The 57,671-nt window shown below is 49.9% G+C and carries 49 protein-coding genes, 1 tRNA gene and 1 pseudogene (2 of these 51 running past the window's edge); 7 read left to right on the plus strand and 44 right to left on the minus strand.

Annotation, left to right across the window (positions count from 1 at the left end; all coding sequences use genetic code 11):
- The 8 genes from Q4E93_RS06380 to Q4E93_RS06415 all read right to left on the minus strand — a co-directional run.
- Positions 1–758: the 5' portion of a SusC/RagA family TonB-linked outer membrane protein gene (locus tag Q4E93_RS06380; protein ID WP_303583537.1), read on the minus strand. The gene continues 2,644 nt to the left of window position 1, outside the view; the window shows 758 of its 3,402 coding nt (coding positions 1–758); the start codon lies at positions 756–758; its stop codon lies beyond the left edge, outside the window.
- A 59-nt stretch (positions 759–817) separates the two neighbouring features.
- On the minus strand, positions 818–2,041 hold the full coding sequence (locus tag Q4E93_RS06385) for an ROK family transcriptional regulator (protein ID WP_303583538.1): 1,224 nt from the start codon (positions 2,039–2,041) through the stop codon (positions 818–820).
- 186 nt (positions 2,042–2,227) lie between these two features.
- A complete protein-coding gene (locus Q4E93_RS06390; RefSeq protein WP_303583540.1) occupies positions 2,228–3,586 on the minus strand; it encodes a GH1 family beta-glucosidase in 1,359 nt (452 codons plus the stop codon).
- A 40-nt stretch (positions 3,587–3,626) separates the two neighbouring features.
- Positions 3,627–4,547: a tRNA (adenosine(37)-N6)-dimethylallyltransferase MiaA gene (gene miaA, locus Q4E93_RS06395; RefSeq protein WP_303583542.1), complete on the minus strand. Its 921-nt coding sequence runs from the start codon at positions 4,545–4,547 to the stop codon at positions 3,627–3,629.
- A complete protein-coding gene (locus tag Q4E93_RS06400; protein ID WP_303583543.1) occupies positions 4,540–5,121 on the minus strand; it encodes an IS1096 element passenger TnpR family protein in 582 nt (193 codons plus the stop codon). Before Q4E93_RS06400 ends, miaA begins: the two co-directional genes overlap by 8 nt.
- A 101-nt stretch (positions 5,122–5,222) precedes the next feature.
- Positions 5,223–6,641 (minus strand): CCA tRNA nucleotidyltransferase, encoded by a 1,419-nt coding sequence (locus Q4E93_RS06405; protein ID WP_303583545.1) that lies wholly within the window; start codon positions 6,639–6,641, stop codon positions 5,223–5,225.
- Positions 6,642–6,717: 76 nt separating this feature from the next.
- Entirely contained in the window at positions 6,718–7,713 is a 996-nt protein-coding gene (locus tag Q4E93_RS06410; RefSeq protein WP_303583547.1) for a glycosyltransferase family 9 protein, read from the minus strand.
- Positions 7,714–7,732: 19 nt separating this feature from the next.
- Positions 7,733–8,311 (minus strand): L-threonylcarbamoyladenylate synthase, encoded by a 579-nt coding sequence (locus Q4E93_RS06415; RefSeq protein ID WP_303583549.1) that lies wholly within the window; start codon positions 8,309–8,311, stop codon positions 7,733–7,735.
- A 37-nt stretch (positions 8,312–8,348) separates the two neighbouring features.
- On the opposite strand from Q4E93_RS06415, the gene Q4E93_RS06420 reads away from it, so the two are divergent.
- Complete coding sequence (locus Q4E93_RS06420) at positions 8,349–9,161, plus strand: 2,3,4,5-tetrahydropyridine-2,6-dicarboxylate N-succinyltransferase (RefSeq protein ID WP_303583551.1); 813 nt, start codon at positions 8,349–8,351, stop codon at positions 9,159–9,161.
- Positions 9,148–10,164: a DMT family transporter gene (locus Q4E93_RS06425; protein WP_303583552.1), complete on the plus strand. Its 1,017-nt coding sequence runs from the start codon at positions 9,148–9,150 to the stop codon at positions 10,162–10,164. The genes Q4E93_RS06420 and Q4E93_RS06425 overlap by 14 nt, the downstream gene beginning before the upstream one ends.
- Here the strand turns inward: Q4E93_RS06425 and Q4E93_RS06430 are convergent.
- A complete protein-coding gene (locus Q4E93_RS06430) occupies positions 10,094–10,996 on the minus strand; it encodes an NmrA family NAD(P)-binding protein (protein ID WP_303583554.1) in 903 nt (300 codons plus the stop codon). The two genes, Q4E93_RS06425 and Q4E93_RS06430, sit on opposite strands and share 71 nt — an antisense overlap.
- A 174-nt stretch (positions 10,997–11,170) precedes the next feature.
- On the opposite strand from Q4E93_RS06430, the gene Q4E93_RS06435 reads away from it, so the two are divergent.
- A tRNA-Leu gene (locus Q4E93_RS06435) sits at positions 11,171–11,254 on the plus strand.
- 498 nt (positions 11,255–11,752) lie between these two features.
- Here the strand turns inward: Q4E93_RS06435 and Q4E93_RS06440 are convergent.
- From Q4E93_RS06440 to Q4E93_RS06545, 22 genes and pseudogenes are all read right to left on the minus strand, one after another.
- Positions 11,753–12,043: a hypothetical protein gene (locus tag Q4E93_RS06440; protein WP_303583555.1), complete on the minus strand. Its 291-nt coding sequence runs from the start codon at positions 12,041–12,043 to the stop codon at positions 11,753–11,755.
- Between the two features lie 112 nt (positions 12,044–12,155).
- Positions 12,156–12,719 (minus strand): annotated as a pseudogene (locus tag Q4E93_RS06445) (IS256 family transposase); the annotation flags it as partial.
- A 197-nt stretch (positions 12,720–12,916) separates the two neighbouring features.
- Complete coding sequence (locus tag Q4E93_RS06450; RefSeq protein ID WP_303583557.1) at positions 12,917–16,138, minus strand: T9SS type A sorting domain-containing protein; 3,222 nt, start codon at positions 16,136–16,138, stop codon at positions 12,917–12,919.
- Between the two features lie 490 nt (positions 16,139–16,628).
- Complete coding sequence (locus tag Q4E93_RS06455) at positions 16,629–18,650, minus strand: alpha/beta hydrolase-fold protein (RefSeq protein WP_303583558.1); 2,022 nt, start codon at positions 18,648–18,650, stop codon at positions 16,629–16,631.
- Positions 18,651–18,865: 215 nt separating this feature from the next.
- On the minus strand, positions 18,866–19,261 hold the full coding sequence (locus Q4E93_RS06460) for a hypothetical protein (RefSeq protein ID WP_303583560.1): 396 nt from the start codon (positions 19,259–19,261) through the stop codon (positions 18,866–18,868).
- Positions 19,262–19,548: 287 nt separating this feature from the next.
- Positions 19,549–19,941 carry a hypothetical protein gene (locus tag Q4E93_RS06465; RefSeq protein ID WP_303583562.1) on the minus strand — a complete coding sequence of 131 codons (393 nt, stop codon included), beginning with the start codon at positions 19,939–19,941 and terminating at the stop codon, positions 19,549–19,551.
- A gap of 733 nt (positions 19,942–20,674) precedes the next feature.
- Complete coding sequence (locus Q4E93_RS06470; protein ID WP_303583563.1) at positions 20,675–21,085, minus strand: hypothetical protein; 411 nt, start codon at positions 21,083–21,085, stop codon at positions 20,675–20,677.
- 6 nt (positions 21,086–21,091) lie between these two features.
- Entirely contained in the window at positions 21,092–21,661 is a 570-nt protein-coding gene (locus tag Q4E93_RS06475) for a hypothetical protein (protein WP_303583565.1), read from the minus strand.
- A gap of 48 nt (positions 21,662–21,709) precedes the next feature.
- The gene (locus tag Q4E93_RS06480; protein ID WP_303583566.1) at positions 21,710–22,258 is read right to left on the minus strand and encodes a hypothetical protein; all 549 of its coding nucleotides are present in this window, start codon (positions 22,256–22,258) and stop codon (positions 21,710–21,712) included.
- Between the two features lie 11 nt (positions 22,259–22,269).
- Positions 22,270–23,433, minus strand: a complete 1,164-nt coding sequence (locus Q4E93_RS06485) for an RHS repeat domain-containing protein (RefSeq protein ID WP_303583568.1) — start codon at positions 23,431–23,433, stop codon at positions 22,270–22,272.
- A complete protein-coding gene (locus tag Q4E93_RS06490; protein ID WP_303583570.1) occupies positions 23,423–23,839 on the minus strand; it encodes a hypothetical protein in 417 nt (138 codons plus the stop codon). Before Q4E93_RS06490 ends, Q4E93_RS06485 begins: the two co-directional genes overlap by 11 nt.
- A 99-nt stretch (positions 23,840–23,938) precedes the next feature.
- Positions 23,939–25,045 carry an alkene reductase gene (locus Q4E93_RS06495; protein ID WP_303583572.1) on the minus strand — a complete coding sequence of 369 codons (1,107 nt, stop codon included), beginning with the start codon at positions 25,043–25,045 and terminating at the stop codon, positions 23,939–23,941.
- 21 nt (positions 25,046–25,066) lie between these two features.
- Positions 25,067–26,164, minus strand: a complete 1,098-nt coding sequence (locus tag Q4E93_RS06500) for an alkene reductase (protein WP_303583573.1) — start codon at positions 26,162–26,164, stop codon at positions 25,067–25,069.
- Between the two features lie 15 nt (positions 26,165–26,179).
- Positions 26,180–26,932 (minus strand): alpha/beta hydrolase, encoded by a 753-nt coding sequence (locus tag Q4E93_RS06505; protein WP_303583574.1) that lies wholly within the window; start codon positions 26,930–26,932, stop codon positions 26,180–26,182.
- 39 nt (positions 26,933–26,971) lie between these two features.
- Positions 26,972–27,712 carry an SDR family oxidoreductase gene (locus Q4E93_RS06510; protein ID WP_303583575.1) on the minus strand — a complete coding sequence of 247 codons (741 nt, stop codon included), beginning with the start codon at positions 27,710–27,712 and terminating at the stop codon, positions 26,972–26,974.
- Positions 27,713–27,830: 118 nt separating this feature from the next.
- Positions 27,831–28,487, minus strand: a complete 657-nt coding sequence (locus Q4E93_RS06515) for an MBL fold metallo-hydrolase (RefSeq protein ID WP_303583576.1) — start codon at positions 28,485–28,487, stop codon at positions 27,831–27,833.
- Between the two features lie 4 nt (positions 28,488–28,491).
- The gene (locus tag Q4E93_RS06520) at positions 28,492–29,217 is read right to left on the minus strand and encodes a hypothetical protein (protein ID WP_303583578.1); all 726 of its coding nucleotides are present in this window, start codon (positions 29,215–29,217) and stop codon (positions 28,492–28,494) included.
- A gap of 133 nt (positions 29,218–29,350) precedes the next feature.
- Positions 29,351–30,742, minus strand: a complete 1,392-nt coding sequence (locus Q4E93_RS06525) for a sigma-54-dependent transcriptional regulator (RefSeq protein ID WP_303583580.1) — start codon at positions 30,740–30,742, stop codon at positions 29,351–29,353.
- A 5-nt stretch (positions 30,743–30,747) separates the two neighbouring features.
- Positions 30,748–33,063 (minus strand): tetratricopeptide repeat-containing sensor histidine kinase, encoded by a 2,316-nt coding sequence (locus tag Q4E93_RS06530; protein ID WP_303583582.1) that lies wholly within the window; start codon positions 33,061–33,063, stop codon positions 30,748–30,750.
- A gap of 4 nt (positions 33,064–33,067) precedes the next feature.
- Positions 33,068–34,663, minus strand: a complete 1,596-nt coding sequence (locus Q4E93_RS06535; protein WP_303583585.1) for a sigma-54 interaction domain-containing protein — start codon at positions 34,661–34,663, stop codon at positions 33,068–33,070.
- Between the two features lie 196 nt (positions 34,664–34,859).
- A complete protein-coding gene (locus tag Q4E93_RS06540; RefSeq protein ID WP_303583587.1) occupies positions 34,860–35,264 on the minus strand; it encodes a nuclear transport factor 2 family protein in 405 nt (134 codons plus the stop codon).
- Positions 35,265–35,824: 560 nt separating this feature from the next.
- Positions 35,825–36,016: an RpnC/YadD family protein gene (locus Q4E93_RS06545; RefSeq protein WP_303583589.1), complete on the minus strand. Its 192-nt coding sequence runs from the start codon at positions 36,014–36,016 to the stop codon at positions 35,825–35,827.
- Positions 36,017–36,321: 305 nt separating this feature from the next.
- On the opposite strand from Q4E93_RS06545, the gene Q4E93_RS06550 reads away from it, so the two are divergent.
- The 3 genes from Q4E93_RS06550 (at position 36,322) to Q4E93_RS06560 (ending at position 42,373) form a co-directional block, all read left to right on the plus strand.
- Positions 36,322–36,702, plus strand: a complete 381-nt coding sequence (locus Q4E93_RS06550) for a hypothetical protein (protein WP_303583591.1) — start codon at positions 36,322–36,324, stop codon at positions 36,700–36,702.
- 127 nt (positions 36,703–36,829) lie between these two features.
- The gene (locus tag Q4E93_RS06555) at positions 36,830–41,209 is read left to right on the plus strand and encodes a CusA/CzcA family heavy metal efflux RND transporter (protein ID WP_303583593.1); all 4,380 of its coding nucleotides are present in this window, start codon (positions 36,830–36,832) and stop codon (positions 41,207–41,209) included.
- A gap of 12 nt (positions 41,210–41,221) precedes the next feature.
- Positions 41,222–42,373, plus strand: a complete 1,152-nt coding sequence (locus Q4E93_RS06560; protein ID WP_303583594.1) for an efflux RND transporter periplasmic adaptor subunit — start codon at positions 41,222–41,224, stop codon at positions 42,371–42,373.
- A 40-nt stretch (positions 42,374–42,413) separates the two neighbouring features.
- On the opposite strand, the gene Q4E93_RS06565 is transcribed toward Q4E93_RS06560, so the two are convergent.
- Positions 42,414–43,157 (minus strand): YoaK family protein, encoded by a 744-nt coding sequence (locus tag Q4E93_RS06565; protein WP_303583596.1) that lies wholly within the window; start codon positions 43,155–43,157, stop codon positions 42,414–42,416.
- Positions 43,158–43,188: 31 nt separating this feature from the next.
- A complete protein-coding gene (locus Q4E93_RS06570) occupies positions 43,189–43,707 on the minus strand; it encodes a class I SAM-dependent methyltransferase (RefSeq protein ID WP_303583598.1) in 519 nt (172 codons plus the stop codon).
- A gap of 224 nt (positions 43,708–43,931) precedes the next feature.
- Between Q4E93_RS06570 and Q4E93_RS06575 the strand changes: the two genes are divergently transcribed.
- The gene (locus Q4E93_RS06575) at positions 43,932–44,639 is read left to right on the plus strand and encodes a Crp/Fnr family transcriptional regulator (RefSeq protein ID WP_303583600.1); all 708 of its coding nucleotides are present in this window, start codon (positions 43,932–43,934) and stop codon (positions 44,637–44,639) included.
- On the opposite strand, the gene Q4E93_RS06580 is transcribed toward Q4E93_RS06575, so the two are convergent.
- From Q4E93_RS06580 to Q4E93_RS06630, 11 genes are all read right to left on the minus strand, one after another.
- Entirely contained in the window at positions 44,640–45,218 is a 579-nt protein-coding gene (locus tag Q4E93_RS06580; protein WP_303583602.1) for a class I SAM-dependent methyltransferase, read from the minus strand.
- Between the two features lie 41 nt (positions 45,219–45,259).
- Complete coding sequence (locus Q4E93_RS06585) at positions 45,260–45,847, minus strand: PhnA domain-containing protein (RefSeq protein WP_303583604.1); 588 nt, start codon at positions 45,845–45,847, stop codon at positions 45,260–45,262.
- A 121-nt stretch (positions 45,848–45,968) separates the two neighbouring features.
- Positions 45,969–46,358: a glycine cleavage system protein H gene (locus Q4E93_RS06590; protein WP_303583606.1), complete on the minus strand. Its 390-nt coding sequence runs from the start codon at positions 46,356–46,358 to the stop codon at positions 45,969–45,971.
- 95 nt (positions 46,359–46,453) lie between these two features.
- Positions 46,454–48,613, minus strand: a complete 2,160-nt coding sequence (locus tag Q4E93_RS06595; RefSeq protein ID WP_303583607.1) for a xanthine dehydrogenase family protein molybdopterin-binding subunit — start codon at positions 48,611–48,613, stop codon at positions 46,454–46,456.
- Positions 48,614–48,707: 94 nt separating this feature from the next.
- Entirely contained in the window at positions 48,708–49,700 is a 993-nt protein-coding gene (locus Q4E93_RS06600; protein ID WP_303583608.1) for a glycosyl hydrolase family 18 protein, read from the minus strand.
- A 10-nt stretch (positions 49,701–49,710) separates the two neighbouring features.
- Positions 49,711–51,249: a SusD/RagB family nutrient-binding outer membrane lipoprotein gene (locus Q4E93_RS06605; RefSeq protein WP_303583610.1), complete on the minus strand. Its 1,539-nt coding sequence runs from the start codon at positions 51,247–51,249 to the stop codon at positions 49,711–49,713.
- An 11-nt stretch (positions 51,250–51,260) separates the two neighbouring features.
- Positions 51,261–54,680: a SusC/RagA family TonB-linked outer membrane protein gene (locus Q4E93_RS06610; RefSeq protein ID WP_303583612.1), complete on the minus strand. Its 3,420-nt coding sequence runs from the start codon at positions 54,678–54,680 to the stop codon at positions 51,261–51,263.
- 203 nt (positions 54,681–54,883) lie between these two features.
- Positions 54,884–56,056 carry a FecR family protein gene (locus tag Q4E93_RS06615; protein WP_303583614.1) on the minus strand — a complete coding sequence of 391 codons (1,173 nt, stop codon included), beginning with the start codon at positions 56,054–56,056 and terminating at the stop codon, positions 54,884–54,886.
- 61 nt (positions 56,057–56,117) lie between these two features.
- Positions 56,118–56,726, minus strand: coding sequence for a sigma-70 family RNA polymerase sigma factor (locus Q4E93_RS06620; protein ID WP_303583616.1), 609 nt, complete (start codon positions 56,724–56,726; stop codon positions 56,118–56,120).
- Between the two features lie 98 nt (positions 56,727–56,824).
- A complete protein-coding gene (locus Q4E93_RS06625) occupies positions 56,825–57,274 on the minus strand; it encodes a DUF1569 domain-containing protein (protein WP_303583619.1) in 450 nt (149 codons plus the stop codon).
- Positions 57,275–57,277: 3 nt separating this feature from the next.
- Positions 57,278–57,671, minus strand: the 3' portion of a protein-coding gene (locus tag Q4E93_RS06630; protein ID WP_303583621.1) for a VOC family protein. Its footprint extends 14 nt past the window's final position; only the last 394 of its 408 coding nucleotides appear in the window; the start codon falls outside the window, past its right edge; it ends in the stop codon at positions 57,278–57,280.

Below are 57,671 nucleotides of genomic sequence, written 5' to 3' on the forward strand. Positions count from 1 at the left end.
TTGGTAGTGATGAGGAGAACGCCATTCAATGCTTCGGAACCATATAATGCGGAAGCTGCGGAACCCTTCAGTACGGTGACACTCTCGTAGTCATCCGGGTTCAGGTCTTTGACGATGTTGCCGAAGTCCTGGGCACCGCCCCAGGAGTCTGCGCCAGTCGTCTGGGGACGAATAAGGATACCGTCAATTACTACCAAAGGTTCCGTATTGCCATCCAGACGTGCATTACCCCTGATCTGGATACGGCTGCTGGAAGAAGGTCCGCCAGTACCTTGAGAAATGGTGACGCCGGCAACCTTACCCTGCAGCGCATTGCCCAGGTTGGAGTTGTTGGTGGCCACCACCTCGCTGCCTTTGATCTCCGTGACGGAGTAGGCTACTTTACGCACATCTTTTTTTACGCCGAATCCTGTCACCACCACTTCGGACAGCTCCTTGCTGTTCTTTGTCAGCAGGACCGACAGGTTGCTGCCATCCCCGATGGACATCTCTTTTGCACCATAGCCCACGGAACTGAAGACCAGCGTGGCATTGGGATCTACCTTAATGGAGAAAGCACCGTTGTCATCCGTGATGACACCACCGGTGGTGGTCCCTTTTACTTTAACTGAGACGCCGGGAAGAGCGGCTCCGGATGTATCTCTCACCACCCCGGTCACGAGCTTTTTCACCTGAGCGCTGGCCGAGAAGCCGACGAACAGGGATGAGACAACGAATAAGATCGCTAACGCGAGCTTCGGCTTGAATGTCCGTTTCATGAGCAATTTGTTTTTGGTTTTTTTTGACTTGATGACAATTATTATGGCGCAAAATTTTTTTATACCTGAATATGGGCTTGTGGCGCTTTCTTGCCGTGCCCCCTTTTTGTCTCCTTTCCGTAGTTCTCCATCACCAGGGCCGCTGCGCCTATGATCTCCGCGCTGTACCCCAATGCGGACAACGCTACCTCGGTGCCGGATGCCAGTCTCGGGATACAGTGTTCATTCAGGGCCTGCTGGATGGGCGCCAGCCAGATCTTACCTGCAGTGGAGCCCCGGCCGCTGAGCACGATGACCTCCGGGTTGAGCAGGTGGATCAAAATGGCGACGCCTCTGCCGATGCTGTACCCTGCTTCGGAAAGAAGCTTGACGGCGAACTTGTCCCCTTTCTTCGCCGCGGTGATAATATCCACCGCAGCCTGGTCCACATTTTCCACCGACAGGTGGTGCAAAGTGGTGATCTCCCCTTTCTTTACGCCTTCCACCACTTTGTCGATGACGACCAGCAGGGAGGCTTCCGTCTCCAGGCAGCCACTCTTACCGCAGCTGCATAGCTTGTTATTGTTAAAAAGAGGGAGGTGGCTAAATTCTCCGGCAAAACCGTTGTTGCCCCGGAAAAGCTCTCCACCAAGGATAAGGCCCAGGCCAACACCCCAACCGATGTTGATGACCATTGCGGAACGTCTGTTGCGCGCAGCGCCAAAACGGAGCTCCGCGAGAGCGATAAGGCTGGAATCATTGTCGATGAACACGGGCAGGTGAAGCTTACCGCCTATGTATTCTATGATCGAATCATCGGGTACTTCGAGAAATGAGTAGTTGACGCCTTTCAGGGAGTCCACAAATCCGGGCATTCCAATCCCGACACCGACGATCTTCTCATGCTCTATGCCGGAAGCCTGGATAACCTGCGCGATCTTTTCGGTAAGCCGGGAAAGGGCGCCTGGATTTTTCTCAAGTGACAATTCGAACTTTTCGACGTCCCGGACGGGCTTGTTGTGCATGTCCAGGATCGCTATGCGAGTGATGAACTGGTCCATGGCTACCGACACGATGTACATGACATCCTGCTTCAGCGCGTACATGGACCTTCTTCTTCCGCCTGTGGAGGGCGCCAGGCCCGTGTCTATTACGGAACCTTCTTCCATCAGGCCATTCAGGATCTTTGTAACCAGGGGGAGGCTTTTTCCTACCCGCTCACTCAACTCACCACTGGAAAGAGGACCTGAAAAATACAGGTGCTTTACAATACTCTTCCTATATGAAAGTTGTTTCTTCAGCATTAGGAGTATACCCCTATAGTTAAGTTCTGGTTAAATTATAGAACTAAAGTAAAGAAACTTTTTAAAAAAAGTATTAAAGTTTGAATTCTTTTATAAAATAAATTATTCACATCCTCTAATATATATAGAAGAGACCGTACTAACCTAAAAAAGGCTGCTTATTGGGAAAAATATTATGTGTCGGGATTATTTGCCGCTGAGCCAGTCCCGGAACCAGTAGCCGGAATTCTTGATGGTGCGCAGCTGGGTATTGAAGTCTACGTGGATGAGGCCAAAGCGGGCTTTGTAGCCTTCGGCCCATTCAAAGTTGTCGGTGAGGGTCCAGGCGAAGAAGCCTTTGACATTCACGCCTTCTTTTTTAGCCCTGAGGAGGGCCAGCAGGTATTGTTGGTAATAGTCGATGCGTTGCTGGTCGTCCACCACCCCACCCACGAGCTCGTCCTTAAAGCAGGCGCCGCTCTCGCTGATGATGATCTCTTTCACACCGCCATAGAGCCAGAACCGTTTGATCAGGCGATAGAAGCTGTCCGGGTTGATCTCCCAGCCCATGGCCGTATGGGGCACTTTGCGGGTCGTGGCTTTTACCTCCGAGGCCTGCACGATGGGGATCAGGGCATTGTGGCGGACGACGACGGGGAAGTAGTTCTGGATGCCTATAAAATCGAAGTTGAAATGCATCTTCTCGGTATACTTCCAGCTTTTGTTGTGGAGCTCCAGCTTATCGAGGAATTTGAAGTCTTCGCGGGGGTAGCCTCTTCCCAGGGCGGGCTCGATGAACAGGCGGTTCATCAGGACGTCTACCCTTTTAGCGGCCTGGATATCTTCCGGGGAGCTGGTGTAGGGCAGTACCTCGGAGCAGGAAAAGGTGGTGCCGATGTGGGCATTTTTCACCAGCTGACGGAGGATGCGTCCTCCTTCGGCCTGGGCCAGGGCCGTATTATGAATGGCGGGCAGGAAGTTGGAGAGCCCTATCCTGCCGGGCGCGTGCTTGCCCAGCATATATCCCAGGCTGGTGAAGCCGAAGGGTTCGTTGAGCACGATCCAGTTCTTCACCTTGTCGCCATATTCTTCCGCGCAAAGGGCGGCATAGCGGACGAACCAACGCAGCATGAGGTGGCTGGTCCATCCCCCTTCTTTTTCCAGGGCGGCCGGCAAGTCCCAATGGTACAAAGTGACATAGGGCGTCAGGCCCAGCTTGAGGCATTCGTCGATCACCCGGTGGTAAAAGGCGATGCCTTCTTTGTTCACTTTTCCCGTTCCTTCGGGGAGGATGCGGGGCCAGGAGATGGAAAACCGGAAAACGGAGAAGCCCAGGGCTTTTGCCATGAGCAGGTCATCCTTATACCGATGGTAAAAATCGCAGGCGATGGTGGGCTTGCCGCCTCCTTTGATCTTGCCCTGGCGGCGGGAAAAATTGTCCCAGATGGAGGGGCCTTTACCGTAGCTGCTCCAGGCGCCTTCGTTTTGCGCCGCGGCCATGGCCACGCCCCATGCAAAATCCTCTCCGAATTCCTTCGCTATCAGTCGATGCAGGTTTGTCGCCACTGGTCGGAAAATTTAAGCCGCAAATTCGGTAGACAGGATGTTACGATAATATTAAGGTTAGGTTATCTTTTGAAACCCCTTCACCGGCGTCTATCCACCGGATGGAGGGGTCTTTACGGAACCAGGTCATCTGCCGCTTGGCATACCGGCGGGTATTGACCTTTATGTTCTCTATTGCTTCGTCGAGGGACGTCTTTCCTTCAAGGTATTCGAACAGTTCGGTGTAGCCGACGGTCTGGAGGGCGTTGAGGTGCTTGTAGGGTTCCAGGGCTTTTACTTCGTCCAGCAGGCCCTGGTCCATCATCATGTCTACCCGGTGATTGATCCTTTGGTTCAAGGTTTCTCTGGGCAGCTGGAGGCCGATGGTCTTTATATTAAAAGGCCTGGGCTTCCTGTTCCGGGTACGAAAGTCGAGAATGGACCGGCCGGTGGACCTTATCACTTCCAGGGCCCGCATGAGGCGCTGGGGGTTTTGGATCTCCCCTGCCTGGAAGAATGCGGGATCGGCCTCCTTTACCTGTTGCTGCAGCCAGTCCATGCCGGCGGCGGCATATTGTTGCTGGATCTCCTGGCGGACGAATGGATCGATGGAGGGGATGGTATCCAGCCCTTCGGTGAAGGCCTTTATATACAGACCGGTGCCGCCGACCATGACGGCGACGGGTGGCTTGCCTGCTTTTGTTTGTTCATTGAAGATGTCGTCCGTCCATTGGAGGGCCAGCGCTTCGAAGCTGGCGGCCGTCACTTCTTCGTGGATGGAATGGGAGCTGATGAAATAATGATGGACAGCCTGCAGCTCCTCCGGGGAGGGTTTGGCGACGCCAATATTCAGCTCCTTAAAACACTGGCGGCTGTCGGCTGAGATGATCTTCGTGGAAAGTTGCTGTGCCAGGCGGACAGCCACGGCCGTCTTGCCTACCGCCGTCGGGCCTGCAATAATGATGACCGTGGGCTCATTCATCCGTGGTCGGTTCTTCGCTTTCTTCTTCGCTCTCCGTCTCCTCCTCTTCCGCGGCTGCGTCCGTGCCGTCCTCTTCTTTTACATTGAAGCCTTCCGTTCCTTTGGTGAGGTCATACTTTTCCTCTATCTCGGTGAGCTTGTCACCCACGAGGCCCTTGGTGCCATATTGGGAGGGCGGGATCCCTTCCGACTTGACGACGGCAGGATAATCCAGCTTGCCGCTTTCTTCTTTGGACACATTGATCAATTCCACGAGAAAGCTCCAATTCTTTACAAAATCGTATACGTAGATGAATTTTTGGTTGGGGTCGCGGATCTCGGAGCCGATGGGAGTGGCATCCATGAGCAAGGGTTCCACCTTATAGGCCTTATCGTATTTTTCCAGGGAGATCTCCCTTCCTCTTTGCCAGTTGTCATTGCTGCGATAGAAAGTGGCCTGGTGCTTACTATCAAATTCATAAGCGCGCAGGATCACCTGATGCAGCTGCAGGAAAGTCTGGGTATGTTTAACCGCCACATCCCTGTAAATGCTATCATCTTCCTCGAAATAAACCCTGAATTTCAAAATGGCCATAAGCACTGATTAATTCAAGAAACAAATTAAAGTTAAAAAACTAATTAAGGTCACAAGATAATATGAATTATTCGTATTTGCACCTGCTATTCCACCAGCACTTATTTTACAGGGACGAGCTTGAGATCGGCGGCTTTTTTCAACATAAAATCGGCTGCGGCCTCATAGTTATTTTCGATGACGCCGTCAAGGATCGCTTCCCGGATGGCATTCTTCAGCTCACCCACCATCCTGCCGGGGGGCAGCCCGAATTTCTCCATGATCATCTCGCCTGTGATAGGCGGCTGCCAGTTGCGGATCTGGTCTTTCTCCTCTACTTCCTTCAGTCTTTGTCTCACCATTTCGAAGTTCTCCAGGAAGCGGCGGACTTTTTGCTTATTCTTCGACGTAATATCGGCTTCGCATAAGGTCATCAGGGAGTCTATGTCATCTCCGGCATCGAACAGGAGCCGGCGTATGGCCGAGTCAGTGATATTCTCCTTCGTCAGGCTGATGGGACGCAAATGGTATTCCACCATCTTACGTACAAAACGCATTTTTTCGTTCTGGGGCAGCTTGAGCTTTGTGAAAATTTTCGGCACCATCCTCCCTCCTACCACTTCGTGACCATGAAAGGTCCAGCCATGGTCCTTTTCAAAACGTTTGGTCGGGGGCTTGCCGATGTCATGGAGGATCGCCGCCCAGCGCAGCCAGAGGTCGCCCGTGTTCTTCGAGATATTGTCCAACACCTGGAGGGTATGGTAGAAATTATCCTTATGCCCCATCCCGTCGATGTATTCCGCGCCTGCCAGGTCAACCATCTGGGGGAAAATAATGGACAGGAGGCCGCTGCGGTACAGGAGGTCAAAGCCGATGGAAGGCTTTTGGCAGAGGATGATCTTATTCAGCTCGTCCGTAATACGTTCCTGGGACACGATGGAAATGCGGTGGGCGTCCGCTTTGATCGCGTTGAAAGCGGCCTCGTCGATGGTGAAATCCAGCTGGGTGGCGAACCGGGTGGCCCGCATCATCCGGAGGGGGTCGTCACTGAAGGTCTGCAGGGGGTCCAGGGGGGTACGGATCATCCGACGCTCCAGGTCCTGGCGGCCTTCGAAGGGGTCGATCAGGCGGCCGTAGTCCGCCTTATTCAGGCTGATGGCCATGGCATTGATGGTAAAATCCCTCCGCAGCTGATCGTCCTCGATGGTCCCGGGCGCGACCTGCGGATTGCGGGAATCCTGCCGGTAGCTCTCTTTCCGGGCGCCTACGAACTCGATCTCCCAGTCGTCCAGCTTGATCTGGGCGGTGCCGAAATTCTTGAAGAAGGACACGGAAGGCCGGGGGTGGAAGCTGTCGGCTACCTTATGGGCCAGCTCGATGCCATCCCCAACGCAGACGATGTCGGCGTCTTTGGTAGGGCGGCCGATGAGCTTGTCGCGGACAAATCCCCCGATGAGGAAGCAGGGTACGCCGAGCGCTTCGGCTGCCGCGGCTATCTTATTGAATACGAACAACTCTTTTTCAGTGCAAATGATATCCATAAACGGTGCAAAGGTAAGGATTGGTTAGGTGTGTTGGGGGGGGTGGTCAGGTGTTTTACAAGGTTGGGGAGGTGCTCTACAGACTGGCCAGGAGCTGTTCGTCTTTGATGTAATGGGCACAATGAAAATGACCTAAGGGGCAGGCCTTATATCCGTGCAGGCCGCAGGGGCGGCAGTCCAGGGGCTGCGGCGACTCCACGATAAATTTCCTGTCGGACAGGGGGCCAAAGCCAAAGGCGGGGATGGTGGAGCAATACACTGCCGTCACGGGTGCATTGAGGGCGGAGGCAAAGTGCATGGGCGCCGAGTCATTGGCGTAATTCATGTGGGCGTCCCGCATAAGAGCGGCGGATTGCAGGAAGCTGAGCTGGCCGCTGAGGTCGGTGAGGTTTTGGTTGTTCAGGTGGTGCCTGACTATATAGGTGCAGAGGTCTTTGTCTGACGGTGCGCCCAGGAGGTAAATATGGTAATCTTTGGGGACCTTATCGATAAATGTTATCCATTGCTCCTTCGGGTATTGCTTGGTGAACCAGACAGAGGCCGGGGAGATGGTGAGGTATTTTTGGTTTTTGTAGGCTTCTACCTTTATATAGTCTTCTTTTGTGGGATAGAGCCGGGGATTGGCTGGTACGTCGTCCGTAAGATGCCTGATCAGCTCCTGGTTGCGTTGGATCTCGTGGAGGGGAGCGGCGCTGGTGCTGACGATGTGGGGGATGCGCCTGGTGAAAAATTTACTCAGGGGATTCTTGTCGAAGCCGATGGTCTCTTTTGCGCCGGAGAGGGCAGTCAACAGGCCAGTGGCGGCAAACCGCTGGACGTTGATCACCGTGTCATACTTTGTACGTCGTACCTGTCTAATCAGGCGGAAAAGGTTTTTTAGCTTTTGCTGCCGCTTGTCCCAGACAAGTACTTCATTGAGAAAGGGGTGTCCGGCCAGGAGGGCTTCATTGCCTTTTCTCACCATGAAATCGATGTGCGCATCGGGAAAGCGGGCATGTAACTTTTCTATAATACCTGTCGCCAATACCACATCTCCTATGAATGCTGTTTGTATGACCAGGAATTTTTGCACGGCGCGAAGGTAGGTTTTTTTACGACCGGATGATGGTGATGGTGGCGTCCTTGTTCCAGCGTACGATGGCGGAGGGTTCACGTTGGGTGTTGTCATCCTGTCTATGGCGTACGATGTAATCTACGCCGGCTTTTATTTTTGCATCGACGTCCTTAAAGCTTGCGGGCGCCGGCATGCCGGAGATATTGGCGGAAGTGGACACGAGGGGCTTGCGGAACCTTTTGATGAGATGCCGGCAGAAGGGGTCCTCCACCAGCCGGATGGCTACGGTGCCGTCGGCGGCGATGCAATTAGGCGCCAGGCCCATGGCGCCTTCATAGATGACCGTGGTCGGTTTGGTCACGGTGTCCAGGTAATCGAAGATGCGCAGATCGGGCTGGCTGGTGTATCGCAGGATATCCTTTTTATCCGCCATCAGGATGATGAGGCTTTTGGACTCGGCCCTTTGTTTCAGCGCATATACTTTTTCGACGGCAGCCGCGTCCGTGGCGTCGCAGCCTATGCCCCAAATGGTATCGGTGGAATACAGAATGAGGCCGCCGGCCTGCAGCGTAGCCAGAGAAGGATCGATGTCCTGTTGAAAGTCCTGGGAAAGCATAAGCTGTAAAGATAGTACCTTCGCAAAAAATTTTTCGATGGAATTGAAACAATTGATCGCAGAAGCCTGGGCCAACCGGGATCTATTGAAGGAAGCCAAATACGCGGATGCCGTCAGGGCCGTCATCGAGGAAGTGGACAAGGGCCGACTGCGGGTAGCCTCTCCTGTTGCCGAAGGCTGGCAGGTGAACGAATGGGTGAAGCAGGCCATCCTCCTGTATTTTGGGATCCAGCCCATGCAGACCTGGGACCTTGCGCCCTTCGAATTCTATGATAAGATGTTGTTGAAGAAGAATTATAAGGAGCTGGGCGTACGGGCTGTCCCCCATTCGGTGGCACGCTATGGCGCTTACCTGGCGAAGAACGTCGTGCTGATGCCCAGCTATGTGAATATCGGGGCTTATGTCGACGAGGGCACCATGGTGGATACCTGGGCAACGGTGGGCAGCTGTGCGCAGATCGGCAAGGGCGTACATCTCAGCGGCGGCGTGGGCATCGGCGGCGTACTGGAGCCCCTCCAGGCTTCACCCGTCATCGTCGAGGACGGCGCTTTCCTGGGCAGCCGCAGCATTGTCGTGGAAGGCGTCATCATTGAAAAAGAGGCCGTATTGGGGGCGAATGTCGTGCTAACCCAATCCACCAAGATCATCGATGTCAGCGGGCCAACGCCTGTGGAATATAAGGGACGGGTACCGGCCCGCAGCGTGGTGATACCGGGCACTTACCCGAAGAAGTTCCCCGCGGGCGAATACAATGTCAGCTGTGCGCTGATCATCGGACAGCGTAAGCCCAGCACGGACCTGAAAACCAGCCTGAATGACGCATTGAGGGATTTTAATGTCTCCGTCTAGGCAGCATTTGCCTTTAGCGGGATTCCTCATCTCCTTTACGGGGGCTGTGCTGTTCTCCACTAAGGCGATCATCATCAAAAAAGCTTTCCAGGCAACATCCGTAGATGCGCTGACGCTGCTGTCGCTGCGGATGTTGTTCTCTTTGCCTTTTTATACGCTGGCGGCCCTGTGGGGCAGGCGCGTGCGAGTGGTTGAGGGTTCGATTGGTCGGGGTTCGGTCGGTCAGGGTTCGGTCGGTCAGCCGGAGGGGCTGTCAGATTCTCAGGCCCCCCGCATGGCATCGTCCATGACTTCGCGGCAATGGATGTGGATCATCGTGCTGGGGATCCTGGGCTATCATTTCAGCAGCTATTTTGATTTTGCGGGATTGCAATATATTTCCGCGGGGCTGGAGCGGCTGATCCTCTTCCTCTATCCCAGCTTTGCCGTCCTGATCAACGCCGTGGTTTTCCGGCAGCGGATCAGCCGGGTGCAGGGCCTGGCGCTCCTGCTGACCTATACGGGCATCGGCATCGCTTATTTCGGGGAGCTGAAAGTGGACGCGGGCAATGCTCAATTCTACTGGGGCAGTTTCCTCGTCTTTCTGTGCGCCGTCACGTATGCCTTTTACCTGTCGGGCATGGGGCGTGTGGTCCGGGTGGTCTCTCCTTTTACGTTTACTACGTACAGCATGCTGGTCGCCGTCGGCAGCGTCTTTCTTCATTTCCTCGTTCGGGGCTGGGTGTCGGGGAATTTTCATCTTCCTACCGGCGCCGCATCCGGGCAGCTTTGGATGTACGGGCTGCTGCTGGCCCTGCTTGCCACGGTGATCCCTTCTTTCATGCTGTCGGAAGGCATGCGAAGGATCGGGGCCAACAATGCGGCCATCGTCACCAGCGTCGGTCCTGTCTCCACGATCCTACAAGCCCATTTTATCCTGGGCGATCCTATCTTCATTGAGCAAGTGATTGGGACCTTGCTTGTAATAGCGGGCGTTCTGCTGACGGGGTGGAAAGGTCGCTGATATATTCCTCTATCGTCGTGGTGCCTTTGATCGGGGATTCCGTGTTGAATGGGTCATTCAATGTGAGGTCCGTCATGGCAGCCATGGAGGCGGCGGCTTTGGGTGAGAAGCCTGCGGATTCCAGGGTTCTTTGCCATTGGTCCTTGGGCGTCGTTATGGCTGTCACGGGTGTGCCCAAGGCTTTTGCGCATGCATCCGCTACGTCGGCTGCGGAGTAAAATTCCGGACCTTCCACATAATACAGGCCTCTCTGCTCCACGGGCCGCATCATGAGCCGGGCAGCGACCTTGGCGATGTCTTTAGGCGCCACCATGGGGAGCTTGAACCCGATGGGATACAGGGTGTAGATCTTCTGCTCCTTTCTGGCCGTCGCCAGCGACCTGTCCCAGTTGCTCATGTAATAGGCGCCCCTGATGATGGAGTGCGGGATGTTCATTGTTTTCAGGGCCTGCTCCATTTCATACAGCACACCCAGGTCGCCAATGCCATCACCGGGTTGTGCACCATAAGTGGATTCGGCTACGACTTTCTCAATACCTGAATTTTCAAGCGCTTTTAATATGGCGTATAATGTTCGCCTCTCCTCCATGACGGTGTCGGTGTGGGGAGGGGCCGGAGGATTGAGGAGGAACAGCTTTTTTCCTTGTTTGAATATATCTTTTAGTTTGTCCGTATCGAGGACGTCAGCAATGGCTACTTTGGCACCCGTCTGCTGCCATTCTATTGCTTTTTTTTCGTTGCGGATGATGACCGTGACGGGTTCTCCATGCTGGAGAAGGTTTTTTGCTAAGGCTGAGCCGATGTGGCCCGTGGCGCCGAGAATGAGGTGCATAATGGATATATTTGGTTTAAAGGGTATTAGGCAGCAAAAGGTGTTCCCGGGGATGGGTGTGGTGGCGGCGGAATAAATTTTAGATTTTTCTTGGGCCACAATTTTTTCTTTTCCTATATTTGCAGCCCTGAATGAGGAACTAGGCTCGTCAAGAGCGTTGAGTTTCAAAAAGATGCCCAGGTGGCGAAATTGGTAGACGCACTGTGTTCAGGTCGCAGCGTCCGAAAGGGTGTGAAGGTTCGAATCCTTTCCTGGGCACGAAGGCCCCGACGAAAGTCGGGGTTTTTGCATTTCAGGAGCGTGGCGAGCGATAGCTCGTCTAAGCGGACAAGTGCAAAAAACGCAGCGCCGAAGGCGCTGGAGGCCTTCGGGCAAGACCCTCGCAGGAGTATAAGGATCAGCGGAGCTAATCCTGACTGGGCACACAATATTAAAATAACAAATACATTGTTTTCATCGTTCTATTTTCAGGCTGAAATGCAAGTCGTATCGATTATTCTAAAGAATTGCGAAGGTCAGGGCCCTGACTATCCGGATCCAATCAGTGGGAAATATTGTTGCGAATGCTTGCAGCCTAATAAGGAAAGAGCTTGATGAAGATAGTTTACCAAAAATTGGCGAAAAAGATTGTATGCAGGTTTTGATTTAGCCAGCAAGTGCAACTTGTGGCATGAAGCCATTTTAGGGTCTGTAAATTGACTGTGTCAGATAGTACTTTTTACTATGGCGCCAGTTTCATTTTGAATGCCGACACCGCTAAAAATAACGAACAACTACTACGTTTAAAATAAAGGCCGATATACAAAGGATAAATTTAGTGAAATTGGTGGTTTCGGTGAACTTCCTTAAAATAAAATATAGCATAATAGACAATACTACATTAACAGCGCTGATAAGATAGTATTTTCTAGATAGTAAACCTGTTAGTTCTACGGCAGTGATGTTTTTATAGGTTTCAAAGTCTTTTAGAATGAAATATGCAATAGCCCTATCAATTATCCAAACTGTTATTGGTTGAACTAAAGAGATAACAAGTGCTTTCTTCATATTGGGATGTAGAGTATGGACAAATCCAGACAGTAAATTTGAACCAGTTTAATTGCGGCGGCGACGGCTCCATCCAAAGAGCAAGTCGCCGCCTCTTTTTTACGGAGCCCTATCATAGATCGGTACTCATTCTCTCTCCAAAGATAATCTTTAGCTGGGATGCAGAAACGGCCCATCCGTGTAAAGGCATAGTCCATTTTCTGGCGATCCGCTCGGTGGCCAGGCAAATCAATTTCAACAGGGACATGTCACTGGTAAAAGCTCCCTTATTCTTGGTCACTTTTCGGATTTGGCGATGGTACCCCTCGATCGTGTTGGTCGTATAGATCATTTTTCGGATCGCATCCGGATACCGGAAGTAGGTCGTCAACTTATCCCGATTGCTTCTCCAAGAATCGATTACCACCGGATATTTCTTACCCCACTTCTCCTCCAGCTCCAAAAGGTTTGCTTCGGCCTGGTCTTTATTCATCGCCTGATAGACGGGCTTTAAATCAGCCATAAATACTTTCTGGTCTTTGCTGGCCACATACTTCAGTGAGTTGCGGATCTGGAGAACCACGCAGGTCTGAACCTCGGCATTGGGAAAGATCGTCCGGATGGCTTCCTCAAAACCCTTCAGGCCGTCAATACAAGCGATCAGGAGATCCTGAACGACTCTTTGCCTCAGATCGGTAGGTCAGCGAAAAGCATCTGGTATCTTCACTTATACAGATCCCTCAACACCCATCGAGCGTTGCTACACCGGGCTTAGATGGTGTGATGTCCGGGCCTTTTCACCCAGTCATATCTATCATTCATTTTCAAAACTATGATTTAAAAAAATGGGAATGCTTCCTGCGAAGCATTCCCAATTAACTGATGAGAAATTTATTATTTAACGATGATCTTCTTAGTGAAGCTACCTGCATTCGAATTTATCCGCACCATATAGAGCCCTGTCTTAAGCTGCGAATTGATCTGTATCCCGTTACCGCCCTGAACATTCTTTTTGTAAACCATTCTGCCCAGGTCATCATAAATACTTACGACAGCCTTTTCGATAGATCCCGGAAGAAGGATCATAAACCGTCCGCCATCGGAGGGGTTCGGATACAGGCTAACAGCATCCTCATTATTCGGATTCAGGCTAACAGCACCCCCATTAATTATGTTCACTTGCGATGCTATTTTGGTGCCTTGGCCCGGAATGAACGGCGAGAGATAGTTTCCGGCGATCACCTGTTGCGTAATGCCGGGACCCTGCCAGGCTACAGCTACATTATCTCCACCAGAACCTTCCTTGTGAAGCACTTCGATGTAATATTTTTGGCCGGCAGTGAGGTTAATGGTAACAGACTGCTGTGTGCTGTACTTATTCCATTCTCTCGAATTCGTCCATCCACTTACGTATGCTATCCTTGATGCATTAGCCGGGTTGTCGTTGGTGCTCAGGTATAGCTCCGTGTTATCATCTCCCGCCAGCCAGAAAGTGTAGCTTCCACTTGCAGGCGGATAGATATAGCCGCGAATTCTGGTTCCATAGTTATCTGCCCAGTTGGTGGGGCCTTCCAGGCTGGTGAGCTGCCCGCTACCTGTTGGATTGTTTGGATAATTGGCATTGGAGGTGAGGTTGCTGATAGCAGTTCCGCTGATCCCTGTCCAGTATTCTCTCAGTATGGAGCCGGTAACGGCGAGGCTAAAGGTCTGCGTGCTTTGGCATCCGCTGGTATTGGTATAGGTGGCCACATAGTTCCCTGCCTGGTTTACCTGGATATTTGAAATGCCTGCTTCACGTGTAGTAGCACTAAAATTATTCGGACCGCTCCAGCTCCACGATCCTCCCTGCACAGGCTGTGGGCCAAACAGCACACTGCCCCCCGCTGCTACAGTAGCGTTGGCTGTCTGCTGCCAGCTTCCGCCATTAATCTGTACATAGGGTGTAATAGACGTAGGAGTACAGCTGCTGCCACCCAATTCGATAGTAATCAGACCACGTCCCACGGTACACATATATGCACGGCCATATACGTTCATATCGCCCATTATAAAATTACCGTTCCCCACACCTCCCCACTCATGGGCATCGTCATTTATTCGTGTCCAGGAAGCACCCTGGTCAGTAGAACGGAAAACACCTTTAACTCCGCCAACAGTTCCCCAAATATAGACAGTGGGATAAGTAGCTCCCGTTGCAGCTTTGCCAAATCCAACAGCTCTGCAATAAGTAACATTGGAAACAGTTGTCCATGAGGTTCCATTATTTGTAGTATACGTCAATCCATTCGCCAAAGCCACCCACACATGTCCCTCATTGCCGGGAACAGCCCTTGCACGATTTGAACCACCTGAACCGGGATTGGATGATGAGGCGGTAAAACTTACTCCTTTATTGGTACTTACTAACAGTTGTCCGCTGCCAGGACTATAAATATAAAATTTATTGGCATTCACGTAGTCTGCTATTGGATGAGCATCCTGCACATTAGTAACTCCTGTACTTGTCCAAGATCCTCCATTATTGGTTGAATAATAAGTAGTACTTGCGCCGCCGGGACAATGAAGTGTCGTATTTCCATCTGCTGACAATGCTACTTTCCCATAGCCGCCGCCATTAGTAGAAGCCGCTTGCGTCCAGGTTGCTCCCTGATCGGTAGAGTAATATAATTTATCCGTAGCTCTTACTACTTTATTAATATTATTTGCGGCATAAGCTAACCCGTTGTTAGAAGCTGTGGTTGGAGTATGTACCTGCGACGGATAGGCATAAACATCTGAATATGTTGCTCCATATTGGTCTCCTACTCCTGTAATAAAATTACCACCGGGAATGCTGATGGCATCCATCACGACGGTTTCTTCCATTCCTTTTACATCAAATTTCCAGGAAGTGGTGGATGCATTGATATCATCGCAGGTAAAAAGTCCATTCCCCGATATAACCCTTACTCTTGCCGTATTTAACGGGTCAAAGTCAATGCTACCCGCCCAATGTATCCCACGACCAGCGATCCAGCCAATGCCGTTATTGTTCAGGGTACTTGTGGGCGTCAACTTTGAGGCCCAGGTACTTCCTCCGTCGGTAGAAAAGTAAATAAAATCCGCCCATGTGGTGCCAAACTGATTGTTGCTCCACACGTTAGTAGTTGAAGCAATAATCCTGTTCGAATTTGCCGGATCAACACTTATTCCGCTATAAGGGTAATTATTCCCATTTGGAGTAATGTTGGTCCAGGCTCCGGTAGCAGTAGTAAGTTTGTAAACTCTTCCGCTGCTGCCGTTCGATGGACCCTCAGCGTCCGCCATTGCCACATATAAGGAAGAATTATCAGGAGATAAAACAGCCCTGTGTGGCATAAATGAATTATCAGGCTGAATTGCTGTGAAAGTGCTGCCTCCGTCGGTACTTTTATATATATTACTGCCTCCCGTGCGGGAAACTCCTATATAAATAGTTTTGGTAACTCCTCCCGAAACACTGGAAGGGTCAAACACTACAAAGCAGATGCCGTTTCCATTGCTTGTTGTTGTTACTCCATTCCAGGCCAGCGTCCAGTTGGATCCTCCGTTGGTACTTTTCCATAAACCATTTGCTCTTGTTCCGCAAAAAAGGATGTTACTGTTATTAGGATCCACAGCCAGGCGTTCCCCGTTGGATCTTCCCATTCCATTTCCATGAGCAGTGAATTGTGAGGTTACTACCACTTCAGTAAATGTATTTCCCTTATCTGTGGATTTTAAGATCGCTGTTTTCCCACCGTTGAAGTAAGAAGTTCCTGCAAGTATATATAGATTATTTGCATTCCGGGGGTCCAGCGCCAGTGCTTCCACCCCCTGGTATGTAGTTTGATCCTCTGAAGTCCAATCGAGCAAAGGAATCCATTTTGAATTTACGGCATCCCAACGGTAAGCGCCTCCAACATCCGTCCGACAGTAAATATCGCCTGATGTTTTATGACTTATAATTCCTGATACAAAACCGCCTCCACCCAAGGCTACATTACCAAATGTTTGTCCAATTAGTTTTGTTTGTGAAAAGCAAGAAAGAATCAGCAAAAAAGCCACTATAAATCGTGGCCGACAATAAAAAGGGCTAAAAGCGTTAGTCTTTGTCATAATTGTGGTTTTTAATAGTTGGAGAAACAGAGAGTTCCGGAGAATGGGGTATACAAACCGGTAGCCATGTATAGCAGGCTACTTTGAGCGGGGTTAAAAACAAGTCCGGCTAGGTAACCACCGGCACCGATCTTTACATTTTTCCAAGCATAGGTGTGAGCAATAGCTTTTGCTGACATATGTGCAACAATAAGAGCAGCAAAAACTTTTTTGGATAACATTGTTTCATATGAGCGTATTTTATTCGTTGGCTGAAGCCGTTCTGATATCAAATGTTATGCCATACCGGTTGCACCCTGATGCCTGATTGTTTCAAATTAGGGTAGGAAATGTTCACCAGGGTGCCTGATTGTTTCAAGACAGGGTGGGAAATGTTAAGGAGTGATTTTTATATCACGCATTCGGGAGGAAATCCAAAGACTATCTTTGAAGAAGGGACATCGATGCTTTTCGTAGAAACCGGAGATCGGTGAATACATTCAAAAGTGAATTATCTGAAAATATGCTGTACAAAAAGATATAGATTATTGGCCCACTCGGTATCGTCGTGACCATTGCCATCCACGTGCCATACATGCGGAACCCCTTGTTCTTTCAGGTGCTGGTGCACATGCTGGCTGACGCTGATCAGCCCATCTTTGCTGCCACAGCCAAGCCACAGTACTTTGAGCTGCTGTCTGGCTGCCGCCAAATCCGGCAGCAGTTTGGTATCAGAAAGTCCCCCGAATTCATTTGTATTCGGGGCTGACGAAAATCCACCGACATAAGCAAAAGTATTGATATGCGAAAGGCCGATATTCAGGGATTGGCCACCGCCCATGGACAACCCTGAGAGTGCACGATGTTTGCGGTCGGCGTAAACCGAATAGTGAGATTCGATGTAAGGGATGATATCGTTGAGCAAATCATCTTCGAAAGATTTGCCATAACCTTTAAATCCGCCTTTCCGCTCTTCCTGTTCATCAGGTTTGGGATTGGACACAGTTGTGTTTGTATTGCAGTTAGGAAAAACCATGATCACTGGTCCGATCTTACCGTCGGCCAGCAGGTTGTCGATGACATTATCCGCATGGACCCAGTACGGCCATTGACCGGCACCGGAATTGAGACCGTGCAGTAAATAAATCACCGGGTACTTTCGGCCGGGTGAATAACCGGGAGGCGTATAAACCAGCATTTCCCGGCGTGTGGAGAGCGTTCTGGAGTCATACTGTACAGTAGCAATAGTGCCGTGAGCAATCTTTTCCCGCTTGTCCCTGAACCCGGCAGGTGGATTGTCAAATGCGGGCTTATCGTCGGGTCCCAGTTGAATGGGTCCGCCAAAGCCACCCCTACGGGCACCCGTTGCACCGTCACGGAACAGCAAGGGGGCAAACTCGTGTAAACTGCGCCTCCAGCTCTGCCATTCGTGGGCTGTATTCGGCGAAACATAAAACACGCTGTTGATACCGGCTTGCTTCAGCGCTTCGGTGTTTACTTTGGGGTCACCGCCGAAAGCGCTATGATCCTTATCGAGTTCGCGGCTTCCGTAACCAACGAATACCAGTTTGATCTTTTCCTTAAACCCGGGGGCTTTGTCTACATCATTGATGGAAATGCTACCGCCGCTGAAAAGACCAATATGCGAAAACGTGTTAAGGTTAGGCAGCGTGATACGCTTAGTCTGCATACCGCCCATAGATAAGCCGGCCATCGCCCGGTGTTGCTGATCCGCTATTGTGCGGAAATTGGTATCAATGTACGGGATCACGTCCTCAAGAAGTATGTGTTCGAATATACCAAAGTCGAAACCGGCAAAGCCGCCTTGTTTGCTCAAATCGCCTGTAGTACCACTGTTTTCCATCACTATTATAAATGGCCTGGCTTTACCTTCGGCAAGCAGGTTGTCCATGATCAGGCCCGCGTGCCCCTGGTTACCCCAGCCACTTTCCCCTTCGCGATAGCCGTGGAGCAAATACAGCACCGGATAGCGTTTTGTCACATCCTTGTCGTATTCCGGCGGAGTATATACAAAAGAGTGCCTGATGGCCCTACTGGTGTTTCCATAGTAGTAAATTTCGCGCAGCTGGCCGTGAGGCACGTTTTTCATGGCATAGAAGTCCTGATCACCTGCCGGGATCTCGATATCATTACGCCAGGCACCGGAGCCGAATATGTATGTACTGCCTGGATCGGGCACCTCGGCGCCATCAATAACCAGCCCGTAGTAGTGGTTGCCTTCGTCCAGCGGCTTCGAATCGCCCATCCAAAAGCCGTCCGCCCCCCTGGTCAAAGGGTATTTGGCACCGCTGATATCCAACTGGACATTATTTGCTGTGGGAGCCTTGATGCGTACCCTGACACGGCCTTCAGAATTAACCTGAGGGTATTCACTCCCTGCCTGATTGGTGGACGCCGGTTTGAAATCCTCCACCGCCCCTGATGGCTTTTCCTGTGCCCAAGCACCCGGGGCCATCAGAAAGGAAAAGCTTACTATCACCATTTGCGCAACAACATGCATTTGTTTAAACATTTTAATACCTGTTTAATTAACGAGTAATCGCCCTTAGCCATTTAATTTATACAATATATTTGATTCGGTGGAAGAAATCGCCAGCATTTGTTATCAATATGATAGAAATTGTAATTTAACGGGCAAAAAAAGAATAAGAGGCTATCAATTGTTGCGGAAGGCGATACCTGTAAATCATCAAAGAAGACATCTACATTTGGCGTCCCAAAAACCCATCATTCGCACAAATTAAACGCATCCTCTAAAGCCAATTTAATCTTAATCACATCGTCATCTTCAGCAACGGCAATTTTCTGAGGGGAAATGTTTGTAAAACCTCCCTTGGGCAAATTAATTGTTGGACAAAAAGAAATAATCTTCCCTTGTTTTACGATCTGAACGTATTTAGAACCATCATAAAGTTCTTTTTCTTTATTCAAGCCAATCTTTCTTAAATATTCCTTCGCGTGATCGGACCAATTAGCCGGATTTGGCGATACCTTCTTCTCGTCTCGCAAAGCCGAGAGAATATGCCCCACTAGTTCATCTGAATTTGCAGTATTATCCAACCATATAAATGGTTCGGATGCTATTCGCGCGCCCATTTTAATCTTTGCTAATGCGTGTATCAAGAACTTTCCTTTTTTTCAAACTTATATATTGCTGCTACGCTCATGGCTTTTACTTAATTAAATACAATATACATTTAATGTGTTTATCGGAAGCAACCTTCATTTCTTCGCCAATTTCAACCCCCCATTATTCTAAAGTTGTTTTGGCCGGGGTAATTGCTTTTATAATGCCATCGTACTAAATCATGAAATGGTATTTTTGGACGTTTTGTTGAACGTGGTTTGCCGACCCCTTTGGTACTAACTTTGAGCAAGGAGAAATTAAAAAGAGATAGTTGAGTACACAATTAAATCAAACAACCCTGCTCCTTTGATAGGAGAATAAAAAAAAGAAGCAATACAATCGAAGCAACAATGTATAAAATCAATAATCTATTCCCCTTCTTTATTCTGCTTTCTTCATAGTGCATTTCATGTAAGTCCGACTTCTTAATAAGACGTGATGCCAAAAAAAAGATCGGCAGCAAGCAAAGTGCTATGATAAGAAAATTCACTGCTCTTGTATTCTCATTACTTGTAGGAAGCAGGCTCGCTTTGTCAAACAGCACAAGAATTTGAAAGATATGAAGCCCTATTAGCATCACTAAAGCGCATAAGGTGCTAAAATATGGAATGTCCTTTGTTGCCCCACTTGAATAATATCTATAAAAAAGATAGGCAATAAATCTAATTGTTTTCATTTATTATGTTTTCTGCCAGGCAAAATGCTTGCCTGTCAACCAGGTCAAATTATCAAGCGAAGGGCTACACTAACATCGCCTTTATTAAGCTCACTGGCAAGAGCGTTAATTATTTTCATTAACTCATTCTTGAGATAATAAATCCCTCCCGAAAATACCAACTAAAAATGTTTAACCCAGTCAACCCTATCGTATAAGCATGTCTCGGTAGTATTGAACTACCTACGATAGTTAAATGATATCCGAATTCACTAATATTTGATTGAACTAGATCCTTAAGCTGTTGTTTTTTTCTATACTCATTGGTGTAATTTTGTATGACAATCGGGACAAACGGCTGCTTCATTTTCAGCGGGTGTTTGTCCTCAGTCAGCACGTCTTACCTTGCGGTGCCTGTCTACCTCATCGACTTTTTTAGACTCTCCGCATCAAACTACACACAATTGAGGAAGACATATGGTCATATTATTAAGTTTCTTGCCGTTGAATTTATATTTATTTCAAAGCATTGGCCTTTCAGCGCTTTATCTGATGCCCACCGTCGTGAGACCAAACGGATAATACCTGCCATCCCCTTTTCATCCGACCCTATTTTCTGCGGCAGTCGGATTTTTACCTTGTTCAAAGAACTTTATAGCCTCCAAGAGGCAATTTTCCTTTCAAAGAAAAACACACGTCCCAAAACCTATACTTTGGGGCTGGTTTCGGACCAGCACAGGATATATCGGATAGTCTATTTACACATTATCACCGAATCATAAAACCTTACAGAATCAGGTAGGGTATATTTGAATTGATCCGCATGATATTGGGTCAACAGCATAACCCCTCCAGAGGCGTCCTTAGTGCCATACGCAACTGGAAACTGTTTGCCTATTAATAGCGCCTTAATCTGCACCATATTTTGGCCCGGACAGTATTTGAAGTTATTATTGTCACGGCATGTCTTGCCATTTACCTTGTACTCAAATAAAACTGAATAATCACCGTAGCCCTTGTATCCCGGTGGAGTAATTTCTGTTATAATTCCAACAGCAAACGCATAATGATGATGAAGTTGGTTCGATTTGTAAAATGTATATATGACGCCAATTATTAAAAGCGCACCAATGATAGGGCCGAAAATTTTATTTATTTTTTTCATGGTATGTTATTGATCCTTTGGTTTTGTTGCTTCATCAACTGCTGTGCCACTGAAGTTGATAGGAGAGACTAAGGCATCCATTGTTGCCCCTCCACCGACAGACAGAGAGACCTTACCGGCTGCGCTACCAAACACCGTACCGATTAGGATTGATAGAGGATTGAAGGACAGAATGTCTCCTGTACTTATTCCATTAATCGATAAATTAACACTGCTTCCTGCTGTAGCAGTCATTAAATTAACCCCAATTATGTTATTTAAAGGTGCTCCTTCCGGAGCGCCGATGAGCAGAGCCGCCCCTCCACTTAGAAAGTTATAGTTGGTAAATATATTCCTATGTTCTATGGTATTAGCAACCGTTTGCAGACCAGCATCCACCGCAAAAGCACCAACATTAAAACCTACTTTCATTCGAAGCGCAAGGCTTATTTCTGCTGGTGACGAAGCAGATAACGCGGGAGTTGCAATAATTGCTACCGCCCAAGCCTGCATCACTCTGCCATCGTTCTCTGCCTTAGTCCATCTTTTACTGGCCACTAATAATCCTGGCCTGACCAAAGATGTTCTTACGTTCAATTGGTTTCTGTAATACAATAACCGGACACCTCCCTATTTTACCTACTTCTATTTCCCTGACTCCCGAAGTGAATGGTCAAAAACAGCCGGGTCCAAAACTATTTTAGAATTTTTAAATAGTCGATCCTTGGAAAATTCCAGCACGTTAAGATACGGACTTGGGATTTCTGAGGTTTTGAAGTATACAATTTTACGATCCACCAGGCGGTCTTGAAAGGGGGCCGTTGATAGTTTTGCGTTTAATACAATATCAAATTTTTCCTTAGGCGAAATGCGTTTAACAAAAGTTTTAAATAATATCATATCTAATGTGTCAATTAAAGCATCACCCAATATGCTGATCAATCTTAAATCGCCGTTTAATTTGAGAAAATAACGAGCTATGAGAATACTATCTCGATTGTGGTAATCCTGCTGGTTAAACCAAAGATATACGTCCTCGCTTGAATTATTAGCGACGGTGATGCAAAGCGATTTGTAAACTTTTTTTCCTAGACTATATTGAACGATATCTTTTGTAAAAGAAATTCCCGAATCCTGCGCCAAAACAAACAAACAAATATGTTGAAATAACACCAATATCACTGCCTTTTTCATCGTTATGCGTTTTATTTTGAATTCATATTGGAGGTGGTTTCCTTGATAGCTTCAATAATACTTGTCGTAAGAGGCTTGTTGACATCTTTCATTCCTTGAAAAATATGTGTGAATGGGGTCCCTTGTGAAAACAAGAACGCGTGACCATATAATTCATGGGATAATACTTGTGCTCCTCCTTCTTCACTAAGTCCAGAATTAATAATGACATGATTGACATTATCAGGAGAATTATGCCCTTTAGTATGAGCTGTAGCCAATGTAACTCCTAGAAACCCGGATTCCCCTGTTTGAGGGTCTAGTTTGCCAGGGGGACTATTTTTATCGATTATTACAGGCCCGAATTCATGAGGATGTATCTGATTATCCTTGTCTTTTGAAACAAAAGATTTTGCAAAAGAAACTTCAAACATTTTTTTGCTATTTACCAGTGCTTTAAGTTTGCTAAAATTCTTGCTACTGCTATTTGCGGAATTTATTAATGTCTTGTCAAGTTCACCTTTGTCATTCAGTTTTATGTATTTCTGATCTGCTTTACTCAATGTATTTTTAATTGCTGTTAATGCAGCGTTATCTATAGGTTTAACTGTCTCAGGCGCCATACCATCCGGATCAATAAATCTGACAGGGTCATCAAATCCATAATTATACGGGCTAAACCTACCCATTTTATCGGCCATTGGATCTATAACAGACCATCGCCCTATTTGCGAATCATAGAACCGCTTGCCATAATCATATTCCTCTAAGCCCGTTCCATCAATGAACTCCTTATTCTGCAATTCTTTTCCATTATAAAGATGCTTATTCTCGGAATATCCATACTTCAACGCCTTATCACTAATCCCCGCCATCGTCAACCCAAATGGGTAGTAATGTGTCTCTTCCAAAAGAGGTCCCCTTGTGTGGGTCACCTGTAAGTTGTCGAAGAACACATCAATATTGGGTGTGGTATTATTAAGGTAAATATACAAATATCCACTCTTTGTGACCGGCAGATTCAGGCGAACGTGTTTCTTAAATTCCTGATCACTACCAACTTGCTCGAAACCACTGCCTTCTGCGACATAGTTGAATTGCTCATCGAAAAGCACCCAATTCACAAAAGCCTGGGGACGGCTATTATTGATCGATGCGTTCTGGTCCGACAGGAACTGCGTAATATTATTGCTCAACGGAGCACTTGGCCCGGATGCTGAACTGGTCGCCTGACATGACCTTTAGCGTGATACCCGGCCCGATCTTTGGCCCTGTAGTCCCCCCATTCAACCTGGCTACATTTTGGTTCGGATTTGTTGTAGTATCTGAGGGATATCCCGGCGGTATGGCTATCCGGGTATTACCTACCTGGCTGTAAAATAAATTTTCCGTAGCCGTGGCACCGGGTTCCATGGTGGCAGCAGGGTACCGGTCGGTCTGCTGTTCGTCAGTCAGCACCATCCGGGTATTGCCCAGGTGGTCCTTGATATAATAGTCATACTTGTAGGACGTCTTTGCTTGCCCACCCGTAGTGTCGGAGATCACGCGTACCCGCCCTTCTTCCTGTCCAAAAAACTGCAACGTGTCAGCTGCCTCTTGCATCCTGCCCCAGTGGATAGCTTATTTTCCCTTCTGCCGATAGCGAACTAAACGAGATCAGGTCCCAGGTGCCGATCAATTTAAATTTTAATATATTTTCCATTATACCGGGATTGCCTGCTGTTTATAGAATGGATAGTCGGTATAGCCCTTCGCGCCGCCGCCATAGAAGGTGTCGCGGTCATATTTGCTCAGCGGAATATCGTTTTTGAAGCGGTAGACCAGGTCCGGGTTGGCGATAAAATGCCTGCCAAAGGCCACGAGGTCGGTATCACCTTTTTGCAGGATGTCTATTGCTTTCTCGTAATCAAACCCACCGGCTGCGATCATACGGCCCTTGAAAATCTTCCTCAAGTACATGCTGGCAACCGGCTCCAGTCCATGAGCGATCTCGATATTGCCTTTGATCCGTGGTTCTATGAGATGCAGATATGCCAGCCCGAATGCATTCAACTGTTCGGCGGCATAGGCGAACAGTCCGATCGGATCTTTGTCCGACATAGAATTAAATGTTCCGCTTGGTCCAAGCCGGACCCCTACCCGATCTGCACCCCAGACTTCTACGAGACGCTCGACGATCTCCATCATGAAGCGGACGCGATTCTCCTCCGACCCGCCATACTGATCGGTCCGCTTATTGGAACCGTCTTGCAGGAACTGATCGACCAGATATCCGTTTGCACCATGCAGCTCGACACCATCAAAGCCGGCTGTCTTGGCCCGCTGGGCGGCCTTGTAATAGTCTTCGACAAGCGATTGGATCTCGTCGACCGACAATTCACGGTTAAGGTCAGCGGGCACCCACCCGTCTTGCGTAAACACGAGGTCCTGGTGCGCAATGACCGAGGGGCCGATCGGCTGACCACCGCCGGGCTGCAGACTATGGTGCGATTCGCGACCTACATGAAAAAGTTGATTGAGCAGGATGCCACCTTTTTTGTGCACGGCCCCAGTGACCTTCTTCCATCCCTCGATCTGGTCATCTGTATAGATCCCTGGGGCACCGTAATAACCGTGACCGGTTTCATTGATTACCGTACCTTCAGTGATCATCAGCCCCCCGGGGGTCGCGCGCTGCCTGTAATATTCCACCATCAGCTCATTGGGAACAAATCCCGTTGTCGTACGCATCCGCGTTAGCGGCGGAAGGACGATCCGATGCGCCAGACTGAAGGCGCCTACCTGGATAGGTGTAAATAAGCTATTCATTCTTAATTTTTTACTGGTGATTTAATCTTTATAAACCGGGAAATCAATGTACGCGTGCTCATCGCCACCCCAAAAAGCCTCGCGGACATATTTCGCCAGCGGATAGTCCATTCTTAGCCGTTCCGGCAGGTCCGGGTTCGAAGTAAAGCAGCGACCAAAGGCAACAAGATCGGCATCGCCCTTTTGTAGGATGGCCTCTGCACCATTTTTGTCAAACCCGCCCGCGGCGATGATTGGCCCTTTGAAGATCTGGCGGAGAAAAGCAGCGGCCACCGGCGGCCGCCCTTCCTCCAGTGTTTCGGTTCCCATGACGCGGGGTTCGATGATATGCAGGTAGGCAAGCCCGTACCTGTTCAACCGCTGCGCATAGTAGCCAAATGTTGCCGCGGAATTGGAATCCGAGATCGCCCCCCATTTCCCGCTTGGTGAGATCCGCACGCCAACCCGGTCGCCCCCCCAAACGTCTACAAGCGCTTCGACCAGCTCAAGCGGAAACCTGACCCTATTCTCGATGATACCGCCATAGGCATCGGTGCGTTTGTTGGTGCCATCCTGTAAAAAAGTGTCCGCGAGATACCCATTGGCATTGTGCAGTTCGATTCCGTCGAAGCCGGCTTCCAGGGCCCGCCTGGCGGCAGCCCTGAATTGTTCAACCAGTGGCGGGAGCTCATCGATGGCCAGCGCCCGATGTGGCGATACGGATACCCACCCCTTTGCAGTAAGCGCTAACCCTTCGAAAGGGACAACCGAAGGCGCGATCGGCGCCTTTCCGCCGCTAAGATCCGTATGCGATTGCCGGCCATCATGCGAAACTTGCAGAAAAACGAAAGCGCCTTTTTGATGCACGGCCGCCGCCAGTCTTTTCCACCCTTCCACCTGATCATCCCGGTAAAGGCCGGGCGCCCCGATATAGCCCCGGCTATCGATGGAAGGGTGAACGGATTCTGTGATCATAAATCCACCCAATGAAGCACGCTGCCGGTAATACTCGATCATCATATCGCTTACGCTGTCATCCGGATTTGCCCTAAGCCGCGTCAACGGTGGATGGACCACCCGGTGTTGAAGAGGCATGCGGCCTAATTGAAATGGAGAGAACAGGAGCTGCTTCATAGCCATGGTCATCGTTTTTTGTTAGTGTCCGACCTGTGTTGCAGCTGTTTCTATCACTGCTGCGACTTCCTTTGGATGAGAGATGAATGCCACGTGACTGGCCTGGATCTCTGTGATTTTTGCATTTGCCCTTTTTGCCATAAAACGTTCTGCGTCCGGTGGGATCATCCGGTCCTGCGTAGATATGATCGCCCAGGTGGGTCTTCCTCTCCAGGCTGCCTTGGTCAACGGCGTTGTGAACGTAGCCAGACCCGACGGTGTCTGCGAACTGGCCATGAAAGCAGCTTGAACATCGGGCAGATCGGGACAGAAATCCTTATGGAATTTGGCGACGTCGTACCAGATCAGGCCATCTACGGGAGGCAAAAGGATACCGGATTCGGGATTGGGGGGACCGGATTTCAATAAGCCTATCAATGTCTCCCCGGCATCCGGTGCAAAAGCTGATACGTATACCAGTCCGACGACGCTTGAGGTGTCCCCGGCCTCAGTGATCACGGCGCCGCCATAGGAATGGCCGACAAGGATGACGGGTCCAGTCTGGCGAGCGAGTACCGCCCTCACCGCATCCGCGTCGCCGGTGAGCGTTTGGTTGGCCGTGCCGACCACATCCACATGATAGCCTTTCGCTACAAGGATCTTATAGACCCCGTTCCAGCCCGAAACATCTGCCCAGGCGCCGTGGACTAACACAATGTTCTTTACTTGCGCCGAAGTGCATGCGGCTACTACAGTCATAAAGGACAGCAGAAGAAAACTAATCTTTCGTTTCATGATCTTTGATTTTATTGTTTGTTTTGAGATTGAAATACTTTACCAGGGAATTTCCTGTCCCAGGTGAATAAACTTACCTGTTGGCCCATTTGCGGCGAGGAGTGCCAGCGCGACGCTGGTCTTCGCACCGTCGGCTATAGTCATCGGCGCCTGTTCGTTGCCGCCAAGTTCCGTCTGCACCCAGCCAGGATGGGCGGAGTTGACCTTTATTCCCATTGGGGCCAGGTCTGCCGCCAGCTGGATCGTAAACATATTAAGGGCCGCCTTGGCTGAGTTGTAAGAGAGCACGCGAAATCCTGCGATAGGGCTATCGGGTTGTGCGTGGACGGCCAGCGAACCAAGGATGCTGGAGAGGTTGACGATTCGGCCGGCCGGGCTTTTCTTTATAAGTGGCAGCAATTCCCTTGTCAGATGGACGATCGAAAAAAAATTGGTCCGATAAATGAAATCGAATTCCTCCTGGGTGGTTTCGGTCGTTTTGCTTACGAATAGCGTTTCTTTGGGTGCGACAACCGCATTATTGATCAGAATATCAAGTTTGCCGAAAGTCGTTGACAGGTAGTCGGCGGCAGCCCGGCGATCGGGGTCACTCGTGACATCAAGCTGGATGCCCCGGGCATCGATACCGTCGCCCGTCAGCCGTTCGGCGGTATCTATAGCATCCGCCAATTTTCGTGCCGCCAGGATGACGATCACGTCCTGTTCTCCCAGTTGTTTGGCAGTTTCGAACCCGATGCCGCGATTGCCGCCCGTGATAAGGGCTACACGTTGATTGGTCATATACAATTTTTATTGATGAATGGATCAGGCCAGGATAAATGTTTTGCCCGCCTCGGGTATCTTCAGTCTGCTCCCCAAACCAAGCGCCATGAACGCCTGTCGAAGGGTTTCTCCGTTTTCAGAAAAATGCGACCAGCCTTCGAAGTGGACTGGGATGATCGTTGCATCGGGAAAAGCGAAAGCTGTATCCAGCGCGTCGTTGGCGGGGAAGTTTCGGTTTGGCAGCGCCGGCAAACAGGATCACGAATTGCGGCTTGAACCGGTCGGCAACCGCCTGGACTCCTTCGAAGAATACCGTATCGCCCGTCAGATAAATGGAGGGTTCTCCATTGTCGGGTGTGAGCATAAAACCCGTGACATCACCCGCGATCGCCTCGATCCCTGCCGGACCGTGCCGGGCGGGAGTGGCCGTTATCGCGAGCTGCCCGCCATCAGGTGTCGGGATAGAACAGGTTTCCCAAGGCGACAGCCCTTTGACGTTTCCGCCTAACCGGCCCGCCGCGGCCTTAGTGGAAACAGTCAGCGGGATGCGCATGACGAGTGCTTTCCCGGCTTTATCCAGGTTGTCGGCATGCTGGTCGTGACTAAGGAGTACCCCGTCAATTTTGCCAATGTCCGAAAGTGCCGGTGCTGTCAATTTCTCGATCGTATCACCAGGTCCGGCAAGATAATTTCCGGGTGGGTCGAGTGTGGGATCTGTAATCATCCGGAGTCCGGCGATCTCCAGGATCACTGTTGGGCCGCCTAAATAAATAAGCTTTGTTGCGTTTTTCATGTGATTATTTTTTGCTGAATTCCAGCTCCAGGACATCGATGGAGACCATGACGGGATCGAGGTTAAACGAGCCGTCAGCATTCCGCAGGTAGATCCTGCGCGTGAATGGTACCATGAGACCATCCACCTGTTTGAAATCGGAGACGTATTGAGAGGAGGGGACAGATTGCAGGATGTCCGGCGCGTAATCGTGACGCCTTAGCAGACCGTCCGGACCGTAGTAGAAGATTTGGACGGCATTGTGCGTCTCTATATAATCGGGGAAGGTAACTTCCAGCCTTCTCCAGGTTTCACCCGCTTGCTGCCAGGGATCGAGCTCCCTGGTCGTATATCCGGGCAGGGTGAAGTTGAAAGGAGCGGTGAAGTAGGTCCACCAAGCGTAGTTGCTGAAGTAATGCGGCTGTAAGTCATTCCATTGCGTTTCCAGTTTTTCGCCATCGAACGAACGCCGCGGATTGAGCAACACTTCCTTCCGACCGTTATCTCCTTTTTTTAGCGTGAGCCTGGGCGGAGACCAAGTCGAAATTAAATACGGAGGTAACAGGGAGCAATAACCGGACAGCTGTTTGTGCGTGTTAGCTTCGAAGAATCCGTCGCTAAGCAACCCGGCTTTGCCTTTTATTTCCCAGATATGTCCAGCAACTTTTAAATGGGCTTTTATGTGGTCGAAATTATTCCACTGGTCGATGCCACCGTGGGCGGCAATGACCTCGTCGAGTAATGTGCTCATAACGATCATTTATTTGAGCTACATGAACCCAATGGCGTGCCGCTTTTTCAAGTCGATGGTTTACATGTCATTGCTTTCGCATGCGGAAAATTTATTTGTCTTATTTCGCTAAATCATCAGGTATGTTCGTCAGCTATTCGTCTAGGATATCCTTTGCGATACCAAACTTCTTCAGACGTGCTGCCAGCGTCGTAGGAGAAATATCCAGGAGTTTTGCCGCGCCGTCTATGCCGGAGATGCGGCCTTTGCAGAATTCGAGGGCTGCAAGAATGTGTTCCTTCTCTGCCTCACGAATGGTCTTGATAGCCTTTCCCAAGTTTGGCGAAACGACATTTAATATTTCTGTGGAAGGTATTTCGATGGACTCGATAATCTCCCCTTTGTTAGTGATCAGGCATCTTTCAATAATATTTTCTAACTCGCGAATGTTACCAGGCCATGTGTATCCCTGCAAGGATTGCAGGGCGGCATGCGAAATTCGTTTCGGAGTTTTATGCATCTTCACGCTCAGCATACGGATAAAGTGATCTACAAGTAACGGAATATCTTCCTTCCGCTCGCGAAGCGCCGGCATAGTAATGGGAAAGACATTCAATCTGTAATACAGGTCAAGTCGAAAGCTTCCTGCGGCGATGGCCCTTTCCAAGTTGCGATTGGTGGCAGCAATGATCCGGACATCCGTCTTTATTACCTTGTTGCTGCCGATCCTCACGACTTCTTTTTCTTGTAATACGTTGAGCAGTTTTACCTGCAATTCCAAGGGTATCTCACCAATCTCATCGAGGAAGATCGTCCCCCCGTCCGCCTGTTCGAACTTACCGATGCGGCGGTCGGTGGCGCCGGTGAAAGCGCCCTTCTCAAAACCGAACAGCTCAGCTTCGATCAGGGTCTCGGGGATCGCAGAGCAATTGATCCTGACTAATGGCTTCGCCCTTCTTTCCGATCGCACATGAATAGCATGGGCCACCCTCTCCTTTCCAGTACCGCTTTCGCCGAGCAGCAGAACAGAAACGTCAAATGGAGCGACAGTCGCTATCTGCTCTTTCACCTTTTGGAAAAGGGGCGCCCTGCCGATCATGCCGTGGTCGACGAAGTCCACGTCGGTAATAACCGGCTCTTTGAGAACTGTTTCTCTATGCAACTGCATTTTGATGTCGTGCTCGTGGCGGTATTTGGCGACTTCGAGCGTCACCAATACGTCCTGCTCGCGAAAAGGCTTAACGAGAAATCCGAGGGGTCTCGTCGTACGCGCTTCCATTAGCACACTGTGATTGGAGTTGGCGGACACATAGATAAAAGGGATATTCCGCGCATTGAGAATGTTGGCCAGATCGACGCCCGTCTCCTGGCCCACCAGGTAAATATCCAGGAATACCCAGTCCGGACACTCGTTATCGATCATTTGTAGCGCCTTCGTCACAGATGACGCAATGCCCGTTACGCTGTTGCCGGCTTGCTCCAGGATTATCTTGAGGGAACTGGCGATGATAAACTCGTCCTCGACGATCAATATTCTGGTTTCCATAGTTGTTAGATTAACGCATGTTCTGCGGCCGGCCCTTGTACGTACGGCGCTGAAGTGTTAAAACAAAGGGTGATACTTGTGCCGTCGTGCCCCTCGATTTGCACGCGTCCCTGGATCTGGTCTGTTAAACCGCGGATAAGATCCAGGCCCAGGGAGGACTGTCCTTGCGGGGAACGATATCCAGAGTAAAGTCCGATGCCATTGTCCCGGACTACAAGGACATAATTGTCGCCGTCGGAGACCCGTAATGAGATCGAGACCTTTCCCTGTCTGTCGTTCGGGAAAGCGTATTTTATGGAATTGGTTACGGCTTCGTTGATAGTAAGGCCCAGAGGAATGGCCATGCCGATGTCGAACACCACCGGGTCGATCTGGAAGTCAAAGGCGATATTGTCAATTCCCCGATGGCTTTCTCTGAGAAAGCTTACCAATTCCGTTATGTAAGAAAACATCTCGATGCTGGTCATATCCTCCGATTGGTAGAGTCGCTGATGAATAAGCGACATGGCCTGCAGCCGGTGCTGACTATTGCGGATTGCGGTTATAGCCTGTTCGTTCGTCAAATAGGTGGACTGCATGTGCAGAAGACTGATCGTCGTTTGAAGATTGTTCTTCACCCGGTGATGGATCTCACGCACAAACCATTCTTTTTCCTTGAGCAGCAAACCCTGCCGGTAGTTCAGTGATTCAAGCGACAAGTTTTTTTCATCGATCTCTTTTTGATGCACCAGGAGCAAGCGGTTACTGCGTTGCTTTTGCCGAAAACCAATAAAAGCGAGGATAGCGATCACGAGCAGAAGACCACTGCCGACCAGGATAAGTCGCTTTTGCGCATTGGACCGGTTCAATTCGGCCTGGCGGACCTTGCCCTTCCCTTGCAGGTCTGTTATTGACGCTTCTTTTTGTTTTGTTTCATAACTGATCTCCAGTTCCTGGACCTGCCTGTTTTTGGTTGCATTGAAGATCGAATCAGTGAGTTGCTTGTATTGGGTATAGTGCCGGATAGCTGAAGTATAATTTCCCGCCGCGGAGTCCAATTTGAATTTGGCAAAATAGTATAGCCCAAGTTCATCCGGCGCCAAGCTGGCGAACCGAACAACGCCGATGCTTTGCATCATTGATCTGGCCTTATTCAGGCGACCCATTTTGAGATACAGATCTACCAGGGACAAACCCGTGCTCACAAGTTTGGCGGTGCCTAAAATGTCGTATCCGTCTTCGCCACTAAACAGACGCCGGGCATCAAAATAATATTTTTCAGCCGCTGCGAATTGTCCCAACGTTTTGTAGCTCTCGACATATGCCGAATTTAAGAGTATGGAATAATAGGGGGACGCAGGCCAACCCGCCTTTGTGGATTCATCTAATAGTTGGATGCTCTCGCGGGCGTGACCTGTGTTCGCGAGCAAAATCGCTTTATCGACGAGTGCCTCAAAATAGTTTAATGAATCGAGATCGGTCCTTAGTTTATGATGTAATACCTTATCAAAATAGTATAACGCCTTTTCGTTAAAACCCATCTTGAGGTAAACAGATCCTGTTGCCAGGGCATATTGCACGACAGCGGAAGTGTCACCGGAGTCATACATTGCTTGCATGCATTGTAGCCTGTATTGCAGCCATTTTTGCGGAAATCCCCTCAATCGGTACACGTGCGCCAGCAGATCATAGGAATCTTGCAGGTGCCGGAAACCAATCGATTTGTACCTGGTGACGACTTCCAGTAATTCCGTCTCCGCTGAATCCAGACGTCCCTGTGCGAGGTGGTTGTCAGCAAGGATCTCCAGCGTCCGAATGACTTCCTCTTGATATTGAGGCGATAGTTGCTCATACAGAGCGAGCGCTTTTACAAGACAGCAAGTTTTGTCCTGGTAATGGGTATAGACAAGACATTCAGCATACCGACGCCAAAGACGGGCTTCATTTGGTATATCCCCGATGCGTCGATAATAGTCCGCCACCTCCCGGAAACAATTGCCACCCTTTGGTAGATCTTCGGCTCCGTTTGACTCTAAATAACAATCGGCCTTTAATTTTAGGGTTTCGTTCACCCAATAAGGTGAACCCAGGCGCCTGCTTAATGCCAATGCATCGTCCAGGTTCCCCATGGCACTGTCAAGATCGTCCTTGTAATTTCCGGGCTTGAAGATGTAATAGCCCGCGAGACGATTTAGCAACGCCACCCTATTTGTATCGGGTTTGCTTTTTGCCAGTAAAGGGAGAAGGTATCGCGGTGAATCATGTACCACCGGCTGTGAAAGGGCACTTGCCGATAAGATCAGTACAAATAAAAGCACCACAGGCGACAGTATCGACTTCATAGATTCAACCTTTTTTCATAAATGCAAATTTTATCTTGAGTCTCCGCATCTTCGAATTAAGTGTACTGGAAGGGATGTTCAATTCCTCCGCCGCGCCACCCAGGCCAGAGACTTTACCCCGGCATTTCTTCAATACGGCTATAATGTGCTCCCGTTCCACCTGATCGATGGTCTTGATGCGCGCGTCCCCGGGCATTCGGTATTCGCTGCGCAACAGTTGCATCGGCAACTCGTTTATGATCTCGTTGTCAGGAAAGAGGGCGCAACGCTGCATCACGTTTTCGAGCTCACGCACGTTGCCCGGCCAACCATATGCCTGCAATTGTTTCATGGCGTTGCTGGAAAATCCAGGCGGGTGCTTAGGTCCTTTGGTGTGTTTGTGCAATAGATGCATGGCCAGGAATGGAATATCTTCTTTCCTGTCCCTTAGTGGCGGAATGCTGATCGGGAAAACATTCAATCTGAAATAAAGATCGCTTCTAAAATTTCCCTTGTGGACTTCTTGCAGCAGATCGCGGTTAGTTGCTGCGACGATCCGGACATTCACTTTTATCAGATCCATTCCGCCAATGCGTTCTATTTCGCGTTCCTGGAGTACTCTCAGGAGCTTTGTTTGCAGAACGAGGGGCAGTTCGCCGATCTCGTCCAGGAAGATGGTGCCGTTGTTTGCCTGTTCGAATTTGCCGATGCGACGGTCGGTCGCGCCGGTAAAGCTGCCTTTTTCATGGCCGAAAAGCTCGCTTTCAATGATCTCCGCGGGTAATGCTGCGCAATTGACTTTCACCATCGGTTTGTTTTTCCGGGGTGAGTTTTCATGCAAGGCCCGCGCGATCAGCTCTTTACCGGTTCCAGTCTCGCCCAGTATCAGCACGGAAGCGTCGGCTTGTGCGACTTCGGCTACCTGGTCGAACACATGCCGCATACTATCGCTGATGCCTATCATTTTACCATACACCGGGGATGGCATATGCTTGTCCGGCTTGAGCTGGTTTTTTGTTGGAAGAAGCGTTGGGCATATTTTGAGAGGCGACTGATCTTGTTGCGTCAGTTGATAAAATCTGGGGGCGATGATCTTTGCGGCAACATGCAGGACCGCAATCGTACGAGGCCCGAATCCGCCCTTTTTGTTCGTCCGGAATGCGAGGAAGCCGACAAGTATGGAGTAATTCCAGAATGGTATATAATAACTGTATTCGAATTCCATTTCCCTTTGAAATAGCCGGGAGTCTTTTTGGAGCATGCTTGTCCAACGCGATCGGTGGAATTGTTTTGGTGTGCGAAAGGCGAAGCCGGCTATTTCGTCGTTTTGTTGCTGTAGAAGACTGATCTCGCCTTCATCCTGGTGCTTCGACATTTTGCCATGCCGGTACGTCAAATGACTGTTGCCAGCGGAAGCCCGGCCAAGAAGAAGATCTGCCGTTTCAAAGTCGACGATGTCCTTAAGTGCAGTAACTACTGTCGAGAAAAATCCGGACAGATCGGATATCGTAGAGATGGAAATCAGCAGTCCCAGAAGTTCCTCAGCTTTATTGTTTTCGATGACTTGCGACAAATGGAAATGGTCATTTTCACCATGTTCTATCTTTTCAAGCTTTTCCATTCCGCGGCAGTTAAGTGAGTGATCAGACTAAGTTACGCTATTATCGACCCAACTAACAATAAACTATTTACATGCCAAAGTCTCAAACAATTGAACTTAAACGAATTACACTTTTAGCTGTCGACGTAATTTGTTTTATTTCGCTAATTCGTCACCTCCTGCAATGGAAACTGGTGCAAGCTCGGCTTTTTCAAGACTACACCTCGCTGAATGCCGTCCCGAACATCGGGTTTCCGCTCGGAGATTCGTCTTTTCTGACCTCATTTTCGATCACATCCCAATGTTCGACCAATTTTCCTTCGCTCATCCGGATGATATCCGCCGCTATCCACGCTTTCGGCTGTCCAATGCCGCTGAATCTGCCGTGGACCATGACGATATCTCCCTCCGCGACTATCTGCCCCATCTCATACTTTAGGGATTTGGGTAATTGGGCGACCAATCTTTTCAGTCCATCTCGCCCTGGTGGAATATGTGCGCTGTGCTGGAGGTAATCTGACGACCAAAAACGCTCAAAGGCACTTTCATCTCTTTTGTTGAAAACGGCATCGAATGCTTCTTTGACGATTGCCTTGTTTCTTTCCTGAAGATTGTTTTCCATTTTAGTGAATTAAAAAGTTTAAGATTTATTGCCGGTCCAATCACGCGTTTGAAATGCCAGCGCATCGATATGTTACAACGAACGTGCCAATGACACGCCTGTTTAGTATTCAATCAATTGGGTAATATGGCCGGCAGGAAGGCTTGTCTTATATGATAAATCCGTTAAAAAAATTGAGGTTCCATTATTAGTATAATTTATCCGTAGCTCTTACTACTTTATTAATATTATTTGTGGCATAAGCTAACCCGTTGTTAGAAGCTGTGGTTGGAGTATGTACCTGCGACGGATAGGCATAAACATCAGAATATGTTGCTCCATATTGGTCTCCTACTCCTGTTTCGCCAAATAGCCGGAGGCTGTGTTTGAGCATTTGATCGGTAAACTTACAGGGGATTAAGGCTTATCGCTTATTCGGGTCCGTTCCAGAACCTGCACAGCGTGTATTTTGCTGGCTGCCATGGGGTTTTCATCCCGTGCAAATGCCCTTAACAACTGGCACACAATGAAAAACCGCCGGTGGTATGCCGGCGGTTCGTATCGCTTCAAAGACAGGGATATTACCAAGTCTTCAATTTCCTTTTTATGTTGTTCACGAATTCAATGGAGACATCACAAGAGATGGCAATCTTCTCCACAGGGTAGTCGGAATTCCTTAACAGGTTTTCAACAATAACCCTCGTCGTTTCCTTCTTGCCTTCAGCAAAGCCTTCTTGCTTGCCTTCCATTTTTAGATACTCAACAGTATTCATAACACTAATTTTATCTGTTTGCTTAAACAGGGTATCAAATTTACGATTCATTTCCTGCTTCTCAAAGAGGACGTAATTCCTTAAAAAGTTAAAGATCGCCCTATTCTTTTCCCTATCAAAACCCTTCTTCTGTAACCTTCTGGCGTCTATTCTTCGCGTGCCTAATTCCGCGGATATATACAGCCCTGTAAGCGCTGAAGGATAAAGGTTCAACTATTTGGGAAAAACCAGTGATCTTCATCATGTTACCGCCTGATCTTCCGCATCGATGATGGCCACTCAAAAAAAACCCTATCTTTGTGACCATGAAAAAGGCGATCGCCATATTGCTGATGTTCGTCTACCTCTTCGGTACGACGGAAGCTTATCAGGCCCTCAAATTGCCTTTACTCGTCGAGCACTACATCAAACATAAACAGGAGAACTCCCACATGACCCTGCTCGGCTTTCTGAAACTTCACTATTCCGACAAAACAGTTTTCGATGCCGACTACCAGCAGGATATGAGACTACCCTTCAAGACACAGGAGAACACCAGCCTTTTCTCCGCCGTAAACGATATCCCGCAGCCTATGATCATCGTTGTCGAGAGCCCTGTCCTGGCCTCGACAGACTACGTCCTACTGGACGCCCGCGTAAACTTTTTTGCTTTCCCCCACTCCGTCTTTCAGCCTCCCCGAGCATGATTTTTCAACCCGTTTTAATTAGCCGGCCATTAGGGCGGTGGGTTCAGCATGCGTTAATTCGCCATTAACCGAACGACTCGCCCTGACGCAATGGCCATTTAATCACCCACATACTATTGTGTAACTCATGCTAAACGCTATTATCAGCTTTTCCGTCAGGAACAAGCTCATCGTCGGCATCTTCATCCTGATACTCGTCGGCTGGGGGGCCTACTCGGTAACCCAGCTGCCCATCGATGCCGTACCCGATATCACCAATAACCAGGTCCTCATCATAACCACCTCACCCAGCCTTGGCGCGCCGGATGTCGAACGCTTTATTACTGTTCCGGTGGAACAGGCCACACGCAACGTTCCGGGCATCGTCGAACAGCGAAGCTTTTCCCGCTTCGGCCTTAGCCTGGTCACTATCGTATTTAACGACGCCACCGATGTCTACTGGGCCCGGCAGCAAGTCGGCGAACGGCTGGCACAGGCGCGGCAACAGATACCGGCCGGCATGGGCGATCCCCAACTGGGGCCGGTGACCACGGGCCTGGGTGAGATCTTTCAATATGCAGTTCGGCCCAAGCCGGGTTATGAAAGCAAGTATGACCTCAATGCCCTCCGGGACATTCAGGACTGGATCATTCGACGGCAGCTGCTCGGAACGGAAGGTGTCGCGGACGTCAGCAGCTTTGGCGGAAAGGTCCGGCAATACGAAGTAACCGTCAATCCCGAACGGCTCAAGAGCTTCCAGCTCACTATTGCGGACGTTTATAAAAGCATCCAGGCAAATAACCAGAATGCCGGAGGCGCCTATATCGAGAAGGGCCCCAATGTGCTGTTCATCCGAACAGAAGGCCTGGCCGGCAGCCTGGACGACATCGGCAACATCGTCGTCAGACAGACCAATACCCGCATTCCCGTGCTTGTCAGGGACGTGGCCGACGTGCGCATGGGCAGCGCCATCCGCTATGGCGCCATGCTGTTCAATGACGCCGGCGAAGTATCCGGAGCCGTCGTCATGATGCTCAAAGGCGAGAACAGCAGCAAGGTGATCGGCAACATCAAGCGAAAGATCAAAGAGATCGAGAAGACCCTGCCCGAAGGGACCGTCATCGAACCCTTTCTCGACCGCAGCAAGATGGTCGGCAACGCGATCACTACCGTCGAGCATAACCTCCTGGAAGGCGCCCTGATCGTTATCGGGGTACTCATCCTCTTTCTCGGCAATGTCCGTGCGGGCCTGCTCGTCGCCTCTGTCATCCCACTATCCATGCTCTTTGCTATCATCATGATGAACATCTTCGGCGTCAGCGGCAACCTGATGAGCCTGGGCGCGCTTGACTTCGGCCTGCTGGTGGACGGCGCGGTCATCATCGTTGAGGCTGTAATTCATAAGTTGTCGCATGGACGCGTCCTGGGTCAGGCAACCACCATCGACCAGGGACAAATGAACGAAGCCGTGGAAGTCTCGGCCGGGAAGATGATGAGCAGCGCGGTCTTCGGCCAAGTCATCATCCTGATCGTGTATCTGCCGATCCTCTCCTTACGGGGCATCGAGGGTAAGATGTTCCGCCCCATGGCCGAAACCGTCTCCTTCGCTATTATTGGCGCTTTTTTATTATCGCTGACCTATGTGCCAATGGTGAGCGCCCTCTTCCTCAGCAAAAGACTGAACCACAGGAAAACCATCTCAGACCGCCTCATCGAATGGTTGCTCCGCATCTATCGGCCCCTTTTGAAAATCGCCCTGCGCGGGCCACGTTGGGTAATAACGGCCGCCGTCGTGGTGTTCGCCTTCTCCGTGTTCCTGCTAACCCGGCTGGGCGGGGAGTTCATCCCGCAGTTGGAGGAAGGCGACTTTGCCGTCGACACCCGGCTACTCACCGGCTCTTCCCTCACCCATACCATCCGGACCACTCAGCAATCCGCCAGAATATTACTGGACAGCTTCCCCGAAGTTGAAAAGGTCGTTACCAAGATAGGCTCCGGAGAGATACCTACGGACCCCATGCCGCTGGAAGCGGCGGACATGATGGTGATCCTGAAGCCCAAAGCTCAATGGAAAAGCGCTGCCAGCTTTCCCGAGCTCGCCAATAAAATGAGCGCCGCCCTGGAAGAGGTGCCGGGTATCGCTACGGGCTTCCAGTTCCCCGTCCAAATGCGCTTCAACGAGCTGATGACAGGCGCCCGCCAGGACGTAGTCTGTAAGATCTTCGGCGATGACCTCGATACGCTGTCGCATTACGAAGAAAAGCTGGGTCGCATCATTCAAACCGTGAAGGGCGCCCGAGACCTTTATATGGAGACGGTCACAGGGGTGCCCCAACTCGTCATCCGGCATAACCGCGCCGCTATGGCCAGCTACGGCGCTTCGATCAGCGATGTCAACAATACCATCCAGTCCGCCTATGCCGGTGCTGCCGCCGGCCTTGTCTTCGAGGGTGACCGACGGTATGATCTGGTCATTCGCATGCAGGAAAACTGGAAACGGGACCCGGCGAACATTGGTAATCTGCCTGTCGGTCTGTCCAACGGAGATCAGGTGCCCCTTAGTACCCTCGCCATGGTAGCGATCCAGGACGGCCCTTACCAGATCCAGCGCGAAGATGCGCACCGGCGCATTTCAGTTGGCTTCAACGTGCGCGGCCGGGATGTACAAAGCATCGTCCAGGAGCTGCAGGAAAAAGTCTCGCGCGAGCTGCACCTTCCCGCAGGATACTATATCACCTATGGCGGTCAGTATGAGAACCTGCAGGCAGCCAGCCGCCGGCTGAGCATCGCCCTGCCCATTGCCTTGCTGCTGATCTTTCTCATGCTCTTCTTTGCCTTTGGCCGCATCAAATACAGCCTGCTCATCTTCTCCGCCATTCCATTGTCAGCCATCGGTGGCGTCCTGGCCCTATGGGCAAGGGGGATGCCATTCAGCATTTCGGCCGGCGTGGGCTTCATTGCGCTATTCGGCGTAGCGGTCCTCAATGGCATCGTCCTGATCAGCGAGATGAACAGGCTGAAGGAACAGGGCATGGGCGATGCCCGCAAGATCATCTTCTATGCGACGGAGGTCCGGCTCAGACCCGTATTAATGACCGCCGCTGTGGCCTCCCTCGGTTTCCTCCCCATGGCGCTCAGCGATGGGGCCGGCGCGGAAGTGCAACGCCCGCTGGCTACCGTCGTCATCGGCGGCCTGGTCACTTCCACGTTGCTCACCCTGCTGGTGCTGCCAACCCTTTACCTCATGATCGAAAAAAGCGGGAGGTCCAAAAAGAGCAGGAATCCCGGCAAACTATCGATGACCGCCCTGCTGCTGCTCGCGCTGACCGCCCCTGCAATTCTTTCTGCCCAGGAAACCAGAAAATTGAGCCTCGAAGAAGCACTCCAACTGGCCGCGAAACAGAACGGCACACTGAACATCAGCAGGCTCCAGGAAAAGTATTACGCAACTTTGCAACGGTCGGCCGCCGACATCCCCCGAACGCAACTGTCGACAGAATGGGGCAATATCAACAGCGCGGCCTTCGACAACAGGTTCACGATAGCGCAAACCTTTTCACTGCCGTCCGTCTATTCCCGCCAGCGCGATCTTTTTACTGCCGAAGCAAACAGCGCCCAGGCCCGCACAACATTACAGACAGCAGAGATCGCCCGCCTGGTAAAGCTGGCCTATCTTCAACTGCAGGTCTTGCGGGAAAAGCAGCTTTTGCTGGAACAAATGGACAGCATCTATCTACGTTTTAGCGAGATGGCCCGGCTTCGCTTCGAAAAGGGAGAATCCAACCTACTTGAAAAGACGACGCTCGAGAACCAGGCCCAGCAGATAGCCCTTCAACTCGGCCAGACCCTCGCCGACCGGAGGGATGCCGCCATCCGCCTGGGCCTGTTGTTGAATATGGAAGACCCCCTTGATGCGGCCGACCGGCTTGCCCTCCCGGCCGCCAGCCCTGCCCCTGACAGTGGCTTCGTCGGGCGTCATCCGATGATCGGATATTACCATCAGCAGGAAGCGGCTGCCGCCGCAATGACACGCGTCCAGCGGTCCCGCCTGCTGCCGGATATCAGCTTCGGCTATACGAACCAGTCGATCGCGGGATGGCAGCTAGCCAAGGACCGTTCGGAAACCTGGTACGGAAATGCAAACCGATTCTCCACCGTTCAACTGGGCGTAAGCATCCCGGTCTTCAATCGTGCACAACAAGCGCGTATTAAGGCGGCACAACAGCAGCAGGTGATTGCGGGAGCCGCCAGTCAGCTGGCCGTCAAACAATTGCAGGCGCAGCTATCACAGACCATCAATGCCTACGCCAAATACGCGGAAGCTGTTGCCTACTACCATACAAGCGGTCTCACCCAGTCCAATACGCTGTTGCAAACCGCCATATTGAGCTATAGGAACGGCGCTATCGGCTATGTGGAATGGGGCGCACTTGCCGGCAACGCCATACAGATCCGTTTGCAATATATCGAAGCGATCAGTAACCTGGTGACCCAGCGCATCGAACTCGACTATCTTCTTACATACTAAACCTGCATGATCATGAATAACATAAAATCCTTCACCATATTCGTACTGGGCATTCTTTTCGCGGGCCTTTCCTGCACCCATCCTTCCGAACAAGCCAAGCAACCAGTTCCCGCAACTGCACCCGATGTAGTTGTCCTGAACGACGTCCAGATGACCAACGCGGGGATTGAAACGGCCTTACCGCAGAAAAGGGAGATGCAAACGACCATCCGCCTCAACGGAACGGTAGACGTACCGCCGCAAAACCTCGTGTCCGTAAGCTTTCCTATGGGAGGCTACCTAAGATCGACCCCTTTGTTGCCCGGCTACCCCGTCCGTAAAGGCGACCCCATAGCAGTCATGCAAGACCAATCATTCGTCCAGCTGCAGCAGGACTATCTTACGACCAGCGCCCAGCTGGACTTCCTCTCTACCGACCTGCAAAGACAAAAGGATCTCAGCGATGCGGACGCTACCAGTAAGAAAACCTACCAGCTGGCGTTGAGCGAGTACAAGACCAAGGAGGCCATCCTTCGCTCGACAGCAGAAAAACTCCGCCTCATCCACATCGATCCAGAAAAGCTAACCGTAGGTAATATTTCGGCGCAGACGCGCATCTATTCCCCTATCGACGGCTATGTGAGCAAAGTGAACGTCAACGTCGGCAAATATCTAAATCCAACCGACGTACTCTTCGAGCTCGTCAATCCAACGGATATCCATGCAGCGATGACCGTATTTGAAAAGGATATCACCCTATTTCGAAAGGGCATTCATGGGAAGGTGGCCCTATTGGACCAGCCCGGCCAGTCGTACAACGTAGAAACCATTTTAGTCACCCGGAATGTCAACGACAGCCGCACCGGCGTGATCCACTGCCATTTCGAAGGCGCCCACCGTGAACTATTGCCTGGAATGTTCCTTTCGGGCGTGTTTCAACTGGACAGCCGTAAAGTACTTGCCGTTCCCGAGGATGCCGTAGTCAATTACATGGGACGGAAATACGTTTTTGTGACGAGGGGCCCAAAGGAATTCCAGCTCACGGCGGTGGAGACAGGTGATGCCGACCAGGGCTTCATTGAGCTGACAAGCTCAGGCAACCCAGACTGGGGAAATACACGCATTGCCATAAAAGGGGCTTACGCTCTGCTGGGCAAACTGAAGAATAAGATGGAAGATAACTAGCCGTTGGCTTATTAAGAATGGCCGGCATTGTGCCGGCCATCTATATATCTAATTTTTTTAACGATTTGCCTATTTTCCGGTAATAGCGCTTAACATTAACCCGGAATACGTCATACAACAAAGCAAAAACCAACATCAGCGCCGGCCAATAAAAAGAGAAGAAATGCATGGCCCGAAAGGCATGAGCTCCTGACAGGGCCCCTGTTATAAAAGACAGGATAATCACGGTCTTGAGCACAATGCCGGATCGTAACATGGATCTGTCCTCGCCCCGGATGGTCACTATCTGCGCGAGTTCGATACCCAGATCGGTGAAAGTCCCTGTTAAATGGGTGGTTCGGACGACAGACCGGGATATCACGGATACCAAGGCATTTTGCATTCCCATAGCAAACAGCAGGCTGCCGGCAAATATCTGCCGGACGTCCAACCGGTGGCTGTAATAATTTCCCATAATGGCCACCATTACCAGGATACCCAGCTCCAGCAAAATGGGGATCAGATAGGAGTATCTTTGATTCCTTCCTACCAGGTCGATGATCAGGCTGGAAATAAAAGCCCCGCCCAAGAACAGGAGCATCCATAATGCTATCACCCAGGTCGTCTTCCAATCTCTAAGAGAGACCTTTTCAGCAAACAAAGCAGCATGCCCGGTGACATTGGTAGTGAGGATAGAAAATCCAAGGAAGCCTTCCGCATTGACGGCCCCGGCGATCAAGCTCAGCAACGCCGCCAGACGGACATTATGAAGATGGGTACGCCGGACCCCGGTGTGTTTTAGCATAGTTCGTGCGTCCAAAAAGAAAATCAGACTATCAGGTTTTTAAGTTAAATTTTAGCAGGCCATCCAATTCGCTTCGTTCGAGACTATAAGAAGGCGGTATCTCGTCCTGCCAGCTGCAATACGTTACAATTCTTGTACCAGCAGGCATTTTATCCAATTCATTAAACAAATAACCACTGTAATAATGATACAATGCCTGCGAATATTCTATACTGTTGTCTATCTTATCAAAGCCTTCAAAATTTTCAAAAAACGAGTTATAAAAATAGAAGTGGTTATATGCTGAAAAATTCAACCGGGTAAAATTCCCGTAAAAAAAAGATGCGTTGACAAGGCCGAGTACTTTTCGAGCTGCTACTGCATGCTGCACCAGACTGCTCCTTTGTTCTATGCCGTCAAAAAAGGCATGGGGTTTATAATAAGAAGCTGACAAGCAAAATTTACCTACGCCACTTCCTATATCCAGGACCCTGTCACCATCCCGGGTGACGAGGAATTCGGATGCCATTTTTGCAACATTTAATGGCGTCCAATGTTCACGGGCCAGCATTTGAATGGGAGATGGATATAGGAGGTCGTACTGTATATCACTACTGAACCAATGATCCAAATGGTGAAGGCTGGTGGCTGTTGGTGACATTAGCTCACATAGTTTACTGGTTGGTTTCCTAAAAATCTGCGTAAAGCTATCGCAATATTCAACTTACTGCGTTGCATTTTATCACCTTAATAAGTAACTTTTATCACCTATTAATTTGCTAAATTTGCGACTATATGAGTATCAATTCCCTTTTCCCAATGGATAAATGGAATTTCCAAAGCCATTCCCTCCTTACTGAACTGCCGCCGGAAGATGCCGAGATTATTACGGGCCACATGAGCGATCAGTATTTCAGCAAAGGAGAAATTATCTTCCGCGAGGGATCTTTTCCGTCAGGCATTTTTTTTATCCGCAATGGGAAGATCAAAAAATACAAAGTTGATAGCGAGGGCAGCGAACAAATCATTTATGTAGCCAATACAGGTGAATTATTTGGTTATCATGCCTTGTTAGCAGATGAGCGCTATCCTGATTCGGCTGCTGCCTTGGAAGAAAGCTTAATTGCATTTATTCCTAAGGAAGATTTTCTGCGTGTATTGAGTTCGTCTAAAATATTATCGCAACGGCTACTTAAACTACTTAGTCATGAATTTACCGTATTTGCCAATAGCGTCTCCCTTTTAGCACAGCGGAATGTCAGGGAAAGGTTAGCTACACAATTGGTGGTAATGAGGGAAAAATACAAAGAAAATTACCAGACCGGCATGACAGTTGAAATTAATTTATCAAGGGACGACCTGGCAAGTATGGTTGGTACCGCGAGAGAAAATATCGTTCGGATATTAAAAGAGTTCAAGGAAGACGGAGCCATCCAAACCAAAGGTAGAAAGATCGTAGTTATAGATGTTCATAAACTTTTGAAGATAGCTAATCAAACATAGTTATCCCTTGATGTGGAATTTAAGCATGCTGTCAAAATCGCTATTCACCACCTTATACGTTGAAGGTATTTTATCTTCCCAGCTGCATCGGGTAACTACCCGCGTCCCAACGGGCATTTCTTCTAATTTCTTAAATAAAAAGCGATTATAATAATTGTATAAAGTCTCGGAGAATGATAAATTGTAGTCGATCTTCGGCGTACCTTTTACGTGCTCATAAAATGAATTGTAGAAATAAAAGTGGTCGTACCGGCGTAAGTTCAGCTGTGTAAAATCTCCATGAATAAAGGTTACATTTGACAGTCCGAGAACATTTTTAGCAGCTTCCGCATGGTCAACCAGGTTTTTTCGTTGTTCTACCCCATAAAAAATGGCATTTGGCTTATAATAGGCTGCGCCCAAACAAAATGCTCCTACTCCGCTGCCGATGTCCAAAATCCGGACACCGTCCTTTGGTACCAGGAATTGAACAGCCTGGTTTGCTACACTTGGAGGGGTCCAATGCCTGCGGGCCAGTTGCTGAATAGCGGGGGGATACAGATGATGGAATTGCGTATCACTGTTGAACCAATGATCCAAGTATCAGTATTTTAAAATGTTTAGAAAAGTCATGTGAATTACTAGCCATTCTGTTTTCTTATATATTTGGTGAGGATGACAATTGTCTGGCCCTCTATTTTACCTTCAATTTGTTCCGTGTTGTCCTGGACCAGCCGAATATTCTTTACGACAGTACCCATTTTTGCATTTAAAGTAGACCCTTTTACATCTAATGACTTTACCAGGATCACCGCATCACCGTTCTGCAGTACCTTGCCGTTGCAATCTTTATGAAGCTCAACGGAGCCGTCATTATCATGGTCCCCGGTGGCTTTAGCCCATGCCAAAGTTTCCTCACTGAGATACATCATTTCCAGGTTGTCCATGGCCCAACTTTCATGCCTTAAGCGGTTCAGCATACGCCAGGATACTACTTGTATACCCGGCACTTCGCTCCACATCGTCTCCGACAAACCGCGCCAGTGGCGGCCATCCAATTCTTCTTTTCTATCAATCTGGGACTGGCATTTGTCACACGTTAAAATACAATTATCCTGGTCTCTGCCGGACTGAGGCTGCACTTCATATATCTTTAACGTATCACCGGCCCCGCATAATTCACATTTATTACCGCCTCTTTCCACCAGTTGCTCTTCCAGTTTCATCATTCCTTTTTTTAAAATGGAAGCAAAGGTACTTTTTTTCCCCTATCGATTGGATGTCTATAAAGTGATAAAAGTCACATTTCCGCGCGATAAGATCCAATATTGTCTATGCAGGATGAAGCCTTTAAATCGTGGAATTATACTGTTCGAACGGGATCAATCCCTTCCTTTCACAAGGCTGACTCACAAGTATTTTGACGAGCCATCCTTCTGTTTCGGGTTTGCTTAATAAAAGATCCTCGTTGATCAGCGCTTCAATATTGTTAATAGAAATTATGCTGCCATCCACCGGCATGTGTACTTGAAATCTTTGGCTGTTAAATTGAACATTTGCCAGAACCTCGCCTCTTCTTTTAAAGCCATATAATCTTACGAATTCAATTTTTTTGACTTGCCTAATCCCCGTAAGTCTGCAACCTGCAATGCCTACGAATGCTTCCATATCATGAAAATCGATCCATTCATAACTGGCAGTATAATACCGCTCTCTCTTAAAAATATCGGTGGAAATCATAGTATGAAGGTATGCGATACCTAAACACTAAACAGTAAACGTTATCACTTTAAGAAGTAACTTTTATCAATTTTTCGATCATCCTGGCTACAGCTTTAAATACTCAAATTAAACGGCAGCTTTCTTATTCGCCTGCCTGTCAGGTCATAGATAGCATTGGTAAGCGCAGGAGCGAAGGCAGGCAAACCGGGCTCTCCGACACCACCTGCATCCGCCTCATTTTCCATGATATGGATCTCGATGGGAGGGATAGCATTGATCCTCGGCATTTCGTATTTATGAAAGTTCTTTTCCACTGTCATCCCGTCCTTAAAAGTTAGTTCATGTACTGTTGCAGCACCCAGCCCCATTATGATGGAGCCTTCCACCTGGGCCCTGATAATGTCCGGGTTGACAAACCACCCACAGTCTATGACCGCCCATACCTGGTCGATCTTTATCTTACCGTCAGCGGCCTTTGAGACTTTCACTACCTGGCCAACCGTGCTGGCAAAGCATTCCGTGATCGCCGCGCCAAAACCTGCATGCGTCCCCCTGTTCTTCCAACCGGACACTTCTTCCAGCTTATCAATCAGGCGCTGGCATCGTTGATCCTGCAGATATTGTCTTCTAAACGCCAGCGGGTCCTTTCCGGCTGCCACCGCCAGTTCGTCCATGAAACTTTCATAGGCAAATCCATTGGTAGAAGCATAGACTGAGCGCCACCAGATGGGCGGTATGGTCGCCTCGAAAGGGATATCCGAAAAACTGAGGTTTGTAATACTTTTAAAGTAAGGCGCTAAAAATCCTTCCGTGATGCTGTCGTTAGGCTTGTCCTTAGCGCCCCCGCTCCAATGGCCAATGTTCTGGCCCGCCATCCTGACCTTCATGGCGCTGATCTCTCCATTCTCCACTACACCCTCACACCTGTACGAGATGCCCGGACGATAGGGTCCCTGCGTCATATCATCTTCCCTCGACCAGACCACCTGTACAGGCGCGCCCATTTCTTTCGAAATGAGTGTCGCCTCATGCGGATAGTCCGTGAACGCCTTGCGTCCAAATCCCCCGCCAAGAAAGGTCATATTGACCATGACCTTCTCCTGTGGCAATCCAAATTCCTTGGAAATAAACGCCTGCACCCAATCCGGGGCTTGTATGGGGCCCCAGATCTCGATCTTGTCGCCCTGGTAGTGCGCAACGCAGTTTAAAGGCTCCATGGAGCTATGCGACTGGTAGGGCGTCTCATATATGACATCAAGTTTATGTTGGGCCTTCGCTATGACGGCCGAGGGGTTCCCCTGGCTGCGGAACGACAATCCTTCTTTTGTCGACAAAGCCTCCTTCATCCGGCGGTAGATCTCCGCGGTGCTGATATGTTCAAACCCACTATCGTCCCACTCTACTTTTAACACCTTTCTCCCCTGCATGGCGGCCCACAGCGATTCAGCCACTACGGCCACTCCCTCCCGGAAAGAATCATGCACTTTCATCCTGACCTTGAAGACGTTCCTGACACCCGGCACCTTACGGGTTGCGCTATCGTCGAAGCTTTTCACTTTTCCAAGAAAGCGGGGATTCCGCTCTACCATCGCATACAGCATACCCGGAAGTCGCTTGTCCAATCCGAATATGGCCGTACCATCGGTCTTCAAAGGCGTATCCTGCCGGTGCAGCGGCTGGCGGATCAGGCGATATTCCGACGGCTTTTTTAGCTGTATATCCTTCGGCGGTGTAAGTTTGGATGCATCGACGACCAGTTCTCCGTAATGAAATTTCCTGCCGGAAGGCCCATGCAGGACATGCCCAGACTCAGCATGACATTCGGATGGAGCAACACCCCATTTCGCCGCTGCGGCGGTTATCAGCATCACACGCGCAGATGCGCTGAGGTTCAATAAGTTCTTATAAGAGCCCCGGATGGTGGAGCTACCCCCCGTGATCTGGCTGCCGTACTTTTTGTTGTTGCCCGGACCAAATATGATATTGACGTCATTCAAGCTGACCTCCAGCTCTTCTGCGATGATCTGCGCAATGGAATGATAAACGCCCTGGCCCATTTCCGCCCGGTGACTGACCAGGGTCACTTTGCCGGAAGTATCGATCAGGATCCACGCGTTCAATTCGATGTTTTCCGTCGCAGCAGCGACTGTATTGACTATCCGTCCCTTGCCGGCTGCCGCCGGGAAATAGAAGCCGAGGCAAAGAGCCGTTCCGCTCATGCCTGCTATTTTGAGAAATTTCCTTCTCGAAAGGGCTTCTTTTTCTGAAGGCATCGGGATATTTTTATTAAATATAATGCATTTCAGGCTTCCCTGACACCCTCTTTTATTACGATCAAAGCGCTGTTTAAAGATTAATAGAAAATGGTTAATGATGAATGATCGTATTGATAGCTTTTAAGAGGGATCTTTCTCCGGTGGCATCCTGCAATAATTGCCAGATCATGACACCGCCCGCATTTTTTAGTGCCAGCGCTGTTTTGTCCTGAATCGTGGCGTAACCATTGTAATATACGATGCCGCCGCCCGGGACGGTGAGCTGATCGACATTCCAGGAGGCCGGATATTTATTTACTATATCCTGATAGCTCATGCTCTCCGGTGCATTGGCGCCGAAGCCATACCCATAAAAAGGCAGCCCCAGCGTCATCTTTGCCTTGGGTATTCCCCGCGTCCCTCCCCAGTAAGCCAGGTCATCCACCGCCATGGAATACGGTGCATGCGGCCCCGGGTTGGAGGGAGTCCAGGGCCCTGTCTTATCGTAGGACATGATATTGACGAAATCGTACTGCGCCAAAGCGGCATCCGTATAGCTGTTGGCATAGGCAGTGGCGATGGCAGCCGTCATGAGTTTCTTTTTCGCCCTGAGCGCAACAGCCAGGTTCTTGACAAAACGCTCGTAGTTGCCGTCGATAAAATCTCCTTCCAGGTCTACGTCGATACCATCGCAGTTGTACTGCTCCGTAAGCGCAGCAAGGGCCTGAACAAGGGCAGCCTGATGGCTCCCGCCCAGCAAGGTTTTCAGATGGGCCGGAGGATTCCCCCCGCCGATGGACAGCAGTACGGAAACCCCGCTGGCATGCGCAAGCGCTGTCAGCTTGCTGATATTTTCGTCCGCCGGGAAAGCCCCCGTCGAATCCGGATTCATAAAAGCGATATTCAGATGGGTGATCTTCCCCAGGTCCGGCATACCCGTCTGTCCGGAAAGGTCCACCCCTCTCGGCAGATAGCCGACCACCCGGAAATTCCCTTTCACGGGGTCTGTTGGGTTATTCGCTTTCGTATCATTCTTGCCGCATGCGCCTATCAGCAGGAGGCCTGCCAACGTCGCGGTTATAAGCGTCTTTCTTTTCGTGATCATAGTCATGTTTTTATTTATCCCACCACACCGGCTTCAACCAATTGTCCGTCCCGCCAAGGTTTTTCAGCGCGGCATTGTAGTTCGTGGCATTATCATAAGCCTCGGAAGCAGGGTAAAAGAGGCGCCGGGGCAATACGCCGTTGGTTTCAGATTCCAGCCCTACATCCTCAATAGCCTCCAGGACGGGATACCCGGTCCGGCGGTAATTCGCATACGCTTCGTACCCATTGGGGAACAGCGCCACCCATTTTTGCTCGTTGATCTCCTGGATCTCTTTCCCTGCATCCAGGGGATGGGCCGCGATATAATCCGCCTTATCAGAAGGGCTGACAGAAACCATGCCCGGGTACATGCTCAACTGATCGATGGCCTCTGAGATCCCTTTCTGAAAATATTGAGCGGCATTGCCCGCCCACCCCCGGTAAGCTGCTTCCGCCAGCAGAAATTGTACTTCGGCATAGCCCATATGCAAGAAGGATGATTGCAGGGCCGTAAACGAATGGTTGATCCGCGCGAATTTACTCGACTGTGGAACCACCGTCCCATCAGCCGCCGTGAAATCTCCCCAGTTATCCCACCAATACAGACCGGGGCTGATAGGAATATAATGGGTCAGGTTCGTAATATCCTTCCCGTTGGCATCCTGGTTCACAAAATAGCAGGGCAGCCTGGGATCGTTGTTTTGTTTGAGATAATTGACGAAGGTGGCGCCGCCGGCCGAATACAGGTAAGTATCGGACTCCTGCAATGCCTGCGCATAACCGTTGCCCCGGAGGTCCGGAAAAGCATAAGCCTCATGCATCATCTTGAAATTATCATCGGCGTTCTCCATCAACCCACCCGCAATGGCTGCCCTGGCCTGTGTTTCGGCCATGGCAATATCCACTTTGGTAAGCCTCATGGCCAGGCGGAGACGAAGGGAATTGGCCAGCTTCTTCCATCGGGAGATGTTGCCCTGATACACGATGTCGTTGTCGATGGCATCTTTGGTCCCGTCGAACTGTTTTACAGCCGCATCCAGCTCGCTGAAAAGATCGGTATAAATGGCCTGCTGATTGTCATACCTGGCCGTATAGATCGACTCATAATAACCCAGGCCGGCCTGGGAATAAGGAATATCCCCGTACAAGTCGGTGAGCAAGGAGAAAATATACACTTTCAGGATCCGGGCCGCGGCGATGTAGTTCACCAGGGAGGAATCTGCTTTATTGCGCTGGATCAAGTCTACCAGCTGCTTGATAGATTTACCGTAAAAAGTCGTCCAGACCGCATCGGGGTAGGTGGTGCGGATATATTTACTACCCGCGCGCATTCCCCAAGGGCCGCTCATATATTGAACAAAAGGTTGAAGCACATATAAATTAGCATACACCACGGACCGTCCGCCGTCCAGGTAATACGCAGCTCCGGCCAGCTGCTGTCCCGGCGCAATGGAAGACCCCTTGGTTGGGTCTGTATTCAGGCTCTCGAAACTTTTAGTACAGCTGTTGGCCAGTATGAGGAGCGGTAATAATACAATAGGTATATATTTTGATTTAACCCTGGTCATTGTAATATTATTTAGAATTTTAAGTAAAGATTGATGCCGTATGACCTGCGCGTGGGAAGCGACCCATATTCGAAGCCCTGTCCATTGCTGTTGTTATAACTCGATTCGGGATCGATGTTGGGGACATGTTTGCTGAGAATAAAAGGATTCCTCGCCACCAGGGAGATCGTGCATTCTTTCAAAGGGGTATTCCTTAATATAGCCGCCGGCATAGAATAGTCCAGGTTGATCTGCCTTACTTTAATATAGCTGGCGTCATAAATGAAGGCAGCCGGGATATTGCTGGCCACCCGCTGCCAATAAGTTTGTGGATTGACAAAAGCGTTTACCTTATTCCCACTGGCATTGACCCCGGAGACAGGCAGACCGCCGGTAGCCACCCAGTTAGCCTGGGTTACGCCTGCGGTTACTCTTTCCTGCTCGGACTTCACCCATCCTTCGCGGCCCGCCAGCGTGCCTTTCTGCCGACCATTGGAATAGGCCAGCAGGTTGGTCATGGAATAGATATTCCCTCCCTGTTTAAAGTCCAGCAGGAACGAAAAGGAGATGTTCTTATAAGAGAACTTGTTGTTGATCCCGCCCGTCCAGTCGTACAGGCTATTCCCTAATTTTTTGTCCGTCGGATCATATTGCGGCAGATTATTGGCGTCCAGGATCAGCTTTCCAGAACTACTGTCCCTTAGAAAATCATGCCCTACGATGATCCCGTACCGGTCTCCCTCTTTGGCGACAATGGAAGCATTGGCCCATCTGGCCGAAGCCAGCGTATAATAGCTGGAGACCAGCGGGCTCAGCCTGATGATCTTATTCCTGTTGCGGGCAAAATTCAGGTTGACCTCCCAATTGAAGGTGCGCGAAACGATGGGTTTCAATCCCAGGGTAATCTCAATACCCTGATTCTCTATATTACCTGAATTGATGATCGCGGTGGCATATCCGCTGGTAGTAGAGATAGGCGCCTGCAGGATCTGGTTCTTCGTATTGGTCTTATACCAGGTGAGATCCAGGTTGATCCGGCTGTCGAAGAACGCCAGGTTGGTTCCGACCTCAAAGGCATTGCTGATGCTGGGCTTCAGCTTCATATACGGTACTTCGTTCACGGCAACGCCGCCGATGGCATACCCACCAATGGTCGGCATTGCAATGTCCGGACCGTAGGTAAGCTTTAATTCGTAGGGGGAAATTGCGTCCGTGCCCGTCTGTGCAAGCGAGGCGCGTAACTTACCGTATGACAGGACTCTATTCCTGGGGATCAGCTCGGAAAAGATAAAGCTGGACGAAACCGAAGGGTAAAAGAAAGAATTGTTCCCCTGCGCCAGCGTGGAAGACCAGTCGTTCCGCGCCGTCAGGTCCAGGTAAAGGTAATTCTCATACGCCAGGTTCAGTGCACCATAGACGGAATTGATCCGTTTGCGGTTGATGACCTCATTGCTCAGCACTGTCTGGAAATTGTTGATGCTCTGTACGCCGGGCATGCTGATATCGCGCCCGGTGGTATTCACTATATTGCCCCGGTAATCCATGCGGTTGGCACCGGCATTGGCGCCAATCCAGAACTTACGAACCTGCTTTCCGAAATTAAGCAGCAGTTCCGTATTCGTCTCCCGGATGGTGCGGTCGATCAGCGACAGCATTCCCGTCTCATTAAAGGGCGTAGAGTAGTTCATGAACTCCCGGAAATGAAACCCGGCATAATCCGTACCTGACCTGGCCTGGATGGACAGGGTCGGCAGGATCTTAAATTTCAGTGTAACAAACCCATTCAACTGATCTTTCGTGCTCGTATTGGGCTGTTCGTTGATCGCCCAATAAGGGTTGACCTGGTATGGATTATTATTCCAGTTGACATATTTTCCCGTCACGGGATCCTTGTAAGCTTTTAACCAATCCATATCGATGTTGGGAGCAACGCCGGACAGGACATAGCCGATATTATTGGGATTATCCGATAAAGCCGGCCGATTGTCCACCTTCTCATTCAGGTAGGCGATCTTGGCGTCGATGCTGAATCTATTGGTAAGCTGGGATGTCCCCCGGATGGAGACATTATTCCTTTTCAAACCGCTTTTCGGCACCACATCGTTGTTGTACAAATTAGTATAGGTAAACCGCAGCTGGTTCTTCTCATCTCCCGTCGAGACGCCGATGGAATTGGTCAGCGTAACCCCTGTCCGGAAGAAAGAAGAGATAGAATTATGTGCATTGACATACGGCTTCTTCGATCCGTTGAAGATATACGACATACTGTCCGCATTGAACTTAGGTCCCCAGCTGCTTTGCGCATAGCCCATTGCCGTAGCGGCGTCCCTTGGCAAAAGATTGTTGCTGCCGGCGCCATATTGTTCCTGGTAGTCATAGCTGTTCTGGATCCGGGCAAACACTGCATTGGAAGTATAATCGACCACCGTACCTTTTTTACTGCCTTTTTTGGTAGTAATGAGGATCACCCCGTTGGCGGCGCGGCTGCCGTATAAGGCAGCAGCGGCGCCTCCTTTCAGCACCGATATGGTCTCGATCTCATCGGGGTTGATGATGCTGCTGCCATCCCCCAGGTCATAACCGCCATAAGTATCCGCCTGTCCGGGCGTTGTGTTGTCGATGGGAATACCGTCGATGACATACAAGGGCTGACTGTCTCCTCCAATGGTCTTTATGCCCCGGAGCGTCACTTTGGTGCTGGCGCCTACCCCACTGTTGGTGGTAGTCACCTCCAGGCCGGCCACCCTTCCGCTGAGCGCTTCCACCGCGTTGTTTCCCCGGACCCTGGTCATATCCTCGCCTTTGACTTCCGAATAGGCATAGCCGAGGGATCGCTGCAACCGGGTAATACCCAGCGCGGTCACCACCACGCTATCCAGCTGCCGCTGCACCTGTTGCAGTTTGATGACCAGGGCGTCGGAAGAACGGTGCACCTCTTTCTCCACGGTGCCGTACCCGATCATGGATACTATGAGCGTTATAGATCTGATATTGCGGTCGAGGGACAGGCGGAAAGACCCGTTCTTTTCAGTGACGGCGAACAGGTCGGTGCCCTTGAGCAGAACGGTGGCTCCCTGCAGCGGCAGACCGTTATTATCCGTTATAAGACCATGGATCTCGAGAGAAGAATCCACCAAGGCCGGCATGGGGACAGGCGACGGTCTGGGTTTGACAATAATGAATTTCTTTTCGATGGTATAGGTCAGCGGCTGCCCGCCAAAGCAATTCTCCAGCACCTTTTCCAGCGGGGCATTGGTAACCTCCAGGCTGACGGGGGTGGCATATTGCAGCAGCTCCCGGGTGTAAATAAAACTGTATCCCGTTTGTCTTTTTACCTCCCCGAATACTTTCTCCAGGGGTACGTTCTTCAAGGACAAAGTGATATTCTGTGCATACCCTTTTGCACTGACCTGCAGACAGGCCGCCAGCACTAAAATGACGGTTAGCTTCATAACCAGGATAATTTTGGGGTGCAACCGTCGCTCCGCCAGCGCGGGGTTGCAATGAGCCTTAAAATACATACATTTGTAATGTTTAGGTTAAACAATAAGCAGTCCGAGACGATTGTGAATCAGGTTAACTTGAACGTACTGCCGCCTTGACTCTCACCTCAGGGCGGTTTTTCATTCCAATCAACCACTATGTTTGGTTCATCCTACCGGATGACTGTGATCTTTTTTCCTTCGATCTTAAAATGCACCTGGTCGGTCAATTCCAGTAATTTCAATAACTCCGATGCCGGAACATCCCTGGGGACATCCGCAATGAAATGCTGGGAGATCCTGGCGTCATATACTACTTCCACATCGTACCACCTTGCCATTTCGCGCATGATAGATTCAATCGTCGCATCGTTGAATCTAAAGACCCCATTCTTCCAGGCCATTACATCGTCGATATCGGGATGATCGAGCACTTTTATGGGCGCATTGTCCCTGGATAATATTGCCTGTTGTCCCGGACGCAAGACGCTGCTGTTATTTCCTTTTATGACTTTCACACTTCCTTCCAGCAGCGTGGTTCTCCATGCATCCTCATCATCGTACGTATTGACATTAAAATGAGTGCCCAGTACCTGGATGCGCATCTCCTTCTTTTCGACTATAAAAGGACGCCGTTCGTCTTTAGCTATTTCGAAATAAGCTTCGCCTGTCATAGCCACTTTTCTTTCTGCGCCCGTGAATGACGTCGGATAAGTAATGGAGGAGGCAGCGTTGAGCCAGACTTTGGATCCATCGGGTAAGATCAGTTGATACAGATTACCCCTGCCCGTGGTAAGCGTATTATACAGCAATTCCGCTGGTTTCCCGTGTAATGCGTTATAGACCAGTTGGCCGCTGGTATTATGGATGGTAGTATTGCCCTGCCTGGTGATCGCTCCTTTTGCGGTGCTGTCGAGAACGATCTTTTGTCCGCCTGCTAAAGTTAATACGGCGGCATTTTTTCCCGGAGCGACGTCGTTCCTGAAGCGTTGCTGCTGTGTTTGAGCGATGTGTTCTTTCGCGGCGTTATGGAATACCCACCAGGCGCCAGTGCCCAGTAAGACAAAAAAGGCCGCGGCCGCAGCCCACCCATAGCGGCGCAGGAAATGCACCCGATGGGCGGGGGGCTTTCCTGTTGTATACGCCTGCAACCTCTCCCAGACCTGATCTTCGTGCAGCCGGTCCATTTTCTCCAGGGACCGGGCTACCCGGTCCGGATCATTGAGCTCAGCGAACAGTTCCCGGTTGGCCTCGGAGGCAGCCAGCCATGCATCGATCGCTGTTTGCTCCTCTGCAGTGGTCTGAGCACGTAAATGTTTTAGCAAGAGAGATTTGATGTCTTCCATGTTGTTGAAGACAGTTGAACTTCCTTTTCATCCAAAGAAAGAACAAGTTTTTTTTGAAGGGTCAGCGTGCATATCCCAGCAGAATGGCGAACAACAAGGCAGGCGCGATCCGGCGTTTACGTAATAACTCTGTCTTAATCAATTGTATAGCCCGAGCTTTCTGGCTCCGGACCGTCTGGACATTGATGGATAACTGGTCTGCGATCTCCTGGGTGGTCTGGTGATGGATGAACAAGAGCTTGAAGATCTGGCCGCACCGATCCGGCAGATTTTCGATCTCCTGATAGATCTCCTGGAGGAGCTCTACGCGCAGGATCTCGCGTTCCAGCGCTTCCGGCAGTTGGGGCTCATGGTTAGATAAATAGCGGATCTGTTCGTGGTGAGAGCGGTGGCGTTTTTGGCTTTCTGTATAGTTCAGGCTCGCATTGCGGACGATGTGGTATAAAAAGGCTTTCAGGTTTTCCAGGGTGTTGAATTCCAGCCGACGGGCCCAGGCTTTCTCAAAGGATTCGGCCACAATATCTTCCGAGGCGGCCAGTTGACCCGTGATGGTCTCCGAATAGAGGCAGAGGGGCTTGAAGTATTTTTGAAATACTTGTTTTTCTGCTAGAGTCTCCCGTTGATGAAAGCCGGCAAGTAAGGTGGTATCGTCGATGTAGGGGCTTGTCATTCGTTCTGGTATGACAAACCTACTATTATTATATTAATTTCTAAATGATATAATAGTTTACCTGGTACCCATCCCCAGTTTAGTTGGATCATTGTTGGCTAACAATTGAACTGACGGAGATGATGGTCCATATGCTTGTAGCTGAGGCGCCCAACCTGTTCCTTTGTCATCCTTCCAAAAAAGGGATGCAGGAAGTCCTGGTTCGGAAGCCGGCAAAATTCTTCCATCAGGGCGATCCATTTCTCTTTTCCTGAAGCTATGTCACCTGAAAAGTTCTCTTTTACCCTGATCTCGGGGCTTGTAGGCATATTCTGCCTGATTGGGCTTTCATCCTTTATAAGGCTTTTCAAAGCTACTCTGCCGAACAGAAGGCCAAGAAATGATCTTTTGCATTTTATCCGGCCCAAGATCATTTCTTCATACCGGATGCAATGATCCACCATCTGCCCGATGTTCATTTTGCCCCATTGGGCCGTGCAGCTTTCGTTAAGCGTATTGATCCTGCGGATCAGCTCATCTCTCGTTATTTTGTCCAATATCGTTTTCATGGGTTAATTGATTTGCGCGAGCGAAAACCAGTTGCCGGAGTCATCGTTGAATATAGCTTCCGTGCCATAAAACTCTTTTGTGGGGGCCTTGGTAAATTTCACGCCTTTTTCTTTTAGCTCTTCATATGTTGCAAAGATGTCGTGGCATGTAAAGACGGCTATGCCGAAAGTCCCTTTTTTCACCAGTTCTCTCAAGGTATCCGCGACCTCTTTAGACAAATTACTCTTTGCAACCGGGTATAATACGATCTCGAAGCCCGGCTGTTCCGGTGGGGAAACGGTAAGCCAGCGACCATCCTTGCCCATTGGGACGTCTGTAACAACTTTAAATCCGAGCTTGTTCGTGTAAAAGTCGAAGGCGCTCTCCTGGTCGAGAACGTATACTGTCGTATGGGTC

The sequence above is a fragment of the Flavitalea plasmicola genome, from assembly GCF_030546645.1.
Lineage (GTDB): Bacteria > Bacteroidota > Bacteroidia > Chitinophagales > Chitinophagaceae > Puia.

Bases quoted from the DNA above. Each gene is read 5' to 3' on its own strand.
- Q4E93_RS06575 (WP_303583600.1), top strand. From the start codon at position 43,932: ATGAGTATCAATTCCCTTTTCCCAATGGATAAATGGAATTTCCAAAGC.
- Q4E93_RS06405 (WP_303583545.1), bottom strand. From the start codon at position 6,641: ATGGATATCATTTGCACTGAAAAAGAGTTGTTCGTATTCAATAAGATA.
- Q4E93_RS06500 (WP_303583573.1), bottom strand. From the start codon at position 26,164: ATGGCTATGAAGCAGCTCCTGTTCTCTCCATTTCAATTAGGCCGCATG.
- Q4E93_RS06535 (WP_303583585.1), bottom strand. From the start codon at position 34,663: ATGGAAAAGCTTGAAAAGATAGAACATGGTGAAAATGACCATTTCCAT.
- Q4E93_RS06620 (WP_303583616.1), bottom strand. From the start codon at position 56,726: ATGACAAGCCCCTACATCGACGATACCACCTTACTTGCCGGCTTTCAT.
- Q4E93_RS06550 (WP_303583591.1), top strand. From the start codon at position 36,322: ATGAAAAAGGCGATCGCCATATTGCTGATGTTCGTCTACCTCTTCGGT.
- Q4E93_RS06400 (WP_303583543.1), bottom strand. From the start codon at position 5,121: ATGGCCATTTTGAAATTCAGGGTTTATTTCGAGGAAGATGATAGCATT.
- Q4E93_RS06490 (WP_303583570.1), bottom strand. From the start codon at position 23,839: ATGCAAGAGGCAGCTGACACGTTGCAGTTTTTTGGACAGGAAGAAGGG.
- Q4E93_RS06415 (WP_303583549.1), bottom strand. From the start codon at position 8,311: ATGCTTTCCCAGGACTTTCAACAGGACATCGATCCTTCTCTGGCTACG.
- Q4E93_RS06455 (WP_303583558.1), bottom strand. From the start codon at position 18,650: ATGTTTAAACAAATGCATGTTGTTGCGCAAATGGTGATAGTAAGCTTT.
- Q4E93_RS06385 (WP_303583538.1), bottom strand. From the start codon at position 2,041: ATGCTGAAGAAACAACTTTCATATAGGAAGAGTATTGTAAAGCACCTG.
- Q4E93_RS06465 (WP_303583562.1), bottom strand. From the start codon at position 19,941: ATGAAAACAATTAGATTTATTGCCTATCTTTTTTATAGATATTATTCA.
- Q4E93_RS06470 (WP_303583563.1), bottom strand. From the start codon at position 21,085: ATGAAAAAAATAAATAAAATTTTCGGCCCTATCATTGGTGCGCTTTTA.
- Q4E93_RS06615 (WP_303583614.1), bottom strand. From the start codon at position 56,056: ATGGAAGACATCAAATCTCTCTTGCTAAAACATTTACGTGCTCAGACC.
- Q4E93_RS06590 (WP_303583606.1), bottom strand. From the start codon at position 46,358: ATGATTTCCACCGATATTTTTAAGAGAGAGCGGTATTATACTGCCAGT.
- Q4E93_RS06605 (WP_303583610.1), bottom strand. From the start codon at position 51,249: ATGACCAGGGTTAAATCAAAATATATACCTATTGTATTATTACCGCTC.
- Q4E93_RS06420 (WP_303583551.1), top strand. From the start codon at position 8,349: ATGGAATTGAAACAATTGATCGCAGAAGCCTGGGCCAACCGGGATCTA.
- Q4E93_RS06530 (WP_303583582.1), bottom strand. From the start codon at position 33,063: ATGAAGTCGATACTGTCGCCTGTGGTGCTTTTATTTGTACTGATCTTA.
- Q4E93_RS06610 (WP_303583612.1), bottom strand. From the start codon at position 54,680: ATGAAGCTAACCGTCATTTTAGTGCTGGCGGCCTGTCTGCAGGTCAGT.
- Q4E93_RS06480 (WP_303583566.1), bottom strand. From the start codon at position 22,258: ATGAAAAAGGCAGTGATATTGGTGTTATTTCAACATATTTGTTTGTTT.
- Q4E93_RS06525 (WP_303583580.1), bottom strand. From the start codon at position 30,742: ATGGAAACCAGAATATTGATCGTCGAGGACGAGTTTATCATCGCCAGT.
- Q4E93_RS06440 (WP_303583555.1), bottom strand. From the start codon at position 12,043: ATGAAGAAAGCACTTGTTATCTCTTTAGTTCAACCAATAACAGTTTGG.
- Q4E93_RS06510 (WP_303583575.1), bottom strand. From the start codon at position 27,712: ATGACCAATCAACGTGTAGCCCTTATCACGGGCGGCAATCGCGGCATC.
- Q4E93_RS06565 (WP_303583596.1), bottom strand. From the start codon at position 43,157: ATGCTAAAACACACCGGGGTCCGGCGTACCCATCTTCATAATGTCCGT.
- Q4E93_RS06540 (WP_303583587.1), bottom strand. From the start codon at position 35,264: ATGGAAAACAATCTTCAGGAAAGAAACAAGGCAATCGTCAAAGAAGCA.
- Q4E93_RS06560 (WP_303583594.1), top strand. From the start codon at position 41,222: ATGAATAACATAAAATCCTTCACCATATTCGTACTGGGCATTCTTTTC.
- Q4E93_RS06495 (WP_303583572.1), bottom strand. From the start codon at position 25,045: ATGAATAGCTTATTTACACCTATCCAGGTAGGCGCCTTCAGTCTGGCG.
- Q4E93_RS06585 (WP_303583604.1), bottom strand. From the start codon at position 45,847: ATGATGAAACTGGAAGAGCAACTGGTGGAAAGAGGCGGTAATAAATGT.
- Q4E93_RS06600 (WP_303583608.1), bottom strand. From the start codon at position 49,700: ATGATCACGAAAAGAAAGACGCTTATAACCGCGACGTTGGCAGGCCTC.
- Q4E93_RS06570 (WP_303583598.1), bottom strand. From the start codon at position 43,707: ATGCTGGCCCGTGAACATTGGACGCCATTAAATGTTGCAAAAATGGCA.
- miaA (WP_303583542.1), bottom strand. From the start codon at position 4,547: ATGAATGAGCCCACGGTCATCATTATTGCAGGCCCGACGGCGGTAGGC.
- Q4E93_RS06555 (WP_303583593.1), top strand. From the start codon at position 36,830: ATGCTAAACGCTATTATCAGCTTTTCCGTCAGGAACAAGCTCATCGTC.
- Q4E93_RS06505 (WP_303583574.1), bottom strand. From the start codon at position 26,932: ATGAAACGAAAGATTAGTTTTCTTCTGCTGTCCTTTATGACTGTAGTA.
- Q4E93_RS06595 (WP_303583607.1), bottom strand. From the start codon at position 48,613: ATGCCTTCAGAAAAAGAAGCCCTTTCGAGAAGGAAATTTCTCAAAATA.
- Q4E93_RS06625 (WP_303583619.1), bottom strand. From the start codon at position 57,274: ATGAAAACGATATTGGACAAAATAACGAGAGATGAGCTGATCCGCAGG.
- Q4E93_RS06545 (WP_303583589.1), bottom strand. From the start codon at position 36,016: ATGAATACTGTTGAGTATCTAAAAATGGAAGGCAAGCAAGAAGGCTTT.
- Q4E93_RS06430 (WP_303583554.1), bottom strand. From the start codon at position 10,996: ATGCACCTCATTCTCGGCGCCACGGGCCACATCGGCTCAGCCTTAGCA.
- Q4E93_RS06450 (WP_303583557.1), bottom strand. From the start codon at position 16,138: ATGACAAAGACTAACGCTTTTAGCCCTTTTTATTGTCGGCCACGATTT.
- Q4E93_RS06520 (WP_303583578.1), bottom strand. From the start codon at position 29,217: ATGAGCACATTACTCGACGAGGTCATTGCCGCCCACGGTGGCATCGAC.
- Q4E93_RS06515 (WP_303583576.1), bottom strand. From the start codon at position 28,487: ATGAAAAACGCAACAAAGCTTATTTATTTAGGCGGCCCAACAGTGATC.
- Q4E93_RS06425 (WP_303583552.1), top strand. From the start codon at position 9,148: ATGTCTCCGTCTAGGCAGCATTTGCCTTTAGCGGGATTCCTCATCTCC.